Source organism: Paraniabella ginsengisoli, assembly GCF_022513635.1.
Lineage (GTDB): Bacteria > Bacteroidota > Bacteroidia > Chitinophagales > Chitinophagaceae > Niabella > Niabella ginsengisoli.
Map to the genome: position 1 here is coordinate 287,814 of NZ_JAKWBL010000002.1, position 57,671 is coordinate 345,484.

Here is a 57,671-nt window from a genome sequence, read left to right on the forward strand (position 1 = left end):
AAAGGATCGGAGCAAAGGTCTCAGCGTGTACAATTGGTAAATGATGCTCTACCTCTGCAATGCAGGGCTTAACATAGCAACCACTTTGGTATTCGCCTCCTTCCAATACGCCACCTCCGATAATAAAATTACCGCCTTGTTTTTTGCATTCATCAATAGCATTAAGGTATGCATTAATTGCATCTTTATCTATGAGCGGGCCAACGTGATTTTCCGTATTAAGAGGATCTCCAATCCTTAGTTGTCCATAAGCCTTTACCAGTTTTTCTTTGAAGTTTTCGTATATATCTTCGTGGATGATCAGTCTTCTGGTGCTGGTGCATCGTTGTCCTGCTGTACCAACCGCACCGAAAAGCGCAGCGGGAATCGCGATGTTCAAGTCTGCGTCTTTCGATATAATGATTGCGTTATTGCCACCAAGTTCAAGTAACGAACGACCCAATCTTTGCGCCACATTTGCTGCCACAGCCTTACCCATTCGGGTTGAGCCTGTCGCAGAAATTAAAGGTATTCTTTCATCTTTTGAAAGCCATTCGCCTGCTTCTTTAGTTCCTATTATTATACTGCTGACACCTTCCGGAACGTTATTCTCAGCGAAGACTTTTGAAATTATATTCTGACAAGCAATAGCGCATAAAGGTGTTTTTTCAGATGGTTTCCAAATGCATGTATCGCCGCAAACCCATGCCAGCATAGCATTCCAGCTCCATACAGCAACAGGAAAGTTAAATGCGGATATAATTCCTACAACACCAAGCGGATGATATTGCTCATACATTCTATGTGCAGGCCTTTCACTGTGCATTGTTAAGCCATGCAATTGCCTGCTAAGGCCTACTGCAAAATCGCAGATATCGATCATTTCCTGAACTTCGCCTAACCCTTCCTGCAAACTTTTGCCCATTTCATAAGAAACCAATTTTCCAAGAGGCTCTTTATATTGCCTTAACGCTTCGCCAATTTGCCTTACCACTTCTCCGCGTTTTGGGGCAGGCCAAAGCCGCCATTGTAAAAATGCATCACTTGCCTGCTGTACTATTTCATCATAATCAACAGGTGTCGTAATTTTTACAGATGCAATTCGTTCTCCATCGACAGGAGAGAAGGAGTGTATTGTTTCGCCGGATGCGGAATCATTATTGATTTTTTGAATGCCAAGCGTGTTAAGGAAATTCATAGATATATTTTTGCTTCTCTATAAAGTTATGATGTTTATCAATAGTTTTATTATGATCTGGCGGATTTGCAGGTATCTAAAGTTTGTACTACTATTTAAAACTTACTTTTAAGTAACTTACCGCTATTATTATTCTCGAATTTAAAAAGAATGAATAAAGTGTTAATGGGAACAAGTAATAGCAAAACCATATTTGATTCGTCAATAGTTTGTTTAGTTATATACATATTCATTAACAGCCTCTTTGTCTTCAAGTATGGAAGCCGCCAATCTTATATAAATCCTTTGTTATTAACAATAGGCATTTCGCTGTTCTATGTTTTTTAATCTTGTTCTTCTATAAAGTAAAATGGTCAAACCATGTTTACCGTTCTTTGTTTTTTGGTACTGCTATTCTGTACCTGTTATTTGACATATACATTAATATTAGTGTTGATAAATATGCGTTAAATATTGACCGATGGTCTGCGATGGAAGCAGGTATAAGATCAATTCTTTCTGGTGAATATCCTTATTCGGCAATCGATCACATGCAAGGGAGAACTTCTAATTTGCCTACGTTAATATTTCTTGGTATTCCTTTTTATTTAATGGGCGACGTAGGGTATTTACAGGTTTTTTGTGCAGCTATTTATTTTTTGTTTATCTATATTTTGTTCGATGATTATCGAAAAAGGTTTTTTGCCTTGCTTTTATTCGTTTTATCTGTTTCGATTAATTATGAACAATATGTAAAAAGTGATATTATTTCCAATTTTATAATTGTTTCAATTTATTCGGTTGTAGTACAAAGAAAACGCGATAAAGGGCTTTCTCTTGGTCTGTTGATTACTGCATTTCTATCAACTCAATTGCTTTTAACAAGGCTTGTTGCGCTAATGCCACTTAATGTAGTTCACTTTAAATGGTTTGTTCAATTGAAGCTGAAAAGAAAAATATTCTTTTTGATCATAAGCTGTATGCTGATTGTTCTGAATTTATATTTTGTTTTAAAAAACGTTCCGTCGCTTGAAAGATTTAAGGAGCACAATCCTTTTATGCTTCAGAATAGCCAGCTTCCTTTTGCTTTAAGTATTCTTTGTATAGGATTAAGTATATATTCGTCTTTTGTAGTAAAGAATTTAAATGCCATGCTTAAGTACACTACACTATGTTTGTTGCTTACAGCTGCACTGGCGATGGGAGCAAAATTTTATACACATGGTATTTACAATGCATTTTTTAATTCTCGTACAGACTTAACTTACTGGAATATGGCTATGCCTTTTTTGATTTTTTACTGGACTTTTAAAATCAAAAATTAACGCTTCAACATTATCTAAAAGATAAAGTGATTTTAATTTACACAATTTAAATTCCTTGCATTATCTTTGATTTTTAATGAAGCTTTCAACGCAACATTTGCTAGGCATTAAAGACCTCACGAAAGAGGACATTTCTCTTTTTCTTGATACAGCCACCCAGTTTAAAGAAGTTTTACAGCGACCTGTAAAGAAGGTTCCGTCTTTGCGAGATGTTACTATTGTGAATCTCTTTTACGAGAACTCAACACGCACAAGAATTTCTTTTGAACTTGCTGAAAAGAGGCTTTCCGCAGATACTATTAATTTCACGGCATCCGGCTCGTCCGTCTCCAAGGGCGAAACCTTATTGGATACGGTGAATAACATTCTGTCAATGAAAGTTGATATGGTGGTGATGCGGCATAGCGCCAGCGGAGCGCCCCATTTTTTGTCGCAGCATATTCCTGCGGCTATTGTAAATGCAGGCGACGGTGTAAATGAACATCCCACACAGGGTTTGCTTGACGCCTTCTCCATTCGTGAAAAGGTAGGAAAATTACAGGGTACAAAAGTGGCCATCATTGGCGATATTGTTCATAGCCGTGTGGCGATGAGTAATATTTACCTGTTGAAAAAAATGGGCGCTGAAGTTACTGTTTGTGGCCCGCCCACATTAATACCCAAATATATTAAAGAAGCTTTTGGCGTAAACGTTAGTTACAATATTGAGGAAACGCTCAACTGGTGTGATGTTGCCAATGTTTTAAGAATTCAATTAGAAAGGCAGAATCAGGTTTTGTTTTCTTCCTTAAGAGAATATAATTTAAGTTATGGCATCAGCCGCAAATTGCTTGAAAGCCTGAAAAAGACGTGGTAATTATGCATCCGGGGCCGATAAACCGGGGAGTAGAACTTGATAGCGATGTTGCCGATAGCGGACAGTCCATAATTTTACAGCAGGTGGAAAACGGAGTAGCCGTAAGAATGGCGGTGCTGTATTTATTGTCAAATAAGAATAATTGAGGAGGAAGGTGAAGGGTGAATGGATGAGTAATGAATGGTGAGTAATGAATAGTGAATAGTGAATAGTGAATGATGAATAATGAGTGGTGAATAATGAGTGGTGAATGGTGAGTAATGAATAGTAATGGTGAGTAATGAATAGTGAATGATGAATAATGAGTGGTGAGTGGTGAAAACAGATTGGAATTGATTGACGAAAGATATATAGGATGCCATAAGCACAACAAATGAACTGAGCGTAGCAATTTCGATGCTATATGTTTACTGCTTGCTCAACAAAAAATAATTAACGCCGATAAGATTTTACTTTTTAATCTTTAGTATGTCTGAAAAAATCTGTCTTTTTCCCGGAACTTTTGACCCGATGACATTGGGACATGAAGATATTATAAACCGCGCCATACCTTTATTTGATAAAATAATAGTTGGTATTGGATTTAATACTTCAAAAAAACCGATGTTCTCAACCACGCAAAGATTAAAATGGATTAAAGACATTTACGGCCATTCTGATAAAGTTGAAGGGGCCGTATATGAAGGTTTGACAGTGAACTTTTGCAAAAAAATCGGTGCCAGGTTTATATTAAGAGGAATTCGGTACGTGAGTGATTTTGAATATGAAAAAACAATTGCAGATGCTAACCGGGCATTGGATAAAGAAATTGAAACGGTCTTTTTAACAGGAGAACCAAAATATACATCGGTAGCTTCGACCATCGTTCGCGATATTATAAAGAACGGAGGCAATGCCAGTCCATTTCTTTCTAAAGTTGTTTGCGATTCTTTAAAAGATAATTTGTCTTTTGAGTAAAGCATTTAGTTTAAAAACCAAGAAACACCTAACGAAGGTGCTAACGATTTATACCTAAACCTGTCATTAGCGCTTGGGGTCTGTTGAATTTCTTTGTCAGTTGTGTATTCAGAAAAATAGAAGCTTACGCCGCCATGAATACCAATCTTGTCCGTTAGTTTGTAACGTACTGTTAGTGCAGAATTAAGATTTCCCAAATCGTTGTCGCTAATAAGTAAAGCATTGAAGCCGGTTGGTTTTGCTTTTATATTTGATTGGTTGGATGAGACGTCTTGCGGGATATGATCTTTATTATACTTATAAGTAGCATCATCCACTTTTTTACCAAAAGAAAAACCAATCAAATCAATATTAAATCCTGCATAAAGCTTTGGCGTTATATTATAACCCAGCTCCAGCGCCAGGTTCAGCGCATTGGTATTGGATTTTGGAATAAAAAGTGAATCGATATTTTCTTTTATGTTTTCTGTAAATAATACGCCTGGTCCGGTTTTGCCGCTTGTTAATTTTGCAGGTGCAGTTAAATAATCTTTATCAGCAGCAAAGTATGATGTAAGGCGCAAACCCAAGCCCACTTCTATCTTTCTTTTATTACCTAATCTCCAGTTATGAAAATAAGATGGCGCAACTGAAAATCCGTTACCGGCAGAAAAAGTAAGATTTGCGGTTCTAATTGTTTTGTCTGTTTGCGCATGTAAGCAAACGGGAATGATTAAAATTAAAAAAGGCAGTAGTTTTTTCATAATGTAGTGTTAGCGTATATAAATGTAGGCTTTAAACTTTAAGCTCGATTAAATTTTTTCTTAAAATAAAAAACCTGCTCGTAAAAGCAGGCTTCCTTCCATTTCTTGCAAGGAAATCTATTGATCTGTAATTTGAAAAGTGATGGGTTGTTTACGGTAAGCTGTTACTTGTCTGCCATTTTGAATGGCGGGTTGCCATTTTCCACTGGCTTTTACTACTCTTAACGCTTCTTCTTCCATGCCATGGCCATGTTTTGTCAATGCCTTAAAATCTGTTGCATTTCCGTTTTTATCTACAATGAATTGAACAATGGTTGTATAAGTGCCAGCGCTGGCACCATTATCAACCGCTACTTGTCCCTTTAAGTTCCTTTCCAAAAAGAACGCCAGTTGCCAGGATATTTGGCGTCTTGTTCAACTTTGGTGAAGACTTCTGTTAAGCTCGAGTTTTTATCAATTAGTTCTGGTGAATTTTTTTAGGAAGAACTTGAAAAGATACTTGTTGCTTTCGATATGAAGTTTGTGCTACGCCATTCAATATTGCAGGATTCCATTTATCGGATTTTTTGATCACTTTTATTGCTTCTTCCTCCATGCCAAAGCCCATTTCGGTGACAGCTTTAACATCATTTACTTCTCCATTTTTGTTTATTCTAAATTGTATAATTGCATTGTAATTTCCAACCGGAGCACCATTTTTTCGAGGTATGTCCGCATCAATATGCCGCATCAAAAATGTTTTCCACGCATCTTGTCCACCTGGATATGACGCATCTATGTTGACTAAAGTGTAAACTTCATTTTTTTCTTTCCCAATGTCTTCAAGTGAATCAGAAGAATAACTAACTAAAGTTACTCCTCTCATAATCGGAGTGTATATGTTATCTTCGGAAATATTCAATTTTCTTTTGTTAGAAGGAATTGTATCGGTTTTCGGTGTGACTATTTTGATTTTTGATTTCTGGCTATCGTGAGTTGAAATATTTGACGATAAGTTAGTTGTAACTGCTGGTATTTCAGCAACTGCTTCTTTAATCTCCTTTTTATAGGTAAATCCAAATAAAGCAATAATAATTGTTGCTACAGGCAGCACCAATAATTTTCTCAGCCATTGGTACGCGGGCTTTTTTGACGATGTTAACATGGCAATTCTTCTTTTTAATTGATTATGAAAAAGGGATTTACTAATTTATATTTATAAGTGCCTATGGCCTGCATTAGTAACAATTCTGCGTATTCGCTGGTGTCTTTTTCTTCGGTTGCATGCTTATCGGCTAAAAATTCCTGAATGGCTTTTATTTCATTTTTGATTAAATGGAAAAACGGGTTGAACCAGAACAAAGCCGTAATTATTTCTGTAAATACAAGATCGTAACTGTGCTTTTTTGGATATGATACATTTCGTGCCTGAAAATATGCCCGCCTTCATTGGAGTTGAGCGAAATATTCTTATTCCAAAATAGCCATTTGAAAAATGAAAACGGCGCTTCCTTATTTGTGGTATTGATAAAAATAATACCATCAGTTTGCGTAATGCTTCCTTCGGATTTTATCTGTAGAATTTTTCTTAATGCTGCTATAATTCTGGTAATAAAAAACACTGTAATAGCAGTATAAATAAGATATACTGCCGAAGTAAGATTGAGCCAATTGGTTTCTGCCTTTTTTGACACAACAATAATACTTTCATTCAGGCTACCTAAAGATTGATAAATAATGTCGGAGTTGTCTTCAAAATATACTTGTATTTTAAATATAGGAAGCAACAGGCTTAGCAATACAATGGCCAATAAATAAAATCTGTTGTATTGATGGAATTTTTCATTGCGCAGAAAAAAATGATAATAACCATATAATATTCCTGAGCAAATAACCATTTGTAGGAGGTAAGCAATCATGGTTTTTATTTTTTATTTTTGGATGATTTGATTTGATGAAGTAGCGTTTCTAATTCCTCAATACTCAAATTGTTTTCCTTTACCATAAACGATACTACATTAGTGAATGAACCTTCGAAATATCCCTTCACCATTTGTTTCATTGTTTTTTTGGAGTAAGCTTCTTTATCAATAGCAGCTACATATTGGTGTTGCCTGCCAAATACATTTACTGTAACAAATTCTTTTTCTATCAGAATTTTTAAAATCGTGGCAACTGTGTTCTGGTGTGGCTTTGGAGCATCCATATTATCAAGCACCTCTCTCAAAAACTGCGGCCCTTTATCCCAAAGGATGTGCATGATCTGTTCTTCGGCTTTAGTAAGTTGTTTCATCTGAATTTGAATTTGAAAGCAAGTTAAAACTAATTATTTAGTTTAACAACTATTTTTTTAGTTGTATTTTAAAGTAGATAAAATTTGTAGAAATTTATTTGTGTTACTATTCTTATCATGCACATATTTAATTTCAAATGAGCATTTTGGTTTATTTTGCAACTCTTCAAGTTTTAATATAATATGCAACAGCCGATCATAGAAATTAAAGGTGCCAATATTTATCAGGGTGAAAATTTGGTATTGAAAGAAGTAGATCTTACTATAAAAGAAGGAGAGTTTGTTTACCTGGTGGGAAGAACAGGTACCGGCAAATCGAGTTTGTTAAAAACCTTGTATGGAGATTTATTGCTGACCGAAGGTGATGCAGTTGTTGTGGATTACCAATTAAAAAACCTGCACTGGAAACAGGTGCCCTATTTGAGACGCAAGCTGGGCGTGGTTTTTCAGGATTTTAGATTGCTGACCGATAGGAATGTGGCTAACAATCTTCGGTTTGTATTGAAAGCCACAGGCTGGACAGATAAAAAAGAGATTGACGAAAAAGTGGAAATGGTTTTGGAACAAGTAGGCTTGAAAGACAAAGCGAAAAAATGCCTTATGAAATGAGTGGTGGCGAACAGCAACGTGTGGATATAGCGCGGGCATTATTAAATAGTCCCAAATTGATTTTAGCAGATGAACCTACGGGGAACCTTGATCCGATCACAACTGGCGAAATTATGAACCTGCTTTTGTCTATCGCTAAAGAAAGCAATGCGGCAATTGTAATGGCTACACATGATTATTCAGTTGTGAAAAAATATCCGGCAAGGCTTATTAAAACAGAAGGTGGTAAAGTGATAGACAATGCTACCATAGATAATCTATAAACGTCTGTATATTTTTATCGTTGTTGTAAGTATTTTCCAACAGTCGCTTTCGCAATTTTACTTCTTCTTCCTCAAAGGGTAAATAATAAAGTTGAGAGATGATCGAAGCTAAAGCATTTGAATTGGTGCCTATGTGACAAGCTTCTTCAAGTCCTGTTCCTTCAACCATCGCAGGTGTGGTTACACAATGCCTTCCTTTATATAACGCATGAAGCAGTTTCAAACGGATTCCAGTAATGTTTTTATTAAAACATGGAAGGATGTTGATATGTGCTTTTTGTACCAAATCCTCCATTTCAGTTTCGCTGGGACTACTTACCAGGCAAGTATTTTGGCATAAGCCCGCTGCTTTCTCAATGCTTTTAGTAGGGTTTTTTCCTGCAATGACAAACGGTATTCTTACCTTATTAAAAACATTACTCAATAACCAAAGCGCCGCTTTTTCAGTTGCAGGAACTGCAAGGTTTCCATGAAAAAGACACAAACTACCAACACCCGTTGGACATTCGACCTTTTGCCAACTTAGAAAGGGTGGAATGACCTGCACGTTTTGAAATCCCAGATCTTCGAAGCTTTGTTTATCATCATTAGATACACAGGCGTACATGCAGTCATCAGGAAGGGTGGGCGTGTACTTTTTAGTTAACAGGCTTTCGGCAATATAATAGGTTTTTTTGCAGGGTTCATCGTGCTGCGCGCCAATTCCCTGTAATGCAAGGATTCTTCATTATGCATACGTATGCATATTTTGCGTCTCTCTTGGTTTATTTTGCTAAGGATACCGGTTGTGTGTAATCCTTCTAACAGAATAGGATAATTGTCTTTATTAAGATTTTCGACCAGCTTTTCATTACACCTTGCATTTACAAATGATGGGGCATTTAATGAAAGACAGTCAAGCGGCTCTTTTTTGCATAAGACTGTACAGTGTCGCAGTAACGACTTAATTCTGCCGAGCTACACTTGTCGCTAAAGTTAAAATAGTGCAGGTGTATTTTGATACCTTTTTTATGAAAAGCTTTGATGCGATTCAGCATATCAATAGACCCCCACAGTCCGCAGGGCAAGGCGCATCCAAACAAACGATATGTAAATAATTGTTCAAATCTTAAAAAAACGTAGACTTAATAGATTTTTAACTTTTGTGTATTATAAAAGCAAATTATCTGCTTTTTACGTAATGTTTGTATAAAACAACCATTTTCACAAAATTGTTCGATATATTATTTATTGAGTTAGTTGTGTCGTTAAGGGTAAGAGCTAATCGGTTTATTCTCATGTGGTAATTGAAAGTCAGCATGAAGTTTTTCGTTTTACAAAAATTTAATGAACATCGCTTTGGCTTTTATATAATTCTTCAATTAAGCTGATCGATTGGATACTATCATTGCCTAAAGTGGCGGTATTAGGCAGCCCAGACAGAGCCGATACCACTTCTCTATAAATTGTATAATGGCTTTCAGATTTAGCAATTGGCTCATCAAATGAAGGGCATTCCATATTTTCAATATTCAAATAGTCGACCTTATCAAGAAAAGGTCCGGAAAATTTCAGGCCTCCATTTGTTCCTTTTAGTTCAATACTATTTTCATTTTGACCAGGTAATGCATTTACCGAATAATTCAACGTTCCAATCATGCCTGATTGCATCTTAAATTTCACTTGTCCGCAATCTTCAAATTCTATGTATGGATGATCAATATTAGCACTGTTTAACCGAAATGATGAGACATTTCCAAATAACCATAAAACCAAATCAATATGATGGCTGAATTGTGTATATAATGTACCACCGTCGGTACTTTTAGCGCCTCTCCAATCTCTATAATAATTTCTGTTCCTATTCCACAAACAATTGATCTCAAAAGATGAAATATTGCTGATTCTTTTTCTTCAATAATCTTTTTGATAAAAAGTAAAGAAGGGTAGTGACGAAGCTGTTTAACTACAAATAAATGTTTGTTGCAAAGGCGCGATACTTCTAACATTTTTGCTGCGTCTGTACTATTGATAGCCATGGGTTTTTCGCATATAACATGATATCCCATTTTCATGCATTCAATGCTTTGTGCCGCGTGCAGATAATTTGGCGTGCAAATACAAACTACATCTATATCGTCCTGTTGTTGCAGAAGTTCAGGTAAAGTTGAATATGCTTTGCAGTGGTGAGTTTCGGCTAATATGTTTGCTGCATCGATATTCTGGTCATAAACAGCAACGAGTTTGCCAAAAGCTGTAGCGGCTTTAGCATGCCGATTGGCAATATTTCCGCAGCCCACAATAGCAAAATTTGTTTGTTTTGTCATCGCCTGCAAATGTAAAGGAGTTGGACTTTTTTAGTGGTTTATTCTGTGAGTTACTATGCAAAAAGCGTGAAAGACCGAAATCCTTCACGCTTCAAAATCAAAAGTAATAATATTATTAAGGCATGCCCTGCATTCCACCCTGCATACTTTCCTGTTCGGATCTCATATTTTTACGCTTCAACAAAGAGGCATCAAACTTACCAAAGCGATATGCAAAGTTGATGCTGAAAAATTGCTGGTCGCGTACCCGATATTGATGTTGATTGAAGAAACCCGAAGTTGTATAAATGTCGCTTACTCGGGTTTTGAAAATGTCGTTGCCACTCAATGTAACAGAAGCCGCTTTGCCTTTCAGGAATTCGTATTTTAAAGCCACATCTACTCCGTAAGTAGGCATATTATAACCTTGCGCATTACCGCTCACGTTACCACCAAAACCACCACGGCCACCACCGCCTCCGCTTGATGATGACCCACCTGGAGCTAACACTGTTTTAGAATTGTAATCTCCCGAAAGTTATAGTGTAAAGTTTTTAGGAAGCTTAAATGTATTGTTGATCTTGGCAAACCAGCTGTAGATCTGATCCGCTGTTGGTATAGAAGGATCGTCAATATTAATTTTTGATGTATAAATATTAAGGTTGCTGGTTATGTCCCACCATTTTGCGGGCGCATTTTTAGAAACTGCTTCAAAACCGCCAACAAAGCTGGAGTTGGCATTGATATAAGTATTAACTAATACAAGTTCATTAGTTAACGGATTAGTTTCTCTTGATTGGTACCTGGTAATTAAGCCGGATGTATTCTTATAATAAGCGGAAAGAATCAGATTGTTGGCTTTGTCAAAATTCTTAGAGTAAGATAACTCAAGTGAATTTGTAAACTCCGGCCTTAAGTTTGGATTACCTCTGCTAAGATTTAATGAATCCGAATAATCTACAAAAGGAAATAGTTGAAAGAATCCTGGTCTGTTGATACGGCGGCTGTAGTTCAACTGTAATTGCTGATCATTTGGTAATTCCTGAGATAAGAATATACTTGGGAAAAGGCTTACAGGATAGGAAATGCTGAAATTTGAAACCGTGTCAACTATATCTCCGTCTCTACCAGTGCTGCTGTAAACCGTTCCTTTATAGTCTGAGCTCTCCATACGTAAACCCAACTGATAGCCAAACTTCTGTCCAATTTTACTTGAAAATGTTGCATAGCTGGCATAGATCTGGTCTACATAATCAAATTTTGAAGAAAGAAGTGGTTGTGGAATCAGTACATTGCCTACTCCAACTAAGTTATAAATGTTATTGCTCGATGTTTTTGTTTGGTTAAAACGAACGCCGGCTTCCAGTTTCGACTTTTCTGAAATCGGATTGGTGTAATCAACCTGTGCATTAAGCCTCTGATTATTACCATTTCCGTTTTGCTGCTGAATGCTGGTATTAGTTAAAGGCCCATCGCTGGCTGCATAGTTATTATTGGTAATGATATTTACACTTTCGTTATTGCTTCTGTTATATTGCCCATCTGCTGTAAGCTGGTGGCCGGTTTTTGGGAAATTATGAACAAACCCAAGTGAACCACCTTTCATGTTAAAATGAAAATTGGCATCAGCAGTTCTTAAAATACGGGACTGAATATCGTTTGCTCCAGCGATCGTATCAATTACGATATTACTATTGGTAAAGTTGTCAAATTTGCCATCAACTGTCATTCCTGAAAGAGTTAATGTATTTCTGTTATCAAGAAGATAATCGAAACCGGCTCTGGCAAAAAGGAAACGGCCATCGCCAATTGCGCGATCTACTTGACGTAAGTTTACAGTTGTGTCATTAAAAAAGGTGGAGCGTTCTGTTGTTCCGTCAGAAATGGTTTTGCGTTGGTTGTAACCAACATTGGCAAATACGTTGAATTTTCCCTGGCGAACGTTGAGGTTGCCGCCAAAATTATAGCGCCCACGTTCGTCAATGCCTGCACGCAGCGAACCGTTGTAGCCAACAGTCCTGGTTTTTTCAATACTATATTAAGAATACCAGCGGTACCGCCCGACGCATCGAACTTTGCAGAAGGATTGGTGATCACTTCCACGCTTGCGATCTGATCTGCCGGTATCTGGTCCAATGTAAGTGTTGTGGGGCGCCCATCAACAAAAATTTGCGGACTTGCATTTCGAATGCTTATGTTTCCATCTATATCAACATTTACAGAAGGCACATTTTTAAGAACATCTGTTGCTGTACCACCCGCAGATGTCAGATTATTTTCTACATTATAAATTTTTCTATCTATTCCTAACTGAACCGCAGGTTTACCGCCGGTAACAGTTACACCTTGCAATACTTCCACATCAGCAGCCAGTTTAATATTTCCCATGTCTTTATCAAGGGCCGCCATCACTGCGCTCATATCAACCTTTCCGCCAGTCATCATTTTCCGGTCTATAAAGGAGAACGCCTTGGAATAAGTTGTATGGCCTAATCCTGAAATGACCAGTTTATATTGTGCCATAGCTGGAATGCCAGTTACTCTAAAATCGCCATTTGCTGAAGCAAGGGCGCCAGTCACTAAAACCTCCTGCTGCTTTTGCGTAGTAGAGTCCATTTTAGTTTGAAATAATTGAATGGTTGCGGCATCAATACCTTTACCGCTTGCCGAGTCAACAACTTTACCATAAATACTGCCCATTGGCATTTGACCATTTCCGCCAACCTGAGCTATTGCCGAACCTGTAAAAAACAAAGCCAGAACTAAAATAAAATTTCGCATTTTCAAGAGATTTGAGGTTTAGACGTGAAAAAGACATTTAACTTGTACGGATACAAGTATTAATATATGAACGCAGAAATTCCGGTTTAAATGGAAAGTGGTCTAAAGAGATGCATTTATTCTAATTATTGAATTGCATAGAACAGAAGCAAATTGACAGCGCCAATTATAAAACCCAGCAGCAAGCCGGTATATCCGAAACGCTGCATTGTGCCAGAAAGGTTTTCTTTTAGAATAACAGTTATATCCGTTTTATCGATTTCTGCCTGAATCGTTTTAGATATATTGATCTTTTCTTTCAGATTGCTCAAAATAGTAGTCATCACTTTAGGGAAAAGTGCTCTTAGCTGATTGATGAATACTTCTTTTATTTTGTCTGTAGTTTTATTGCCCACAAACATTGCCAACATCGGAATTTCCTGAGGTAACTTAACACTTAAGAACTCATCTATATGGGTCTCGATCATTGGCATAGCTTTTTCCACCAGTTCGGGATTGCCAATTTGTTCTTCTAATTTCGAAAAAGGTAAAACAGATTCGATTTTACTACCTAAAGTAGCAGAAAGTTGATCTTTTTTCTTAGGCAGGTAATTGTAGAGCAAATATCGTCCGGCAAGAATATTAAACAACCAGCCAATAAGAGCAGAAATTAAAGGGATTGAAAACATCCATGGGTTCATAGAAAATGCTTAATAAAAAACCCTGAACAAAGCATTCAGGGTGTAATGGGTGGATGACCGGTCTCGAACCGGCGACCTTCTGAACCACAATCAGATGCTCTAACCAACTGAGCTACAACCACCATTTTATCGGGATGCAAATGTAGGAAAAAAATATATGGCATGAAATTTTTAGTAATATCTTTTAAAAACATTTTATCTGTTGTTTAGCTTGTTTAATATGGCAAAGAAATTCTTTTAAGTCCCTTAAAGCGTTGGTGATATCTTCAAGGTTCTAAATCTTTTCTTAAATAGTTTCAATAAGAATTTGATTAATGTTAATTTTGATTGTGCAAAAATTTATAAAATACATATTTAATATGAAGAGGTTACCGTTTTTGATACTACTGATTATTGTGGCAGGTTCTTTTTCGCATTTAAGAATAAATTTATCTCAAATAATACAGCAGATGGAAAATATGAATTGATCATGACGATGGTTGCCAAACTATTGTCACAAGGTCACTACGATCCAAAAGCGATTAATGATGAGTTTTCTGAAAAGGTTTTCAATAAATTTCTTGAAGACCTCGATCCTAAAAAGAATATTTTCTTAAAAAGTGATGTTGATTCATTAGCAAAATTATATTCGAAAAGTATTGACGATGAATTGAATGGCGCGCCAGTAGCTAGTTTTATTGGCGTGTCTAAAGTTTTTGATCAAAGAATTGCGGAGTCGGTTCAGTGGAAAAATGCTTTGCTCGAAAAACCATTTGATTTTACAATTGATGAAACAGCTGAACTGAATGGCAAAAAGCTCTTGTATCCTGCTAATCAGCAGGAACGCAAGGACAGATGGCGCAAAATGCTTAAATATTATGCATTAGAGCGTTATGTGGATTTACAGGAAGCCAAAGGTTCTTTAAAATCAGATAAGAACAATACACAGTTAGAAAAAGAAGCCAGAGAGAAGATCGACACGATGATGACGCGTATGTTTGACCGTTACAAAGTGAAGTTCACTGAAGAAGATAAATTTAATCTGTTTGTAGATAATATAACTACTGCGATGGATCCGCACACAGAATTCTTTCCACCTGCAGACAAGCGTTATTTTGATGAAGAATTAAGCGGAAGTTTTTTTGGAATAGGAGCCGGCCTTCAATATTCAGAAGGGGTGGTGAAAATTATCAGCATTAACGCAGGCAGTCCCGCAGCAAAATCGGGACAATTAGCGCCGGGCGATATTATAACAAAGGTGGCTCAAGGGGCAGATGGTGAACCTTTAGACATGTTGGGTTATGATGTGCAGGATGCGGTAAAAATTATTCGTGGAAAAGAAGGTACAACGGTTAGGTTAACCATAAAAAAACCTGATGGTACAATTAAGGAAGTTTCATTAGTCAGAGCAAAAATTGACAATGATATTGATACTTATGCCAGAAGCGCGATTATAAAAGATAGCGTAAAAAATACGAAACTAGGAATCATTTACTTACCTGAATTTTATACTCCGTTCCAAGATCCGAATGGAAGAAGGAGTTTTACTGATGTCGCTCGCGAAGTTCAAAAACTGAAAGATGAAAAAGTCGACGGCATTATAATGGACTTACGCAGAAACGGTGGTGGTTCTTTATATGATGTGGTACAGATGGTTGGATTATTTATAAAAGAAGGCCCCATAGTTCAGGTAAAAGACAGGGTTTCTGGCCCTCAGGTTTTAAAGGATGAAGATAATTCTGTACTTTACACGGGTCCGCTTGCGGTAATGGTAGATGAATTCAGTGCTTCAGCTTCTGAAATATTCGCTGCTGCTATTCAGGATTACGGAAGGGGAGTTATTATCGGAAGTACTTCTACTTATGGAAAAGGCACAGTTCAGCAAAATATCGGTTTAGACCATACCGGTTTTAAAAGAGACGGAGATGGAGATCTAGGTGCAGTTAAGCTCACATTAAGAAAATTCTATCGTATTAGTGGCGGTTCTACACAATTAAAAGGTGTAGAATCCGATATAGTGCTTCCTACCCAATTCGAATCTTTAAAACTTAGAGAAAAGGACAATGAATATGCTTTGCAGTATGATGAAATACCCAAATCTAATTTTACACCTTGGAGTTCTAAATATGATATTAATACGCTTAAACAATTGAGTAATGCCCGGTTAAAAAAAGATAGTTCATTTCAAACCATATTAAAAAACAGATCTTGGTTGGCCAATGAGAATGAAAGAAGCTATCCGCTGAATATTGCTCAATATAAAGCTGATAAGAAGGCCATAAAAGCCAAAGCTGATCAGATTATTGCAGCCCAAAAGCTGAAAAAACAATTGAATGTATCACTTTTACCGTTGGAGTTGGCGAAATATGAAAAAGATGAAAATAAGCAGGAGCGCTTAAAACTCTGGATCAAATCGCTTAGCGATGACATCTACTTGAAACAAGCAGGAGAGGTAATGGATGATATGATTGTTGAAGCCAAAAATTTTGCGATGGCGAAGTAAAATAAAACGCATTAATAATGAATTAAAATCCACTGTATAGCAGTGGATTTTTTGGATTGTGTAAAAAAACTTAGAAAAAACATAGCCAACCCTTAAATTTGCACGCAATTTGCTAGTAGCAAGCGTCCTTAATCTTATGACAAATATGAAAGTAAAAAACCTGTCTTTTTTAACTATAGGAGTTGCGGCTTGCCTGATATACTTAGCGGCCTGCACGCCACAGCGTAATTTGGTATATTTCAGCAATCTACCCCCTACAGGCGACACGATGCAGATAGCTAATAGAGGCAGCAAAAATTGAAAAGGGGGATATTTTAGGCATTACTATCACAACTTTAAATCCCGAATATAACCAGCTGTTTAATTCAGGGGCTGTGTCGCAATCCTTAATTACCTCTCAAGGGGCCAATTCTGGTGCAATAAATTCTGTTAATTCCAACAACTTTGATGTAACACGTAATGGCTTCCAGGTGGATGAAAATGGGGCAGTAAACCTTCCTATTTTAGGGAAGCAAAATTTAGCAGGTTTAACCAGGAAGGAAGCTCAGGATATGTTAACTACGGAAGTTGCAAAAACTGCAAAAGACCCTATTGTAAATGTGAAATTTTTAAATTACAAAGTAACTGTTATTGGCGAGGTTACGCGCCCCGGATCGTTTACTATTCCTGATGAAAGGGTGAATGTACTGGAAGCCTTGGGTATGGCTGGTGATATGACCCCGTTTTCGGTTAGGGATAGTGTGTTGGTCATCCGTGAAAAAGATGGAGTACGTTCCATGCAACGCATTAATTTAAATGACAAAAATGTATTTAACTCCCCATATTTTTATCTACAGCAAAATGATGTGGTGTATGTGCAGCCGGAAAATAAATTAAAATCAAGACAGGCTGGCGGTGATAACCTTCGGGTATGGTCAATGGTTCTTACTGGGATATCTGTACTTTCTCTAGCCTTATTCAGATTTATAGAATAAAATTTTGATTTAGCATCTAAATAATGCCCTTTTTAATATAATGAAAATTAAATGATTGAAGATCAGGTTTATAATCAACCAGAAACTAATTTAAAAGCTGAAATAACCCGATATACCAGAAATTGGTATTGGTTTGTATTGGGTATAATTGGCTGCTTATCTCTAGCGTTCCTTTATTTAAGGTACACAACACCCGTTTATCAAACATCTGCTGAATTGTTAGTAAAAGACGACAAAAAGGGAGGGGCTACAGATGCGATGGGTACCGCATTTCAGGATCTTGGACTTTTAGGAGGAGGAAAAAACGTAGACAATGAAATTCGTGTGTTAAAGAGTAAAAGTTTACTGGAACGCACTTTAAGAAAGCTTCCAAGTTTACAACCAACACAATTTGTAGAGGGAAATATACGCACATCTGAAGCATATGGTGGCAATGTTCCTTTTATTGTTAAAATAGATACTTTATTCGAAGATTCTTTAAGTAACAATACTATTGGAATTTTTAAAATAAGTGTGAAAGATGATAAAACATCTTACCTATTTACTAATACAAAAGGTCAAGCCAAAGAATTCAAATTTGGACAAAAAATTGTGACTAATTTTGGAAGATTTTCGGTAGCTCCCAATCCAGATTTTAAATTTACAGGCGATAATTATATTATTAAATTTAATAATATAAAAGATTACGCTGCTAGTTACAATAATAAAATATCAGTAGAGGCTAGTGCTCAACAAACGAGTACAATTATTATTAGTGTAAAAGATCCAGTACCTGCCAAATCTGTGGACATAATTAATAAGTTAATTGGTATACAACCAAGATGCCATTGACGATAAAAATATAGTATCTCAGAATACGATCGCTTTTATTGATGATCGTTTGCGCACTTTAGTTAGTGAACTTTCTGGTGTTGAAAAGCGAGTATCATCTTTTAAAGAAAAGAATACCATTACCGATGTTACGTCAGATATAAATCAATATTTTACACAAACTCAAGGGTTATATCAAAAGCTAGAAGAAACCAAACTTCAATCATCTATTTTGGGTTCATTACAAGCATATATCTCCAAAACCGAAAATCAACATTCCATGGTTCCCACTTCTCTGGGAATTCAGGATCCTACATTAAATGGTCTTATTCAGTCTTTTAACGATTTGCAGCTAAAGCGCCAACAATCTCTGGCAACTATCGAACCCAGTAATATTCTTATTCAGAATATAGATAAAAGTTTAAAAAATATACGAGCGAGTATTAGTGAAAACATTAAAAATTTGCGTAGAGGTGTAGCTGTTACGCAAAATGAGGTTAACAATGATTATAGTCAGTTTCAAGCAAAAATCAAAACAATACCAGCGGTAGAAAGGCAATTATTAGAAATTCAGAGGGAACAGGGTATCAAACAAAGCATTTATCAATACTTGTTACAGAAGAAAGAGGAGTCGTTGATTTCTTTGGCTGCTACGGTTTCTAATTCTCGAATTATTGACGAAACTGCCTCTGAAGACGCCCCTGTATCTCCCAAAAAGCTAATAATTTATGTGTTGGCTTTTTCTGCCGGCTTACTACTTCCGTTTGCTGTACTGTATGTTTCTGATATATTGAATGATAAAGTTCAACTTCAGAAGGACATATTGTCCAGAACAAATATTCCTATTCTTGGTGAAATTATGCACGCAAAATCAGAAGACGAATTGGTAGTCAAAGAAAATTCGCGTACACCGATATCTGAAATGTTCAGACTTGTTAGAAGTAATTTGAAATTTGCAGTAGCTGGGAAAGATGATAAGGTGATTATGGTTACATCAAGCATGTCAGGTGAGGGTAAAACGTTCTTCTGTACAAATTTAGGTGCAAGTCTTGCTTTAAGTGGTAAAAAACGGTAATGCTCGAGTTCGATTTAAGAAAACCTAAGCTATTACGCGGGTTAAATATTAGTTCTAAAAACGGCATTTCTAATTTTGTAATCAATAACAGCCTGTCTGTAAAAGAACTATTGCAACCTGTTGCCAAAGTAAAAGACCTCTATGTAATTGGTGCCGGCCCCACACCGCCGAACCCTTCTGAATTATTATTAAGCGAACGCATTACAGAGTTGATTGAAACATTAAAAAAGGAATTTGATCATGTGATTATCGATTCACCTCCCGTAGGACAGGTTTCTGATGCTTTTACTCTTGGAAGATTCGGAAATATTAGCGCCTATGTAGTACGGTATAATTTTACATTTAAAGAACAGCTTAATATAGTACAAGATATTTATGCTAATAAAAAACTGAGTAACTTAATGATTGTGCTTAATGATGCTAAACCGAAAAATTCCTATGGTTATGGATATGGTTACGGATACGGATACGGGTATGGTGCTGATAATTCAACAAAGCAAACAATTTTAGGAAAAATTAAAAAATGGATAGGGCGATAAGAAGCGTCAAGATTTGAGAAACAATTGTTATGAAAAATATTTTAATAACAGGCGGTGCAGGCTTTATAGGGTCTAATCTGACTGAATACTTTTTAGGTAAAAATTATGGTGTAAGGGTTTTGGATAATTTTTCTACCGGACATCGACATAATCTGAAGGCTTTTTTAACAATCCAAATTTTGAACTGATTGAAGGCGACATTAGAGATTTAGAGATTTGTAATCGAGCGGTGAAAGGCGTAGACTATATATTACATCAAGCGGCATTAGGGTCGGTTCCCCGTTCTATCAAAGATCCTATTACTACAAATGAAGTGAATATTACAGGTTTTTTAAATATGTTAGTTGCTGCCAGGGATAATCAAATCAAAAGATTTGTATATGCGGCATCATCTTCAACCTACGGAGATAGCGAGGCCTTACCAAAAGTAGAAGCCCAGATTGGTAAACCCTTGTCGCCTTACGCAATAACAAAATTTGTGAATGAGTTGTATGCGGATATCTTTAGTCGCACTTATGGTTTAGAAACTATTGGTCTCCGTTATTTTAATGTATTTGGCCGAAGGCAAGATCCTAATGGTGCTTATGCAGCAGTGATACCTTTGTTTGTAAAGCAATTAATGAGCCATCAAAGCCCAGTTATTAATGGTACCGGTGAATATTCGCGCGACTTTACTTACATTGACAATGTGATTCAAATGAACGAATTAGCAATGCTTACCTCAAATCCCGATGCTGTTAACACCGTTTACAATACAGCCGTTGGAGATCGTATTACATTAAACCAGTTTATTGAATTATTGAAAAAATATTTAGGTGGTTACGATTCAAATATTTCAAACATTCCTGTTGTATATGGCCCACTAAGAACTGGTGATATTCCGCATTCGCAAGCCAGCATCTCTAAAGCTCAAGAACTGCTTAACTATACACCCTCTCACCATTTTTCGGAAGGGCTAAAAATAGCGGTAGAATGGTATTGGGATAATCTGAAAGAAGAAATAAAAAATTGAATGTATGTTAGAAAAAAAAATTGCCGTAATCGGCTTGGGTTATGTAGGTCTGCCATTGGCGCGTTTATTTGCTACTAAATATTCCGTAATTGGTTTTGATATTAATAAAACTCGTATAAATGAATTAAACTCTGGCCATGACAGTACATTAGAGGTAGAGGATGATATTTTAAAAGCTGTATTAAAAACGGATAATATATCAAAAGGCGGTGGCTTATATTGCACGGCTGCATTAGATGAAATAAAAAATGCAGATATATATATAATTACGGTTCCTACTCCTGTAGATAAAAATAATCGTCCGGATCTAACACCGTTGTATAAGGCCAGTGAAACTGTGGGAAAAGTTTTAAAGAAGGGAGATATTGTTATTTATGAATCGACAGTGTACCCAGGCGTCACTGAAGAAGAGTGTGTACCAGTATTGGAGAAAACATCAGGTTTAAAATACAATGAAGATTTTTTTGCAGGCTATTCGCCCGAAAGAATCAATCCCGGAGATAAGGAACATACCGTTGAAAAAATATTAAAAGTTACTTCCGGATCGACCCCTGAAATAGGCAAGGTAGTAAATGATTTATATAAATCAGTGATCACCGCCGGAACTCATCTGGCTCCCACTATTCAAGTTGCTGAAGCGGCCAAAGTGATCGAAAATTCTCAAAGAGATATCAATATTGCATTTGTAAACGAGTTGGCGAAAATATTTAATCGGATGGGTATTAATACTCATGATGTTTTAGCTGCTGCTGGTACCAAGTGGAATTTTTTGCCTTTTAAACCAGGGTTAGTTGGCGGACATTGTATAGGCGTAGATCCTTACTATTTGGCACAGCGTGCCCAGGAGTTTGGTTACCATCCTGAAATTATTTTAGCGGGGCGACGTTTGAATGATAGCATGGGTAGCTATATAGCGAATGAAGTGATCAAATTAATGATAAAGAGAGATATTACAGTTAAAAAATCGGAGATCTTAGTATTAGGAGTCACCTTTAAGGAAAACTGCCCAGATGTACGTAATACAAAAGTGGTTGATATTTTAAATACGTTAAAGGAATATGATACTAATATTACTGTTTATGACCCTTGGGCTGATCCGGTCCAAGTAGAGCATGAATACGGATGGAAATCGGTTAAAGAAATTGAACCGAAAAAAAATATGAGGCAATATTATTAGCTGTAGCTCATAAAGATTTTGAGGATATGGATTTTGCTTCAATGCTAAAAAGTGGGGCGATTGTTTATGATGTTAAAGGATGTCTAAAAAAGGAAGATAAAAATGGAGGATTATAGGCAGTAATAAATCTTAAGTATGTTGAAATTAGCGGATACTGTCGTACGAGAAGAGTTTTTTGTATTGAAAAGTTTTAAATGATATAAAAACTTTTATTTGTACATATAATTGTAATGAGTTCAAATCAAATAGTTAAAAATACAGGGCTTCTATATGTAAGAATGATTATAATGTTAATCATTGCTTTTTTTACATCTAGGATGTTGCTTAAAGAATTAGGCATTAATGATTTCGGTATATATAATGTTGTTGGTGGTGTAGTGGCCATGTTTGCCTCTTTACGAGGAGCTTTTGCGTCTTCAATTCAACGTTTTTTAAATTATGCAAAAGGGAGTAATGATCTACTTAAGCTTCAACGTATATTCAGTATGGGGGTTAATATACACATTGTTATATGTTTTATATTTTTAGTAATCGGTGAAACTGTTGGATTGTGGTTCCTGAATCATAAGCTTATTATACCACACGACCGATTAGCGTCTGCTAATTGGGTTTATCAGTTCAGTATAGCAGCAAGTTTAGTTACTATAATGACTATTCCGTATGATGCTGTTATTATTGCAAACCAAAAAATGGGAATTTACGTTTACGTTTCTTTATTAGATGCCTGTTTGAAGCTGGGTATTATATTTCTACTTCCATTAGCCACAATGGACAAGTTGATTTTATATTCAGTTTTAATATTATCTGTCTCATTTTTTATTAGACTTATTACTACCGTAGTCTGCTATCGAAAATTTAGAGAGTGTAAATATTTCTTCTTTTGGGATAAAACACTATTTAGACAACTTGGTTCTTTTGCTGGTTGGAATTTTTTGGAAATGCTGCCTTTTCCGCAGTAAACGAAGGCTCTAATTTTATTCTTAATCTTTTTGGTGGCCCTGTTGCCAATGCTGCAAGAGGAATAACATACCAAATACGTGGAGCTTTGATGATGTTTATTGGCAATATACAAATTGCAAGTAACCCCTACTTAACTGAACTATATGCAAAAAAAGATCACAAAACGTTTTTCAACACTTTTTTCTCAGTATCAAAAGCCTCTTTTTTTATTTTAAGCCTCCTATGTTTACCTTTTTTGTTTTATACGAGTTATATTTTAGATATGTGGCTTCACGAAGTGCCTAAGTATACAGAGTCTTTTATTCAGCTTACTGTATATTTTTTACTTGTTAGGGTTTTTCATGGTCCTATTGACAGCATTTTCAAGGCCGTAGGGAATATAAAAAGTATCAAATATTAGATTCAACAATATTATTGTTATCACTTCCTCTTTCTTATTTTTTGCTTAAAAAAGGTTTTCCAATATATTATATTTTTATTTCCATGCTAATTGTAGAGGTTATAAACTGGATACTAATAATGCAGATGGCTAGGACTATTGTTGGAATTGATATTGTAAAATACTTAAAGAAGGTCGTTTGCCCTTCCATTCTAATTTTCGGTATTAACTATTTTATTTTTTTATTGCTAAATCGGTCTTTTTTTTCAGAATTTATTAATGAATCTATTAGTTTTTGCCATTTCTATGGTCATTTCTTGTTTCGTTATATGGTTGGTAGGATTGACACATAATGAAAAAACGTTTATTCAAAGTTTTTTAAATTCAAAACTCTATGTAAAAAAATGAAACTACTTTTTTTATAAGTTCAATGAGAGGCGGCGGTGCAGAGCGTGTAATGTCGGTTTTGTGTAATAAACTGGCCGAAAGAGGCCATGATGTTTGGTTAGCTACGGATATTAGTTTACCAATGGCTTACCAACTTGATGAAAAGGTTAAAATATACAGTCGAAAAATAAATCGAACGAATAATAAATTGATAAATGCATTTAAGCATGCAAAAAATATTAATAAAATAGTAAAGGATGTAAAGCCTGATATAATTATTTCATTCATTTGGGCTTTAAATGCAATAGTAATACTTGCCACATTAGGAATGTCTATTCCGCTTATAGCTTCAGAGCATAGCACATTTAAAATAAAAAAACTTTTTATCAATATTTTGTTCGTCATTATTTAAATAAGTTAGCCGATAGAGTAACTGTTTTAACTAAGGCCGATTACGAATATTTAGGAAAAAAGCTCGGTAATAAAGTTGTTTTACAAAATCCTCTTTCGTTCGAAATATATCAAGGAGTTTCAGAAAGGGATAAAAATATAATAGCTATTGGTAGTATAGATCGTTGGCAGGGAAAAGGTTTTGATACATTAATTAAAATATGGGGAAAAATTGCCAGCTTATATCCTGATTGGACTTTAGATATTTTGGGAGGTGGAAAAGATGCAAACTTCAATTACTTACAAGGTTTGGCATATGAAAATAATGTTAGCAATAGAGTTCAATTTCTTGGAAGGAAAGAAAATGTCGCTGAGATCTTAAAAAATAGTTCGGTTTTTGTTTTGTCATCACGCTATGAAGGATTGCCCATGGCACTTATTGAAGCCATGTCTCAGGGCTGTGCATGTATTAGTTTTGATTGCCCTAGTGGTCCGAAAGAAATTATTACCAATAATAAAAGTGGGCTTTTAGTAAGAGATCAGGATATAAATGGGATGAAAGAGGCGCTTATTTCAGTAATAGAAAATGAGAACCTTCGTGAAAGTCTTTCTTTAGCTGCAAAAAAAGAGGTTCAAAAGTTTGATCCGGATACTATAGTTAATGAGTGGGAAAAACTTTTTTTGTCTTAAAAAATAAGCTTTCATTTCACAGCTATCATATAATGTTATTCTGGTTGTAGATTGTATTTTATTATTTAGATAAAGACATAGATTCTAAAAACTAGTGTATAATTTCCTCTTTCAAATATTTCGATTCATAAAATTTGTTTTCAGTTATACAACTGTATTTTAGGCAGATTAATAGTATTAAATTAAATGGCAAGTTTGTTTGATCTTTATAATTATTTAGGATTTCATAATCCATATTATACTGAAGTTGGTCAGCAAATGATATCTTCTGAGTTCGAGAAAATAATTGAACCTGTAAATAGCAGAACTTTAGATTTTACTGCAGTAGTTCAAATTTTATCAGCTGGGTATGCATTTGGTGATAGAACATTGATACAAGAAGTAAAGAAAACTCCTTGGATGGCTAGACCTGGTGTAAAAAAAGGCGATTGGGAATATTTTGATTTACCGAATCATCAGGAAAACTTAATTGAACAAGAAGAAGCGGCCCTTAGATTTTATGAACTATTAAAAAAGAACTTAGCAGCTATATAAATAATCATTCCAATATTGGTATTTTGATTACCGGAGGAATGGATAGTAGGATTGTGGCCTGCGTATTAAAAGATGTGTTAGAAGCTGGAGCATTCAAAAATAAGAAGGTAATTGGACTTACTTGGGGGTATGAAAATTCTAGAGACGTTGTATATGCTAAACGTATTTGCAGATTGTTTAACTGGGATTGGGAACACCTATCAGTTGATGTAGAGCAAATGTGGATGAATATTAGAATTTGTATGGAAAATGGTTGCGAATATACTCCAATACATTTGCACGCAATGCCAATAATAGCTGAAAGGAAAGATATCGATTGCGTATTAGCAGGAAGTTTTGGTGATAGTGTAGGAAGAGCTGAGTATTCTGGAACTAAAGTAAGTAACCTTGTTGATATTAGAAATGCTATTAAAAATCCATATAATATTTTAAGAAGTGATTTTAACGTATTAAGCAAAAGCAACACAAATACGGATGTGGATGGTTATCATAAACAGTTTCCGCAATCTAAACCATACATGCTTTATGAACAGGATCAGCAACTTCATTATATGCGAAAAATGCTAAACTCTTGCATGTCTGTAATCAACAAAAAGATACCACTTTATCAAATGTTTAGCAGCCCGGCGATTTTTGGTTATATGTGGTCCTTAGATCCGGTTTTGAGAACAAATAAGGTGTATGAAATTATTCTAAGCCAAAAAACAAAGAACTATTAGATATTCCCTGGGCTAGAACGGGTTTATTGTATCATGAGAAACAAGGAAGGCCTGATAGTTTTTCCAAAAAACATCATGATTATGGAAGTATGATTCGAAAAGAGTTTATGGGATATATTGAAAAAAATATTTACGGAAATTCGCATATTACTGAAAGGCTATTTAACAATAGCGTCTTGAAAAGTATAATTTATAATGTAAAAAAATATCCTATACAAAATAACTATACTATTGAGGAAAAACTATTGTGGTTAGCCGTATTGATAGATTGTATAAATCATTATCAAATTGATTTAAATTATTTACCAAATCATAATACTAATCATATTTTAACTATTAAAAGTAACATATATCATAAAGTTAAATACTACTATAAAAATATCAAACGTTGAATTGCTATAATTTATGTATTTTTTGTATTATATTTTTTATTAAATTATTTTAATTGGCAACTTACCGACATAAATATCGAAGTCTGTTGATTTTTTTACTTTTCTTATTACCGTCATTTATGGGGTATATGAAAATTCACTTTCACTTGTTTTATTTTGGACAGCAGGGATAGTATTATCAGTTTTTTATATTCGAAGAAGATTTGTAAAGGATAAAAATGCTATCACATCTCTTTTTATATTGGCATATTGTGTTTATTCCTTATATATGTATATCACAAACTATATATATATTAAAGATCCGGCTCACGATATTTTTGTTGCATTTGATTCCGTTAATTTTTGGGACTTAGCAGATAAGGATGTTAGACAGTGGGACGATTTTAAGAGTGCAATTAATAACCGATATGCGGGTAGCTTTTACCTTTTTAATACTCTAAATGTACTTTTACTGTATATATCTTCTCTTATTGATCAACCCAATTTATTAGTATTGAAATTACAATGTATTTGGTTTGGCTCGTTTTCAATTTCATATATTTATCTAATTTTGAATAAATACATAGAAAAAAATATATTTATAATTATGGAATGCTTTTTTCCTTATTCTCTTTAATTCCATTTTTCTCTGTAGTTCTATTACGAGATATACATGTGTATTTCTTTTATTTACTAGGTATTTATATTATATGTTACTGGAATTCTGTAAAGCATGGATTTTTAAAACTTGTGCTAATAGGCTGCATACTATTTGGGCTACGCCCTGAACACGGTTTATTTTTTTCGATTTTTCTAGTTGCTTTTACATATTTGCGCATTCAAAAAAACAGTATTTTGCTAATAGGTGGTTTGATCGTGGCATTCATTTTTGTTATATTCTTTACTTCTTCCCTATTAAACTCATTAGTTGAAACTACAGAAACATATGAAGGACTAAGAAATAAAAGTTCTGCAGAAAGCACCGCGCGTGCATTTGCTCGATTACCAGTTGGTATAAAACAAGTAGCGTTAGCAGTTAATAGTCAAATTGCACCCGCTGTCCCAATTTGGAGAAATTGGTCAGGTGATATTTCCAAAATTAATAATTATGGGGGTTTTAATTTGAGAGGATATTATACCCCATGGCGTTTTATGGAAGGAGTAGGAGCAATCTTTAATATATTTATGTGGAGTTTTATTATTGCAGGTTTTCGCAGAAAAAATATAAGGAGTAGGATTTTTCAACATAAAGAAGTAATATATTTATTTTTTGTGGCATTGTTATTGCTTTTATTGGCCACTTCAGATATTAATGTTAGAAGAATTTTTTGCGTTTATCCAATTCTTTTTTAATAGGAATGTTTTGCTATTCCAAATTTACAAACTCTTTAAAAAAATCAGTAATTCGTAACTCATTCATAGTTGTTATATTATTACATATCCTATGGATAATTATACTTAACTGATTTGACTAAAGCTTACTCAAAAATAATTAAATAATTTAAAAAATGTCAAACCCAAAAAAGGGATATTACATATTCGTAAGTTTAGTTTGCATACTTCTTATTTTGAATCAAGCAAATTCGCAGACCGTCCCCAAAAATATACCTGCAAATTTAATTCCTCCCAAGATAAAATTTAATATTAGTAGTACTTTTTTCGATTTAACCAACCTGCTTCCCAAAAATTACGTTACTGATGGTAGCGTTAATTATACTGTACAACTTCAAACAGGAATAGACAAATATCAAAATGTTAAACTTCCCAATTTTCCTGTAAAAATTAATGACATTGGACTATCATTAAGAAGTAACTCTAACCTCCTTTTTCAAAATAACTCAAAATTAATATTAGCTCCAAGTAATAAGGAAAGTTATGAAATCCTGAGACTTCATAATATTGAAAACGTTAATATTTATAATCCTCAGATTATAGGAGATAAAGATAATCATATAGGCAATTTGGGACAATGGGGTATGGGCATTTCCATCAAATCTTCTAATAATATAAAAGTTTATAATGCCTATATCTCAAAATGCTGGGGAGATGGTATCTATATCGGTCGATTGAGGGAAACAAAAACCCAAAAATACGCTCTATATTCTAGCGACATATATATCACCAATTCATTAATTGATAATAATCGACGAGATGGAGTTTCTATCATTTCTGGTGTTGGAATAAGCATCCAAAATTCAACTATCAGCAATACATTAGGTGTATCTCCAAAAGCAGGCCTAGATATAGAACCCAATAGCGCAATTGAATTTTGTAGAGACATTAAAATTGAAAATTTGATCACTTTTAACAATAGCGGCAGTGGAATAATTCTTGCACTTAACGCACTTTCTCAAAAAATGCACCTTCTAATGCTATTGATATATCAATAATTAATCATAAAGATTATATGTCTAGATCTGGTATTCGGATAGCAGGATTTAATCCTAAACGAGTTTCGAATTATAAGGGTTTAATGGGTAAAATAGTTATCAAAAATTCACTTTGGACAAATAACATAGGTGTGCCTGTTGTTATTGATGCTCTACAGCATCTTTCGGCAAATATTTCTTTTACCGATAATTTTTATATAAAAAACGGTAGGCATGCACGAGTTTATAAAAACTCTGATTTTTTACAAAATAACAAAGGGTTAAAATCATCTAATGATAAAATTAAGATGAGATAGTTTTACGATAATATGCAAAGACATGAAAAATGTAGCATTTTTTGTCACAGGATTGGATAGTGGGGGTATTGAAAATTATTTACTAAGGTTTCTCACCTTGAAGTCACAAGACTTTAATGAAATTACCGTTTTTTGTAAAGGTGGTAAAGGGGGCAATTGGAAAGCCAGTATAATGCTTTACCTAATCTGCATATCATAAAGGAAAAAATAAGTTATTTTAATCCATTTGATTATTTAAAGGTAATTAATTTTTTTAAAGGTTCTAAAATTGATGCGGTTACTGATTTTACTGGAAATTTTGCAGGATTAATATTGTTTTGCGCTAAACGCGCTGGTGTTCAAAAAAGAATATCCTTTTATCGTGGAGCTACAGATCATTTTAAAGAAGATTTATTTAGAAATTTGTATAATAATTTTGTGAAGAAGGTAACCCTAAAATATGCCACGAACATTTTATCAAATTCGATCGCAGCATTTAATAATTATTTCCAAAACTGGGAAAAATCTGAAAAATTTAAGGTGATATACAATGGGGTAAATGCTAGTAAATTTGAGCTTAGTGATGAAGATAATTTAAGGCAGGATTTTAAAATACCTTCCAGTGCTTTTATTGTGGGTCATGTGGGACGATACAACATCGCTAAAAATCATAATACTATTATGGATGTTGCAAGAGAATTAATTAAAAGGCATAATGATATCTATTTTATTTTATGCGGAAATGGAGTAAGAGAAAATCTAACCCAGTTTGTGAAAGATTATAATCTGCAAAATCAAATTTTTCTTTTTGAAAATCGAACAGATATTCCAAGATTTATTAATACTATGGACTGCTTTTTCTTTCCCTCAATAACAGAAGGGCAGCCCAATGCATTGGTTGAAGCTATGATAATGGGCAAGCCATTTGTGGCTTCAAATATTGAATCCATTAAAGAAATGGTTGCTCCTACGAATTATAAATATTTATTTCCTCCTCAGGATCGCAATGCTTTCATTATAGAGTTAGAAAAGCTTTTTCTTAAACGTCCAACAAAAGACGTTAACCTTAAACAATTTGCTATAAATAAATTTAATCATGAAATACTGTTTCAGGAATTTTTTATAATTATTGACAAATGAAAACAGGTAGAAAAAAGTTTGAACAAAAAAAGAAGTTATTATCTTTTTTAATAAAGATTGCAAAAATATTTCCCAAATCATTACTTATATTTTTTGGGACTTATTCTCATCCTTTTCTCAAATATTTTTTATTGGGATACGGTATATTATTCTTAAAGCGCTTGCTGAAAATTGTGGAGACAATGTAAAAATTGGAACAAATGTTCAAATTCTAGGCTGGGAAAATTTTACTATTGGAAATAATGTAAGTATACACGCTAATTCATATATAGATGCTACAGGAGGGATAATTATAGGTAATAATGTATCTATGGCACATAACAGTACTATTTTATCCTCATCTCATACGTGGGATGACCGTAATATTCCAATAAAATATAACCAATTAGTAATGAAAAAAACGGTCATAAAAGATGATGTTTGGATTGGATGCGGGGTCAGGATTTTAAGTAATATTTGTGTAAATTCTAGATCTATAATTGCTTCAGGAGCAGTAGTTACCAAAGATGTTCCATCCAATGTAATTGTTGCTGGTCTTCCTGCAAAACAAATTAAAACAATATGAAGCTTTTATTTGTACACGATCATCCGTTTTTCCCAGATGATCAAGAAGTATTTAGTGGTGGAGGATTGCCATCAAATGTTTGGAACAACTACTTAAACAATTTTTCTAGAATAGATGTGTATGCACGCAAAAGTTGTAATTCTAAAAATAGAAAAGTTATATCTTCTAATACTAATGTAAATTTCCATTTAACTGATAAATACAACTCCATTAAAGAATTGATTCTGAATTATAAACTACTTGTTTACGAACTCCAACAAATAATAAAAGACACCGATCTTGTACTTGTAAGATTGCCTAGTATATTAGGTTTTATAGCTGGCAACTTGGCCTTTAAAATGAATAAAAAAATATGGGTCGAACAAGTTGGTAGTGCAAAAGAGTCTATGTCGACTCATGGGAGCTTACTAGGTAAAATTTCTGCTCCAATAGCAGAAACGATTAATAAGAAATTGATTAAAAAAGCTGATTTTGTAACATACGTTACGCAAAAACAATTACAACTAAAATATCCTGCACATCATAATGCTTTAACTGCTTCCATAAGTAATGTTATTATTAAAAAAGTTATTCAAGTTCAGGATTTGGATCTCTCAAGATTTTATGAGAAAAAACTTAAGATTTGTTTAATCGGCGGCTTCGATGTAAAATATAAAGGACAAGGAATATTATTAAAGGCCATAAAAATTCTTGATAAAGATATTCAACAAAACATTGAGATATATTTAGCTGGAAAAGGTGAATACAATTGGATTCTAAACATAGCTGAAGACTGCGGGCTTATAAACAATATAAAATTTATTGGGCAGTTATCTGCAGGTGATGCAATTAATAGCTTATTGAAAAAAACTTCATTATATGTTCAACCCTCGTTAACAGAGGGGTTGCCTCGGGCAACAATTGAAGCAATGAGTATGGGATGCCCTGTTTTGGCTAGCAATGTGGGAGGACTACCTGATATTATTTGTAATGATTACATTCATCCAAAAGGTGACTTCAAAAAATTAAGTGGACAAATTCGAGAACTATTTTCTGATAGAAGCGCATTGGAAAATATGGCAAAAAAAATATCGAAGTAGCAATACCTTATGAATTAGAACACTTGGTTAGTCGCAGAAATGAATTTTATCATCAAATGAATAAGGTTCTTTAAAATTTTAAAATAAAGTCACATAGAGTATTCATGAATAAGCGTAAGCAGCGTAAAATGCAAATTTTTAGAATCTCCACCGTTTCTCATTCCCTTTCTATTTTATTGAAAAATCAGTTTTTGGGGCTAAAAAATATGGATATGAGTACACGTTAATCTGCTATCCTGATGAACATGTTAAGAAGCAAGCAATTAAAGAAGCAACGACATTTTATCCCTTATTAATATCGCGTAAATTCAGTCCTATCTCCGATATTATGCAAGTCGTTCATTTATGTAGGTATATTCAATCGAATAAACCTGATATTATACATACTCATTCGCCAAAAGCAGGTTTAGTCGGAATGTTAGCGGGATGGGTAATGCGTATAAAATGTAGAATTCATACTGTTGCAGGGCTACCATTAGTTGAAAAACAAGGTATTTATAAATATATACTCATCAGCGTTGAAAGACTTGTTTATGCTTGCTCACATGTTGTGGTATTTAATTCTCCTAGGCAAGCTCAATATGTAATTGAAAATGGGTGGATTTCACCTAAAAAGGTAAAAATCATAGGAAAAGGAAGCAGCAATGGTATAGACCTAAGCTACTTCCAAAAAACACAAGCAATACAAACTGAAGTTAATAAATTAAGAAACGAATTGGCCATTCAAAAAGATGACCTAATATTGAGTTTCGTAGGAAGAATTGCTTTGCCTAAAGGTATTGAAGAACTTGTTAATGCATTTTTACTACTTGAAAATGAATACAATAACTTGAACCTGATTTTAGTAGGGTCTGCTGATAATGTAGATCCTATTAGTCATGAAATATGGAATATAATTAATACAAATTCTAGAATCCATTGGCTGGGATACAAAGAAGATGTACGTCCTTATTTTCAAATTACAGATATTTTTGTTTTTCCCTCTTATCGAGAAGGGTTCCCGCAGATTATTATGCAAGCGGCTGCAATGGAATGCCCAATTATTGCTACCGATATTAATGGGGCTAATGAAATTATTGAGAATGGTAAAAATGGTTTGTTGATATCTCCAAAATCTACTACTGAAATTGTTGCCGCTGTAAAGAAACTAATAGAAGAACCTGATCTAAGAAATACCTTTTCCCGGCAATCTCGCAACGCTATGATTAATGGATTTGACCAGGAAAAATTTTGGCAAGGATTGGATGATTTGTACAAAGAAACCCTAAATCGCTAAGTTAAATTAATAATGAACTTATGTGGATATAACTATTATCGAAAAACGACTTTGAAGGAGTTTTAGTATTTAATTTATTTGAAACTGGAATTTGTAATTATAGCACAATGCATAAAAATTTACTTTTTACAGGGGGTAATGGTTTCTTAGGTTTAAATGTAATTCCATTGTTAAAAAATAAAGGGTTTAATGTTCGATCTTTAGGGTTTCAGAATTGCGATATAAACATAGACATTACAAAACCATTCCCTGAGTTGACAGAAAAAATCGATATTGTTTTTCATGCTGCAGGAAAAGCACATAGCGTTCCCAAAACAGATAAAGAAATTGAAGCTTTTTATAATGTTAATTATAAGGGAACAAAAGGACTTTGCGAGGCACTGCAAAAATCACCTCCAGAGTATTTTATCTTTATTAGCACAGTGGCCGTTTATGGCTTAAATACTGGCGAAGATATTGACGAGAATTATCCCTTAACGGGGATTGATCCATACGCCAAAAGTAAAATTTTGGCTGAAAATTATTTAATAGAATGGGCAGCCAAAAACAATGTGAAATTATTTATTTTGCGGCCTTCATTAATAGCTGGTAAAAATGCTCCGGGAAATTTAGGTGACATGATAAAGGCAATTAAAAATGGAAAATATTTAAATATAGCAGGGGGATTAGCTCAAAAGAGTATTTTGTGGATTGAAGACTTTGTTGACATTGTTGAACTTATTATAAAGTCTGACAGAAACCTGGGAATCTATAATGTCTGTGACAATCATCAACCTACATTTTTTGAATTATCAGCTAAAATAGCTAAGTTATTAGGGAAAAAAACACCTGGCAACGTGCCCTATTTTATTGCTAAAAGCTTAGCGCTTGTTGGTGATATAATTGGAAGAAAATTTCCTCTTAATTCAAAAAGGCTCGAGAAAATTGTTAAGCCACTGACGTTTTCTAACAATAAAATAAAATCGGAATTAGGCTGGATAGCCAGCAATACAGTAAATAAATTTGTTGTATGAGAATGTTAAGAATTTGAAAGCATTCCTAAAGCATATATATACCAATTGGGTTACAAAAAATAATAAAACCGAATTCAAATGTCATTAGTATTCAATATAGAAAAATTCATTGGCGAAGCCATAACACATCGTTCAGAAAGTCTTTTTGCAGATGATTTGAAAAGCTTTGAAGTCAAACTCAGAACAGAAATAGAAGGCAAGAAAGTTTTAGTAATTGGTGGTGCGGGCACCATCGGTTCCTCATACATTCGAGCTTTGGTAAAATATAATCCTGCTAAGTTAATTGTAGTAGATATTAATGAGAATGGATTGACAGAACTAGTTCGCGATTGCCGGAGCCGCAAAGACACTCCGCTTCCGGCAGATTTTAAAACTTATCCTATAAATTTTAATGATAAGGTTTTTGCGAAAATATTCAACCAGGAAGGACCGTTTGATATTGTTGCCAACTTTGCAGCGCACAAACATGTTCGGTCAGAGAAAGATATTTATTCGATCGAAGCAATGATTGATAATAATGTAATACGCGCCAAAGGTTTGCTCGATTTGCTGTTACAAGCCCCTCCTAAACATTTCTTCTGCGTTTCAACTGATAAGGCTGCTAATCCTGTGAATGTAATGGGAGCAAGTAAAAAATTGATGGAAGAAGTTATTCTGTCTTATTCAGAAAAGATGAAAATCACTACAGCACGTTTTGCGAACGTTGCATTTTCTAATGGAAGTTTATTGGCAGGCTTTATAGAAAGGGTATTGAAACAGCAACCTCTATCTTGCCCCGCAGATGTGAAAAGGTTTTTTGTTTCGCCCGATGAGTCAGGTCAAATTTGCTTATGTGCTTGTATTCTCGGTAATTCTGGGGAGATTTTTTTTCCAAAGCTGGAGGAAGAAACCATGGTGAAATTTGCTGACATTGTAGAACCTTTTTTAAATAAAATTGGCTACGATATAAAAGTGTGCGGAACAGAAGAAGAGGCAAGAAGTGAAGTTTCAAATATTCAAAACGGTACTTACCCTGTTTACTTATTTGAAAGCAATACAAGTGGTGAAAAAATGTATGAGGAGTTTTATACAGATGATGAGGACGTTGATAATAATACATATAAAGCCTTTGGTGTTATCAAAAATGCAGAACGTAGAAAGATCGATGAGTTAGAAACTATTATAGATACGCTCAAAAAAGTATTTGAATCAGATAATACAGATAAAAAAGATATAGTAGTGGCACTTGGTAAAATGATACCTGGTTTTGAACATATTGAAACGGGCCTTACGTTAGATCAAAAGATGTAGTTATTTCAATAAAAAACATTTAAAAGAAATCCTTTCCATTAGCATATTATACCATGTATCGTATTATAAAAAGATTGATCGATTTAGTTGTCTCGCTAATAGCATTTGTTATCCTCCTGCCTTTTATGCTGCCCATAGTAATTATTTTGCTTCTCACTGGCGAACATCATGTGTTTTATCTGCAAAAGCGTATTGGTTACAAAAACAAATACTTTAATATTTACAAGTTTGCAACCATGTTGAAGAATAGCCCCAATATGGGTACAGGCTTGATTACATTAAGAAAAGATCCCAGGCTCCTGCCGATTGGTGGTTTTTTAAGGATGACAAAAATTAACGAATTGCCACAAATACTGAATGTAATTAAAGGCGATATGAGCATTGTTGGTCCACGGCCGTTAGTTGATAAAACATTCAATGCCTATCCACCCGAGATACGTGAAAAAGTTTACGATTCTGTTCCGGGTATTACAGGAATCGGTTCGATCATATTCAGGGATGAAGAAGAGCTTTTGACAAATACAAAAATGGACCGGCAGCAATATTATGATACAGTAATAGCTCCTTATAAAGGAGAACTTGAGATGTGGTATAATAAGAACAAAAGCCTTGCTGTAGATTTTTGGATTATCTTTCTTACGGCATGGGCTATCATCAGTCCCAAAACACAATTACAATATAAAGTTTTTAAAGACTTGCCAAAAAGATCTCTTTAAAATTTCGTTGGAAGGCTCTATTTTAAATAGTATATGTTTGGTGTTTTTCAAATTTGCTCATAACTGTGTTTAATTTACCTTCACCCCATGAAGGTCCTTCAATTCACCATACCAGTCGCGCACGATAAATCCGTGATCAGCCAGGAGGACAGGCAACCTTATTTCTATCCCTATTTACATCGCCATGTAGAAGTGCAACTTACGCATGTAATAAAAGGCAGCGGAACTTTTGTTGTAGGTACTAATATTTATGCTTTCAATCCCGGCGATATATTTTTTATCGGAGCCAATCAACCGCATATTTTTAAAAGCAGCCTGGAATACTTTCAGTCCGATCCTGAAAAAGACACACATGCTTTAACCCTGTTTTTCGATCCTTTAGAAAAGCTAAAAAACTTGTTTATCCTGCCCGAAATGAAGGTGGCTAAAACATTTATTGACCATCATGCTACCGGATTTAAAATCCCCAATATTTACACCTTAGTTGTTGCTGAAAAAATAAAGGCTATACATAAAGCGAAGAATATTGACAGGTTGTTTTTGTTTTTTGATCTGCTCAAGCATTTAAATTCGATCAATAATTATTTGGAACCATTGTCAACTGGCATGCTCGATAAAGTAAGTGAAGCCGAAGGTATGCGTATTGGTCGCGTATTTGATTACGTTATGCAAAACTATCATTCCGATGTATCACTACAGAGTGTGGCCGATATTGCACACATGACGCCACAGGCATTTTGCAGATATTTTAAAAAACAAACCGGCAATACCTTTGTAGGTTTCCTGAACGAAGTAAGAATCAACGAGGCATGCAAAAAGCTCACTAGTACCAGCCTCGAAAGCGTTTCAACAGTTGCGTACACAACTGGGTTCAACAGTATCACCAACTTTAACAGGGTATTCAAATCAATTGCTGGCAAATCTCCATTGGAATATTTAAAGGACTACAAAAAAGCATCTGGTATCGAAATAGAGGCTTAGTGTGGTGTGTATATTAATTTTTTGCCGAAGGCAAACTTTGTGTTCTTTTATTTTCGAAGAACATGAATCTTTCTTTGCGAACTTTGTGTGAAAACTTACTAAATTTCAATGCTGTTAAAATATAGCTTAATACGGATAAATTATGTTTATTAATGTACGAATGGCTTTTCTACTTTTGTATGCATAAAAATTAAAACGCTATGACATTTCAATGGAAAGGTGTAATGCCTGCTTTAACTACAAAGTTCACATCAGATGATGAGCTCGATCTTCCCTTATTCGAAAAAAACTTAGAAGCGCAATTAGCTGCAGGCATCGAAGGTATTATACTTGGAGGTACGTTAGGCGAAGCAAGCGTTTTAACTAACGACGAAAAAGAACAACTGATAAAGTTTGCAATAGAAAAAGTTGATGGCAAAATTCCTGTAATATTAAATATCGCAGAAGGCAGTACCAGACTGGCTTTGGAGCAGGCCGAGCTTGGAATGGAATGGGGTGTTGATGGATTGATGATGTTACCTCCGATGCGTTATGTGCCCGACCATCGTGAGTTGGTTACTTATTTCAAAACCGTAGCGAACCGTACGGACCTGCCAATTATGATCTACAATAACCCCGTCGACTATAAAACGCTGGTAACACTCGATGCTTTTGAAGAACTGACAGATTGTGCTAATATCAATGCAGTAAAAGAAAGCACGCGCGACGTTTCAAACATTACAAGAATGCGTAACAGGTTTGGTGAGCGGTATAGTATTCTTTGCGGCGTAGATACATTGACACTTGAAGAATTAGTAGCTGGTGCTGATGGTTTGGTGGCTGGTCTTGTTTGTGCATTTCCTGCAGAAACCGTGGCATTGTACAAACTCATCAAGTCCGGGCGAATTGCAGAAGCGATCGAGATTTACAGATGGTTCTTACCATTACTCGAACTCGACATTCATGTAAAACTGGTGCAGTATATCAAGTTGGCCGAGCAGCAAACCGGAATAGGAAGTGAGTACGTGCGTGCACCACGGCTTACATTGATCGGTGAAGAAAGAGAAAGAATTTTAAATATCATCAATACGGGTATCGCAAGCAGGCCAGACGTGTCGGGCATTATAGCAGAAAATGTATCTGTTATTGAACCAGCATAGAATATATGGCATCTTCCTTGTGTCACTCTCTTGTACTGCAGAACAAATATCAACCTACATATTCGCAGCGCAAATCGGAAGACCAAAACAGATGTATAAATATATTTTATAAAATGCCGTCAGTACACGAATGTGTCTTTTGCATATCAATGATACTGTTGAGTTAAATAATCAAGGTCATTAACTTAAGCCGTCATCTCGACCGCAGGGAGAGAACTCCTTGTTTTATAAATGATGCTAACTACAGGTGATGCCTCCTTACGTCGGCATGGCGCCCGTTAAGCTAAGGACATTGGTTAATAATTTTCTTTGTTGTATTATTCGTGCATTCGTGGCAAAGAATATACATCTGTCATAAAATATAAAGCAGGTGTGAAAATGTTGGTTAAAATCCTTAAATTAACAACATTGTTTTTTGAAACCACAATATCCAATTAGAAATTAAAAATCAGGAATTCAATTATGTTTAACGATGCAACTGTAGATCAAATAGACGAAGTTTTGAAAAGTGCATGGGCGGCTTTTCATGTGTATAGAAAATGTTCTCTTAAAGAACGTGCTGGTTTTATGCGCGCCATTGCCAAACAAATAGAGGCTTTAGGCGATGAATTAATAACCGTAGCCGGACAAGAAACGAATTTGCCGGAAGCCAGGTTAAAAGGTGAGCGTGCACGCACTATTTACCAATTGAACTCCTATGCCGAGGCATGCGAAAAAGGCGATTGGCTGGAAGCCCGTATTGACACTGCTATTGCAGATAAAACACCGCCAAAACCAGATATCAGGAAAATGCTGGTGCCGCTGGGCCCTGTCGTTGTTTTCGGCGCCTCTAATTTTCCATTTGCTTATTCAACTGCAGGTGGAGATACTGCAACCGCCTTTGCAGCAGGTTGCCCGGTTATTGTAAAAGCACATCCGGCACATGCACAAACAAGCGAATTGGTAGCACGCGCTATTAGCAAAGCGGTGGAAGAATGTAATCTCCCAAAAGCTGTTTTTACACATGTGCATGGAAAATCTTTTGAAGTAGGGCAGGCCTTGATAGAGCATCCTTACACGAAAGCCGTAGGATTTACCGGTTCTTTTGCAGGTGGTAAACAATTATTTGATTGGGCCAACCAGCGCAAAGAACCTATCCCTGTTTTTGCGGAGATGAGCAGCATCAACCCTGTTTTTCTACTTGCCGAAAAAATGAAAACATCAGCAGTTGAAGTGGCTAAACTATATGCAGGTTCCATTACTTTAGGTGTAGGACAGTTTTGTACAAATCCTGGTTTATTAATAGGTTTAGAAGGTACCGACCTGGGTCAGTTCGTTTCCACATTGGCATCGGAAATAAAAACAATTGCTCCTGCTACCATGTTGCACGATGGCATTTGCAAAAACTATGTTGCAAAAAGAGCTCAGGCTCTAACGCAACCTGATGTTGAAATCGTTGCTTTATCTGAAATTGAACCTAAGGACAATCAAGGAATACCAACAGTAGCAATGGTTAGCGGAGATACGTTTATAAATAATCCGATTTTACATCAGGAAGTTTTCGGGCCTTATTCGTTAGTTATTAAATGTAAAGATGTTCTGCAAATGATAGAAGTAGCTAAACATATTGAAGGGCAATTGACAGCAACCTTAATGGCGACTGATCATGACATCAGAAATAACCAGGAACTGGTGGATACGGTTCAAAACCTCTGTGGCCGCTTTATTTTAAATAGTGTACCGACAGGTGTAGAAGTATGCTTAAGCATGCAACATGGCGGGCCATTCCCATCCACAACCGATTCACGCTTTACATCAGTTGGTGCAGACGGAATCAAAAGATTTGCGAGACCGGTGGCGTTTCAAAACTGGAGTAACGATCTTTTACCGGATGAACTGAAAAATGAAAATCCTTTAGGTATTTGGAGAACGGTGAACGACGACCTTTCTAAAAACGTGATTGCTTAAAAGAGTAAAGATCATTCAATATTTAAAACTTCCTCTCTTTTAGGAGAGGGCTGGGGTGAGGTAATATGAAGCATACTTTCGACTGCATCGATGCACATACATGTGGCAATCCTGTGCGATTAGTAAAAAATGGTGAGCCTGTTTTGAAAGGCAATACCATGAGTGAAAAGCGTCAGCATTTTCTGAAAGAGTATGACTGGATACGCACCGGGCTTATGTTTGAGCCCCGTGGCCATGATATGATGAGTGGAAGCATTTTATATGCTCCGCATGATCCGGCCAATGATGTGGCAGTGTTGTTTATTGAAACCAGTGGCTGCCTTCCTATGTGTGGGCATGGAACTATTGGTACCATTACAATTGCCATTGAAGAGGGATTGATAAAGCCAAAAGCGCCTGGTATTGTACGTATGGAAGCACCGGCAGGTTTGGTAATGATTGAATATAAGCAGGAGGGACGTAAAGTGAGATCTGTGAAACTTACCAATGTACCATCCTTTTTACATTCCTCTGAATTAACTGTAAACTGTCCGGAGTTAGGCGAGTTAATTATTGATGTTTCTTACGGCGGTAATTTTTATGCTATTGTTGATGTACAAAATAATTTCAAAGGGATTGAGCATTATAGCGCTGATAAACTAATTGCCTGGGCGCGCGAACTGCGAAAAAATATTAATGAAAAGTATGAGTTTGTGCATCCTGAAGATGATACAATAAATGGATGTTCTCATATTTTGTGGGCAGGTTCCGTTCTTGATCCAACTTCAACTGCGCGGAATGCTGTTTTTTATGGTGATAAGGCAATCGACCGAAGCCCTTGTGGCACGGGCACTTCAGCCCGTATGGCGCAGTGGTATGCAAAAGGGAAACTAAAGAAAGGAGATGCATTTGTACATGAAAGTATTATTGGAAGTAAATTCATTGGTAGGATAGAAGAGGAGTTGACGGATGCTTTTGGCATTAAAGATAAAAAAGCAATCAGGCCTTCTGTCGAAGGATGGGCAAGGATCTATGGCTATAATAGCATTTGGATTGATCCGGATGATGATCCTTATGCACATGGCTTTCAAGTTATCTGAACCAATGGTTTTCACGCAAAGCCCGCTAAGAAGGCAAAGAAGCAACATTGTTTTCGTCGTTTTCTTTGTTTCGTTGTGTGAAATATTAATGGACAAATTAATCCAATAAGCAGTATGATCAAAGCTCATTCAATCCAAATCAAATAAATCAAGGTTCATACATGAATATTGTAATTGTTGGCGGTGGCATTATTGGTTTAACCGGTGCTTATTATCTTAAGAAATCAGGGTTTGATGTAACTGTTATTGATAAAAATGATATTACAGATGGATGTTCTTTTGGTAATATCGGTTATGTTTCACCTTCGCATTTTATTCCATTAGCAACACCTGGCATCATAAAGCAAGGCGTAAAATGGATGATGAGTTCAAGCTCGCCCTTTTATATTAAACCCAGGCTTAATGCAGATTTGATGCGATGGGGACTCACTTTTAAAAAGTCAGCAAATAATCAGTTGGTTGAAAAAAATGCACCGCATTTAAATAATCTGTTGCAACTGTCAAGGCAATTAATGACTGATCTGAAAAATGATTTGGATGATTTTAGCCTGGTTGAAAAAGGTATTTTCATGCTTTACAAATCTGAATTAACAGGAAAGCATGAAAAAGAAATGGCCGAGCAGGCTGAGGCATTTGGATTAAAAACAATTGTGTGTAATACGCAACAGGTTCAGGAATATGAAACGGAAACAGAAGTGGATGTAGCCGGAGGTGTTTTGTATTTAGACGACTGTCATGTTAATCCGGAAAAATTAATGCAAAGCTTATATAAGAAATTAAAAGAGCTTGGTGTTTCATTTCATCTGAATACAACTGTTACTGGTTTTGAACGAAATGGAAATAAAATATCGGCAGTAACAACAGACAATGCAAAAATACAAGCCGATGAAGTTATTATAGCCAACGGATCATGGATGGGGAGTTGTCTAAATTATTAAGCATTCAAATTTTGTTACAACCTGGAAAGGGTTACAGCATGGTGTATGATGGATTGCAAAATAATTTGATCTATCCGTCTATTTTGGTGGACGACAGAGTTGCAACCGCGCCTATTGATCGATGGTTGCGCATTGGTGGGACAATGGAACTTAGTGGGCATAGCGAACGGGTGCTGCCCAAAAGAGTGATGTCCATTTACAATGCTTTCAAAAAATATTATCCTAAAATGAATCTGCCTTTGCCAAATGCAGAAAAAGCCTGGTATGGGTACAGGCCGGTTAGCCCTGATGGGTTGCCTTATATTGGAAGGCATAGCAAATACAGTAATCTTACTTTTGCCGGTGGCCACGCTATGATGGGTGTGAGTTGCGCTACAGGAACTGGATTGTTACTTAACGAATTGATTCAGCATAAGCCTACAAGTATTGATGTAAAAGCGTTCAGCCCAGAGAGGTTTTAGTGTTTTGCTGTATCGATTTAATGGGTCATTAAAATTGCTCATCCATATTCTACAGATGAACGGAGCGTCGCAAGGGACGATCAGTTATGTTATGTTGCTGGGAACATAACATAAATATCATTCTTTCATCATCTCTAATAAAACAGCAGCAACTTCTTCTGCATTGGGTTTGCTAAAATAATCACCGTCGCTTCCATAAGCAGGCCTGTGATCTTTTGCAGTAATAGTACGTGGCGATACATCTAAATATTTATAACCGCCCTGCTCTTCCATTACTTTGTTGAACATATAACCCGCTGCTCCACCCGGAACATCTTCATCAACAAAAACAATACGGTTTGTTTTTTTCAGCGACTCAAGTATCATGTGGTTTCTATCAAAAGGTAGTAGGGTTTGTACATCAATAAGCTCACAGCTAATTCCTAATGGTTCTACCAATTTCATGGCCTGTTGCACAATTCTTATAGTTGAGCCATAACTTACAATCGTGATATCAGATCCTTCTTTTAATATTTCAGGGATACCTAACGGAACTGTTAGCTCATTCAAATTATCGGGTAGTTTTTCTTTTAGACGATAACCGTTAAGACTTTCCACCACAATCGCCGGGTCATTACTTTTGAGCAGTGTATTGTACATGCCTGCAGCCTGTACAAAATTTCTGGGAACGCAAACATGCATGCCACGAACTGCGTTAATGATCATACCCATTGGAGAACCGCTATGCCAGATGCCTTCAAGCCGATGGCCTCTGGTTCTCACAATCAGCGGACAACTTTGTTTTCCGGCACTCCTATAAAACAAAGAAGCTACATCATCAGTAAGTGGTTGCAAGCCATAAATCAAATAATCGAGATATTGTATTTCAGCGATGGGCCTTAATCCGCGTAGCGCCAAACCAATACCTTTTCCCATGATCGTCAGTTCGCGAATTCCTGTATCGAATATTTTTTACTACCGTATTTTTTTGTAAACCAGCAAAACCCTGGTTTACATCGCCTATCTGTCCGAGGTCTTCGCCAAAAGCTATTACTTTAGAATTAGTTGCGAAGACACCATCAAAATATTTATTGATGATCTGATAGCCATTAAGACTGGGCGAGGTGTCGGTTATAACAGGTGCAATGGCTTCAACATTTAAAGCACTTTTTGGGCCGTCATCATATAAGTACGTATTGTAAATGGTAGCACCATCTTTTTTAAGTTCGGTATAATAATCGGTAGCTTCGGAAGTAGCTTTATCACCACACAGAAGCAAAGATTTATATACACTTTGTAAACTGTTTTTGCGTACTGGTTCTCTTAATGATCTGAGGTCTTTTGAGATCTTCCTTAATTCATCTTCATGCTCGGGATTATCGGGTATCAGCGCTTCAATGATTTCGCTGCTTTTTTGTGTTAATTCTTTTAGCGGAGCTTGGTATTCTTTCCAGGCTCTATCCTTTGCCTCTTTCACATTTTGCCTGGCATCCTGTTCTATCTTTTTAAGTAAAGATTCATCTGCAAGGGCATTTTCCAATATCCAGGATTTCATTTTTTTGAGACAATCCCTTTCCTTTTCCCATACCAGTCTTTCTTCACTTTTATATCTTTCGTGACTACCAGAGGTACTATGGCCTTGCGGTTGTGTTAATTCTTCAATATGAAAAATAACAGGTGTATGCGTTTCTCTCGCTAATTGCACACCTTCATCAAATATTTCCACCATGCTCATATAATCCCAACCTTTCAATGCAGCAATATAAAAGCCATTGGTGCCTTCTTCTTTTTCAAAGCCTTTTAATGCTTTTGATATAGATCCTTTTGTAGTTTGATACTCACGCGGAACAGAAATACCATATCCATCATCCCAAACAAAAATTACCAGCGGTACCTGCAACACGCCTGCTGCATTTACTGCTTCCCAAAAATGGCCTTCACTGGTAGAAGCATCACCAATGGTACAAAAGCAAACTTCATTGCCATTGTCGGATAAGTTTTTGAACTGTTTGAGGTCATCCACTTCTCTGAAAAGCTTGGATGCAAGAGCAATTCCTACCGATCTTGGCATTTGTGAAGCCGTCGAAGACATGTCCGTACATGTATTCTTTATTTCAACAAGATTGGCCCATTCACCATTTTCTTCAGTGTTACGGCTGGTGTAATGGCAATTCATTTGCCGGCCTGCGCTAAAGGGTTCTCTTTCAGCATTAGGATCAGCATATAGTTGTGCGAAATATTGTTGCGGAGTCGATTCTCCCATTGCAAACATCATCGTCTGGTCGCGGTAATAACCGCTTCTCCAATCGCCTGGTTTAAAGAATTTGGCTGCGGCTACCTGGGCTACTTCTTTACCATCTCCAAAAATTCCGAATTTTGCTTTCCCTGTAAGTACTTCTTTGCGGGATAAAAGGCTGGTTTCTCTGCTTAAACAGGCTATATAATAATCGTGCAGCACACCGTCTTTAAATTTCTCAAAAGACAGCATTTCATTAGTTTCTGCAAGTCCGGAGTGTAATATATCCATTCGACAAAAATAGGTAGATGCGTTTATATGTGAATATAACGAATTAATAAGCATTTTAGTATGGGTCTTATGTCGATAAAATCTAAATCATTATCTGTATCACAGTACTTTAAAAGCTTTCATAGTAAATCGTATTTATGCAACTTTTTCAGATATTATTTCATCCGTATAGCGTAATATCTTTTTTTCCTAAATAAAGATTAAGCATGTATATAAATGAATACAAAATTTAGCATATTTTATTTCATCTTTTTAAATACTTTTGTAATTCTATTTTGATTAATGGTAAATTTTTAGTTATGAAGCAAATCAGCCTTATTCTTTCATTTTTTTCCTGCTTTCTGTTAATACAATTAATGCGCAAACCGCTAATGTTAAGGCTTCAGCTTCATCAGCAGATGGTGCCATAACAATGGTTAAAGACAAGTATGATATTGGTAAAGTGCCTCAGGGGCAGCCTGTTACTTTTTACATGGAATTTGTAAATCAAACTAAGAAACCATTAGTTGTTAAAAGTGTAATGGCTGGTTGTGGTTGCACAGTTCCTGAAAAACCAAAAGAGCCGATCATGCCTGGAAAAACCGGAAAGATAAAAGTTGCATATAGTGCGCCCAGCGCTGGTCCTGTAAATAAAGATGTAGAGATTTACCTGGCCGGATACAATGAGCCAAAAATCGTTTACTTTACCGGTGAAGTGGTTGCAAAAAAATAGTTACTTTTAAAATTATTTTTAAACCCCTTCAAGTCAAACTGGAGGGGTTCATTTTTTTATAGATATTAAAACCTTTCAATAAATGCTTACAGTATCACAACGAGGTGTTCAAATGCCCGCTTCTCCCATTAGAAAGCTGGTTCCTTTTGCAGAAGCTGCAAAAAAGAAGGGTGTTACCGTGCATCACCTGAATATTGGCCAACCCGATATTGAAACACCTCCGGCCATTATGGATGCTGTAAAAAATGTGGATATGCCTGTGCTTGAATACAGCCACAGCGCTGGTAACGAAAGTTACAGGCGGCGCCTGTCTGAATATTATTCAAAAAAGGCTTTGCAGTAAATTATGATGAGATCTTAATTACAACAGGAGGTAGCGAAGCCATATTATTTGCTTTTTTGCGTGCCTTGACGCTGGAGACGAAGTGATCATTCCGGAGCCATTATATGCTAATTACATTGGCTTTGCATGCGAAGCCGGGGTGAATGTGATACCGATTCGATCTACCATTGAAAATGGTTTTATGCTGCCGCCGGTAAACGAGTTTGAAAAAGTAATAACCGCTAAAACTAAAGCTATTCTCATTTGTAGCCCCAATAATCCTACAGGTTATTTATATAGTAAAGAAGAGATGATAGCTTTGGGAGCTATTTGCAAAAAACATGGGCTTTATTTTTTAGCGATGAAGCTTATCGTGAATTTTGTTATAGTGGCGATGAACATACCAGTGTCATGCAGTTGCTTGGCATAGAAAACCATGCTATTCTTTTGGATACTATCAGCAAAAGATATAGCGCATGTGGCGCACGTATCGGAGCTTTGGTTACTAAAAACAAAGACGTATATAATTCTGTTTTGAAATTTGCCCAGGCGAGGCTTAGCCCTCCGGGCCTTGAGCAAATTTTGGGTGAAGCAGCCATTGATCTTCCTGATGATTTTTTTAATGAACCAAAGGCAGAGTATCTTTCCAGAAGAGATTTGCTTGTTAGCAGATTAAATCAAATGAATGATGTGTTTTGTCCCAATCCGGGCGGCGCATTTTACGCCATAGCAAAATTGCCAATTGACGATTCTGATAAATTCTGCCAATGGATGCTGGAAGAATTTACATTTAATAATCAAACCGCAATGTTTGCTCCCGCTACCGGCTTTTATATTACACCTGGTTTAGGGCTTAACGAAATAAGGCTGGCTTATGTCATCAATAAAGAAGCTATAAATAATGCGATGGATTGCCTGGAAGAAGCGTTGAAAGTTTATCCCGGCAGAACTAATTAGAGTGTTTGTGTAATATCTCTTTAACCAGATCCTGATCTAAATCAGGGAACAATATGGGAGTTTCGGGTACTTGCTGTGCTATAGCTTCGGTTAAGGTCAGTTCCCACCAACCAACATCACACCATTTGTCCAATTTGAAGCCGACATTTTTATAGGTAGCAAACCAGGTAAATCCCAGCCTTTCATGGAAGCCAACGCTTTCAGAATTGGGTATGGTAATTACAGCGTAGACCTTATAAATGCCTTGTGCTTTCAGCAATTCGAACAAAGCAGCATACAGTTTTGAGGCAACTCCTCTCTTTTTATACTCCCTATCCACATAAACAGAACATTCCACTACCCACTGATAAGCAGTCCGTTCACGATATGCTGAAGCGTAAGCATATCCTATAATCTTGCCATTTTCTTCCATAACAAGCCATGGGTATTTTTCTGAATAATTGGTGATTCGTTTTTCAAATGTTTGTATATCAGGTAACTCTGTTTCAAAAGTTATATACCCTTGCTGTATGAATGGAGCGTAGATAGTACGTATTTGACTTGCAAATTGAGGATTTGCTATAGATAACTTCATATTATGAAAAAATATATTTGAAAATAAAATTCTATATTGCAATCAAAAATAACTTAAATTATATATTTTTGAATTTATAAAAGCCATATGTGATCATTTATTAATTATTATCTATTTTTTTAATGTAAAACCTCTTTATTATGCACATGACCAAAAAACTGGCTATTGTTCCTTTTCTACTGCTTGTGTTAATTACCATTCTAAGCCTTTTCATGGGCCACAATCCTGTGGCAAGCCCAACAGACCCTAACGTTGATACCGGAGATACCGCATGGATGCTTACATCTGCCGCCCTTGTATTAATAATGACTCCCGGTTTGGCCTTCTTTTATGGGGGAATGGTGAAAAAGAAAAATGTAATATCCACAATGTTACAAAGTTTTATTTGCATGGCCATTGTATCAATTATTTGGGTAGTTTTTGGGTTTGGTCTAGCTTTCGGAGATGATATTGGGGGGTTATTGGTAATCCATCAACATTCATATTCATGAATGGAGTATTAGATGGTAAACCCTGGTCGCTGGCACCTACTGTACCTTTAGCAGTATTTGCCTTTTTCAATTGAAATTTGCTATTATTACTCCGGCTCTTGTTACTGGTGCTTTTTCTGAGCGGGTTCGTTTTACTTCTTATATTCTTTTTATTTGTTTATTCTTTGTACTTATCTATGCGCCTTTGGCGCACATGACATGGCACCCTGATGGCTTCTTATTAAAATTGGGTGTATTGGATTTTGCTGGAGGAACAGTAGTTCACATGAGTGCGGGTGTTGCTGCGCTTGCAAGTGCCATTTACCTGAGAAAAAGAACTGATCAGGAAATGAAACCAGCTCGTATCACTTACGTTTTATTAGGAACAGGGTTACTTTGGTTCGGATGGTTCGGTTTCAACGGCGGTTCGGCGATGGGTGCTAATAACCTGGCTGCAATAGCCTTGGGTACCACTGCGGTTGCCTCCGGAGCTGCTGCGTTTTCCTGGATTATTTTTGACGCATTAAGAGGTAAAAAACCGTCTGCCATGGGAACCAGCATCGGTGCTGTTGTTGGCTTGGTAGCGATTACACCAGCTGCAGGTTTTGTAAGCCTGGCTCATGCCTTGGTAATCGGCGTTGTAGCAGCAATAGTTAGTAACCTGATGGTAGAGTGGAGAACACGAACAAGCATTGACGATACTTTAGATGTATTCCCTTGCCACGGTGTTGGAGGTTTGGTTGGTATGATCCTTACCGGTGTATTTGCAAGCCCTGGTATTAATTCGGCAGTTGTGGATAAAGGTCTTTTCTTTGGCGAAACCAAATTATTCACTACACATATTTTAGTTGCAATTTGTGTATTGGTAGCCGTATTCATCATGACAATGATCATTTTGAAAATAACAGACCTAATCACTCCTTTGAGAGTTAGTGAAGAAGAAGAAGCTGAAGGTTTAGACATAAGCCAGTTAGGAGAAAGTTTATAAAAAACCTTAAATATTCTATTTCTTTGAAAAGTGCAAGCCAATTACGGTTTGCACTTTTTATTTTCACTGCTTCAAACCTATGCTTTCGATTTATTTTTTTATTTTTCAGAAAAATTGATGCTAATGAAGAAATGGCTCTCTGTCTTGTGCATATCAGCTTGCTATATGCAGTTACAAGCCCAGATAACTTATCCTGTCAACGGTATTTCAGATGAGCGTACAAAATATTATGCATTTACTAACGCTACTATTGTTAAAGATGCAAACACTCAACTCAATAATGCAACGCTGGTAATTAAGGACGGTAAAATTATTTCTGTTGGAAATACTGCCGTTCCTAATGGAGCAGTAGTAGTGGATTGTAAAGGGCAAGCGATTTATCCATCCTTTATTGATATTTACAGCGATTATGGCATTCAGGTTCCGCAACGCAACGGAGGCGCAAGCTCGTTTTTTGGCCCGCAGCAGCTATCAACAAATACTAAAGGCCCTTTTAATTGGAACCAGGCTATAAAAAGTGAAATAAATGCTTATGAACTTTTTCTACTGATACAAAACAGGCTGAAACCCTGCGGGCGCAAGGCTTTGGCGCTGTTGTTACCCATCAAAAAGATGGAATTGCCCGTGGCACAGGTGTCGCAGTTGTTTTGTCTGATGATAAAGAAAACCTGAATGTATTAAAAGATAAAGCTGCTACCTTTTATTCTTTTAGCAAAGGCACATCAACGCAGTCATATCCAACCTCAATGATGGGAAGTGTGGCTTTGCTCAGGCAAACTTTTTTAGACGCTGAATGGTATGCTAAAAATAAACCGGCTAAAGAAGGAATAAATAAATCGCTGGAAGCATGGAATAACAACAATGCCCTTCCTCAGATTTTTGAAGCCGGTGATAAGTGGGGGATTTGAGGGCGGACAAAATTGGTGACGAATTTGGCATACAATATATCATTAAAGGTGGCGACAACGAGTATCAGCGGATCAGGGAAATAGCCGAAACCAAAGCGGCCTATATTATTTCTTTGGATTTTCCGGAAACTCAAAATATAGAAGATCCGATGGACGCCAGATTTGTTTCTGTAACTGACATGGCCCATTGGGAGTTTGCGCCGGGAAATGCAGCTGCTTTGGAAAAAGCGAACATTCCTTTTGCAATTACAACCTCTGATCTTAAAGATCTGAAAACCTTCTGGCCTTCACTGCGCAAAGCTATTACTTATGGGCTAAGTAAGAAAGCCGCATTGGCTGCATTAACAACTACACCTGCTTCCCTTTTGAAAATTGATGATAAAGTAGGTTCTATAGAAGTAGGAAAAGTTGCTAATTTCCTGATCACTACAGGTGATGTTTTTTCTGAAAATACAAGTATTGTTGAGAACTGGGTAAATGGCGAACGTTATGATGTAAAAGCGAAAGCCAGCAAAGAGCAGGCGGGCCAATATAAACTGGTTATAACCGGTGCATCAGGAGTTTCAGAATATATCCTAGATGTTAAAAGCAATAGCCAGGCAAATCTTATTTCAAAAGATACACTCACAACCAAATTCAAATCGGATGGCACTTTGGTTTCTATTAATTTTTCGCTGAAACCTGCTACCAAGGCGGTTTCTGCTAAAAAGGATTCTACATTCAGTGCTGCACAGGCCGGATCTTTGTATCGGTTAAGTGGTGTGGATTATGGAAAAAGCTGGCAGGGTGTTGGTGCAGATAATAATGGTCAACCCGTGACATGGGTTGCTACTTATACAAAAGAATCTGTTATAAAAAAGATACAGCTGCGTCGAAATCTCAAAAGCCATTGGCTAAAATTAGTTATCCTTTTTCGCCTTATGGAAATGAAGTGTTGCCAAAGCAGGAAATCATCCTTATCAAAAATGCAACAGTATGGACCAATGAAAAAGAAGGAAGGCTTGAAGCCACGGATGTATTATTAAAGGAAGGTAAGATTGCACAAATTGGTAAAGGTATTAATGCAGCCGGAGCAAGAATTATAGACGGAAGTGGAAAATATTTGACACCTGGAATTGTAGATGAACATTCACATATTGCTGCATTTTCGATTAATGAAGGCGCTCAATCTGTTACATCTGAAGTGCGGATTGGCGATAATTTAAATCCAGATGATATTAATATTTACAGGCAGTTAAGCGGAGGTGTTACTACGTCGCATATTTTACATGGTTCTGCAAATACTATCGGCGGGCAAACACAGTTGATAAAACTCAGATGGGGCGCGGATGATGAAGGATTGAAGTTTAAAGGAGCTGATCCGTTTATCAAATTTGCATTAGGAGAAAATGTAAAAAGAACAGCCCAGCCGCAGGGAAATATCCGTTACCCCGATACGCGCATGGGCGTACAATCTGTACTTGCAGATGCTTTTCAAAGAGCGAAAGATTATGAAGCAAAAATCAAAGCCGGCGATAAAACGGTTCGAAGAGATCTGGAGTTGGATGCCCTGGTTGAAATCCTAAATGATAAACGTTTTATCACTTGTCACAGTTATATACAAAGTGAAATACTGGCGCTAATTGCAACTGCTGATGAATATGGCTTTAAAGTAAATACTTTAACGCACATACTTGAAGGATATAAAGTAGCCGACGCCATTAAAAAGCACGGTTCTAATGTTTCTACTTTTTCCGACTGGTGGGCTTACAAAACAGAAGTGCAGGATGCAATCCCTTACAATGCAGCTATCATGCACAAAGTAGGTTTAAATGTTTGTATAAATAGTGACGATGCAGAAATGGCGCGGCGCTTAAATCAGGAAGCGGCTAAAGTGGTGAAGTATGGCGGCGTTAGCGAAGAAGATGCTTTTAAAATGGTTACGTTAAATCCTGCAAAAGCTTTACATATCGATAATAAAGTTGGAAGTATTAAAGTGGGTAAAGATGCTGACGTTGTTTTGTGGAATGAAAACCCTTTAAGTATTTATGCCAAAGCATTATACACTATTGTTGATGGCGCAGTATACTTTGACAGGGAAAAGGATTTGGAAAAAAGAAAACTCATAAGCGCCGAACGCAATCGCCTGGTACAAAAAATGCTCGCTGATGCCAAGTCTGGTACGCCTACAGTTCCGGCCAAGCCTACAGCACAGGTTATTTTGCATTGCGAAGATAACGAACAGCACACCGGAATTTTGGAAGTCGATTCATATGAAGATAAACTGTAAACCATGTTAAAGAGAATTGTCATATTCATCATATTATTTTCTTTTAATTGCGTTTTACTGGCGCAGGATAATGTGTATCCTATGCCTCCGCAAAAAGGTAGCATCATAATTAAGAACGGTACTGTTTATACAGCTACAGGTTCGGTTATTAGCAACGGATCTGTCTTAATAAAGGATGGGAAAATTGCGCAGGTCGGCAATAATATAACAACTGATAATGACGCTACTATTGTTGATGCCACCGGCAAGAATGTATATCCCGGATTAATATTGTCGAGTACTGACTTAGGTCTTAGTGAAATTGGTAGCGGCGTTAGGGGGAGCAACGACTACTTTGAACTAGGTGCGTATAATCCATCAGTAAAATCAATTGTGGCTTATAATACTGATTCAAAAGTAATTAATACACTTCGTGCTAATGGCATATTACTAGCTTGTGTTGTGCCGCAGGGACGTCTGCTTACTGGCTCCTCCTCTGTTGTGCAATTGGATGCATGGACCTGGCAGGATGCTATTTATAAATTGGATAATGGAATGCATTTAAATATACCTATGTTAATGCGCTCGCCAGGAAGATCAAGAAATCAGGATGCCAGCGCCGATCCCGTAAAAAATGGTATAAAAACAATTGAAGATGTAGAATCTTTTTTGCACAAGCACAAGCTTACTTAAAACTTAATAAGAAAGAAAATACCAATCTGAAGTTTGAAGCCATGCGGCGTTGTTTGAGAAGAAGCAAAAATTATTCATTCATGCAGATGTTTCAAAACAAATATTGGTAGCAGTTGATTTTGCTAAAAAGTTTGATATTGATATTGTGTTAGTAGGTGGTTCAGATAGTTATTTAGTAGCCGACCTTCTAAAGCAAAATAATATACCTGTTATTCTGAATGCTTTGCATAGTTTGCCAACCATGCAAGACGATGATGTGGACCAGCCTTTTAAAACTCCAGCTATTTTACAAAAAGCAGGAGTTTTGTTTGCTATAAATGATAATTCCGATAATGCGAAATATCGAAATCTTGATTTCAATGCCGGTACTGCAGTCGCTTATGGACTTACAAAGGAACAGGCATTGGCCGCAATTACCATTAACCCTGCAAAAATACTGGGCATTGATCAGCAAACAGGTTCGATAGAAACGGGTAAAGATGCCAACATTATTATTTGTGATGGTGATGTGCTCGACATGCGATCCAGCGTTGTTACTGACGCCTTTATTCAAGGAAGAAAAGTGAATCTGGATAATAAACAGAACCAGTTATATGAGCGTTACAAACACCGATACGGTATAATGGACTAACAAGTTTCATTGTACTTGAGAATTTCCTCCACTCACGGATAGTCATTGCGAGCGTAGCGTAGTGATGCCGAATAATCTCCCGCACACACAGAATGTTTTCCATCGAACGAGTTTCATCCATTTACTTTGCTCCGGTCGTAATGACAAACACGCTGCAATCTTCATTGCGAGCGTAACAAAGTGAAGTCGAGCGATCTCCTGCACACATATGTTTCTGGCGATCGAGATTCCTCCACTTCGCTTTGCTCCGGCCCGGAATGACGAACACGCTGCAATCGTCATTGCGAGCGCAACATAGTGAAGCCGAGCAATCTCTTTCAAAATTTTAAAACAGGCTGACATCCTAATCGTTAATCGTCAGACCTGAACGGTCAGGCGAGATACTCTTTAGACTGTGTTTGACTTTGATCAATAATTTACTCTCTTTAAATAAAAAGTTAAACAAATGTTTGATTAATTTAAACGATTGTTTAATTTTGTGTTTCAAATGACAAAGAAGGAATATATTTTAGAAAAAGCTGAATCTCTTTTTGCGGAAAAAGGGTTCGATGCCACTTCAGTTAGAGATATAGCAAAAGCCGCCGGTATCAACATTGCCATGATATCTTATTACTTCGGTTCGAAAGATAAATTAATGGAAGAGTTGTTTAAGATGCGCATGAATATTGGCCTTGCTTATGTAAAAGATATCACCGATAATAGCTCACTTACCACTATAGGTAAAATTGAACGGGCATTGTCAGGATATATTGATCGGGTGAAAAGTAACACTAAGTTTTATCATGTTATTTTAGCAGAACAGGCAACGAATAAGAATAAAAGTGTCATTCGTTTTCTAAATAAGTCTAAAGAAACTTATGCAACATTTTTTGAAGCGTTGCTTAAGGAAGGGCAACAATCAGGCTCCATAAGGGCTGGTATAGATCCTATTTTTTTCATGACAACTATTACGGGTACAATTATGCACGCGATTCTGAATAAGGAATTGTATGCGCAACATTATGGTTTAAAAGCTACCAAAGGCTGGAACGATGATGTTTATTTTGAAAAGGTGAAAGAACACCTTCAACTAATTACAAAAAATATTTTAGGGTATGAATCTGAAAGTTAAGGCCTTGGCCTTTGCATCTGTTTTTGTATTGATGCAGATGCTTGCAAGTGCGCAGGAAGCAAAGCGTATGAGTATAGAAGAAGCGCTTGAATTAGGTATTGCCAATAGCAAAAATCTGAAAATTGATGATGCGAAAATTGTAGAAGCAACTGCCGCAATTGACGAAGCAAAAAACAAACAGCTGCCTGATTTAAAGATCAGTGGAAGCTATTTGAGACTTACTAATGCGAATGTTAATTTAAGAACAGCACAATCATCATCTGAAGGCGGTGCGCAGCAGGAACTGCCCCAAAGGTGAACCAGGCGGCATACGGCATGGCTAATTTTTCTTTGCCGTTGTTCGCTGGCGGTAGAATAAAATTTGGTATTGAGTCTGCTAAATATTTGCTGGAAGCGGCTAAGCTTAATGCTGGAAGCGACAAAAATGCTATTGTTTATAATATCACACAGGCTTATGTAAACCTATTTAAAGCCTCTCAGATGGTTGGCGTTATTAAAGAAAATCTGGCAGTTTCTCAAAAAAGAGATTCCGATTTTCTTAATATGGAGAACAACGGCATTATTGCACGTAATGACAGATTGAAAGCTCAATTACAAACTTCAGATATTGAGTTGCAGTTGCTAGAGGCAGAGAACAATTTTAATATAGCCAATGTAAATATGGATCTTTTACTTGGCTTGCCTGAAACAACGTTGTTACAAGTAGATTCAACTTTTATTAATCAACAGGTAGATGCCAGGACTTTCAATGACTATGAACAACTCGCCTTGCAAAATCGAAAAGACATGCAAGCCATCGAGTTTCAACAGAAAGCTGCAGTATTAGGCACTAAAGCTGCCAAAGCAGAAAACTTGCCTACGTTGGCTTTGACCGGTGGGTACGTTGCTGCGGATATTCCAAAGTTGTTGACGATTACAAATGCTGTAAATGCTGGTGTTGGTATTCAATATAACCTCGCTAATTTATGGAAAAGCAACGCTGTTTTAAAGCAGTCAAAAGCGCGGGAAACGCAACTGGCAGCATCGCAGGCTTTACTTGTGGATGATATCAGGCTTAGTGTAAACGAAGATTACCAAAAGGCTTTTGTTGCCAAGCGAAAAATTGAAGTGTATGAAAAAGCTTTAACACAGGCAGCAGAAAACTATCGAATTACAAAAAATAAGTTTGATAATAGCCTGGTTACTATTACCGATTTGCTAGATGCTAACGTGGCGCTCTTATCAACAAGGATAAATGTGCTCAATGCAAGAGCTGATGCGGCTTTAGCCTATAGAAAGCTTTTGCAAACTACCGGCATCCTTTATCAATAATACTTTAATCGTTAAGATACAAATAACAAGACAAATCATGGAAACAAAAGAACAGGTTTCAGAACAACCAAAAGAAGCAAGAAAAAAGAAAAGCCCGGTATTCTTTATAATACTGATCGCAATGTTAATAGTGGGAGGATATTTTAGCATCACTCGTTATATTCATAGCAAGAGCCACGAAGAAACAGACGATGCACAGGTAGAAGCTAACCTAAGTCCTGTAATCTCCAAGATTTCAGGATATATAAGTGAGGTAAGAGTTAAAGATAATCAGTTTGTACACAAAGGAGATACTTTATTGATACTTGATAAAAGAGATCTTAAGTTAGCCCTTGAGCAGGCAGAAGCTGCATTGGGTACAGCGAGAAGCAATTTGGCATCTTCGCAGGCGAGCACTGCTGCAACTAATACGAATATAGGTACAGCAAATGCTGCAATAGCTACAGCAGATGCGCAAATAGAAGCTGCCAAAGTAAATGTTTGGCGTACTTCAGAAGATTTTAAAAGGTATGAAAACCTGATTAAAGATCATTCTATTACACAACAGCAATATGAGCAAGCGCTTGCTGCAAAGCAAACTGCAGAGAAACAGCTTCAGGTATTGATTGCGCAAAAGAATCAGGCCACAGCTCAAACATCTGTTGTTAAAGGACAGGTAAGTGCAAGTGCAGAGCAGGCTTCTATTGCAAGATCAAGTATTACACAAAGAGAAGTTGAGGTGGAAAATGCAAAACTTAATTTAGGATATACAATAATAACAGCTGCGGAAAGTGGCGTTGTTTCTAAGGTTCCGGTTCAAGTGGGCCAGTTTATACAAGCGGGGGCGCAACTGTTTAGCGTTGTGCTGAATGATGACAAATGGGTTATTGCCAACTTTAAAGAAACACAGGTTTCGAAGATGGTAGAAGGACAAAAAGTATCTGTGAAAGTTGATGCCTTTCCTAAAAAGGAATTTGATGCGGTACTGACTTCCTTTTCTCCGGCAACAGGTGCACGGTTTGCTTTACTGCCGCCAGATAATGCGAGCGGCAACTTCGTAAAAGTAGTACAAAGACTTCCGGTTAAAATTGAGTTTAACGATAAAAATGATTCGTTACTTAAAAAGTTAAGACCGGGAATGAATGTGGTAGTGGATGTGCATTTGAATTAAGTTCTATATACTATAGTCCATGACGCATGGATTAGTATGTTGATAGTAGTACATCAGTTGAAGAGTGCGACGCAATTGAGTTGAGCCATATTCTAAGGCTGGTAAAATAAAAAGAAATGGAAGATCAAAATTCGTTAGTAGAATACGGGTTTCGCAGGTTTATTGTTACCATAACGGCGATAGTGTGTGCGTTACTTGAAATAGTAGATACAACCATTGTAAACGTGGCATTGAATGAAATGAAGGGTAATATGGGGGCGACGCTTTCGGAGGTGGGTTGGGTGATTACGGCTTATGCTATTGGTAATGTAATTGTGGTGCCCATGACAAGCTGGTTGTCGCAGCAATTTGGAAGAAGAAATTATTTTGCTTTTT

General features: G+C 36.3%; 61 protein-coding genes, 1 tRNA gene and 5 pseudogenes (2 of these 67 cut by a window edge). 50 read left to right on the forward strand and 17 right to left on the reverse strand.

Annotated features, from left to right (window positions below; all coding sequences use genetic code 11):
* Positions 1-1,177 carry the 5' portion of an L-piperidine-6-carboxylate dehydrogenase gene (amaB, locus tag MKP09_RS12660; protein ID WP_240830381.1) on the reverse strand. Its footprint begins 326 nt before the window's first position, so only the first 1,177 of its 1,503 coding nucleotides appear in the window; its start codon is at positions 1,175-1,177; its stop codon lies off the left edge, out of view.
* Positions 1,178-1,551: 374 nt separating this feature from the next.
* On the opposite strand from amaB, the gene MKP09_RS12665 reads away from it, so the two are divergent.
* From MKP09_RS12665 to coaD, 3 genes and pseudogenes are all read left to right on the forward strand, one after another.
* Positions 1,552-2,481: a hypothetical protein gene (locus tag MKP09_RS12665; RefSeq protein ID WP_240830382.1), complete on the forward strand. Its 930-nt coding sequence runs from the start codon at positions 1,552-1,554 to the stop codon at positions 2,479-2,481.
* A 76-nt stretch (positions 2,482-2,557) separates the two neighbouring features.
* Positions 2,558-3,483 (forward strand): annotated as a pseudogene (locus tag MKP09_RS12670) (aspartate carbamoyltransferase catalytic subunit).
* Between the two features lie 322 nt (positions 3,484-3,805).
* A complete protein-coding gene (coaD, locus tag MKP09_RS12680) occupies positions 3,806-4,294 on the forward strand; it encodes a pantetheine-phosphate adenylyltransferase (protein WP_240830384.1) in 489 nt (162 codons plus the stop codon).
* 5 nt (positions 4,295-4,299) lie between these two features.
* Here the strand turns inward: coaD and MKP09_RS12685 are convergent, their stop codons facing one another.
* The 6 genes from MKP09_RS12685 to MKP09_RS12710 all read right to left on the reverse strand — a co-directional run bounded on the left by MKP09_RS12685 (position 4,300) and on the right by MKP09_RS12710 (position 7,309).
* Positions 4,300-5,037: a hypothetical protein gene (locus tag MKP09_RS12685; RefSeq protein WP_240830385.1), complete on the reverse strand. Its 738-nt coding sequence runs from the start codon at positions 5,035-5,037 to the stop codon at positions 4,300-4,302.
* 117 nt (positions 5,038-5,154) lie between these two features.
* Complete coding sequence (locus tag MKP09_RS12690; protein WP_240830386.1) at positions 5,155-5,415, reverse strand: energy transducer TonB; 261 nt, start codon at positions 5,413-5,415, stop codon at positions 5,155-5,157.
* Between the two features lie 79 nt (positions 5,416-5,494).
* Positions 5,495-6,130, reverse strand: coding sequence for an energy transducer TonB (locus MKP09_RS12695; protein WP_240830693.1), 636 nt, complete (start codon positions 6,128-6,130; stop codon positions 5,495-5,497).
* A gap of 65 nt (positions 6,131-6,195) precedes the next feature.
* Positions 6,196-6,378 carry a hypothetical protein gene (locus MKP09_RS12700; RefSeq protein WP_240830387.1) on the reverse strand — a complete coding sequence of 61 codons (183 nt, stop codon included), beginning with the start codon at positions 6,376-6,378 and terminating at the stop codon, positions 6,196-6,198.
* Between the two features lie 8 nt (positions 6,379-6,386).
* Positions 6,387-6,935 carry a hypothetical protein gene (locus MKP09_RS12705; protein ID WP_240830388.1) on the reverse strand — a complete coding sequence of 183 codons (549 nt, stop codon included), beginning with the start codon at positions 6,933-6,935 and terminating at the stop codon, positions 6,387-6,389.
* A gap of 5 nt (positions 6,936-6,940) precedes the next feature.
* A complete protein-coding gene (locus tag MKP09_RS12710) occupies positions 6,941-7,309 on the reverse strand; it encodes a BlaI/MecI/CopY family transcriptional regulator (protein ID WP_240830389.1) in 369 nt (122 codons plus the stop codon).
* A 183-nt stretch (positions 7,310-7,492) separates the two neighbouring features.
* Here MKP09_RS12710 and MKP09_RS12715 point away from each other — a divergent pair.
* Positions 7,493-8,181, forward strand: a pseudogene (locus MKP09_RS12715) (cell division ATP-binding protein FtsE).
* Here the strand turns inward: MKP09_RS12715 and MKP09_RS12720 are convergent.
* The 7 genes and pseudogenes from MKP09_RS12720 to MKP09_RS12750 all read right to left on the reverse strand — a co-directional run bounded on the left by MKP09_RS12720 (position 8,162) and on the right by MKP09_RS12750 (position 14,049).
* Complete coding sequence (locus MKP09_RS12720; RefSeq protein WP_240830390.1) at positions 8,162-8,788, reverse strand: glycosyltransferase family 4 protein; 627 nt, start codon at positions 8,786-8,788, stop codon at positions 8,162-8,164. The pseudogene MKP09_RS12715 and the gene MKP09_RS12720 overlap by 20 nt on opposite strands.
* 716 nt (positions 8,789-9,504) lie before the next feature.
* Positions 9,505-10,032 carry a Gfo/Idh/MocA family protein gene (locus tag MKP09_RS12725; protein WP_240830391.1) on the reverse strand — a complete coding sequence of 176 codons (528 nt, stop codon included), beginning with the start codon at positions 10,030-10,032 and terminating at the stop codon, positions 9,505-9,507.
* 131 nt (positions 10,033-10,163) lie between these two features.
* Positions 10,164-10,487, reverse strand: a pseudogene (locus MKP09_RS12730) (Gfo/Idh/MocA family protein); the annotation flags it as partial.
* 115 nt (positions 10,488-10,602) lie between these two features.
* A pseudogene (locus MKP09_RS12735) lies at positions 10,603-12,195 on the reverse strand (outer membrane beta-barrel family protein).
* A 104-nt stretch (positions 12,196-12,299) separates the two neighbouring features.
* Positions 12,300-13,247, reverse strand: coding sequence for a carboxypeptidase regulatory-like domain-containing protein (locus tag MKP09_RS12740; protein WP_240830392.1), 948 nt, complete (start codon positions 13,245-13,247; stop codon positions 12,300-12,302).
* 125 nt (positions 13,248-13,372) lie between these two features.
* The gene (locus MKP09_RS12745) at positions 13,373-13,927 is read right to left on the reverse strand and encodes a DUF445 domain-containing protein (RefSeq protein WP_240830393.1); all 555 of its coding nucleotides are present in this window, start codon (positions 13,925-13,927) and stop codon (positions 13,373-13,375) included.
* A 48-nt stretch (positions 13,928-13,975) separates the two neighbouring features.
* Positions 13,976-14,049: transfer RNA gene (locus MKP09_RS12750), tRNA-His, on the reverse strand.
* Positions 14,050-14,402: 353 nt separating this feature from the next.
* On the opposite strand from MKP09_RS12750, the gene MKP09_RS12755 reads away from it, so the two are divergent.
* The 30 genes from MKP09_RS12755 (at position 14,403) to MKP09_RS26120 (ending at position 42,715) form a co-directional block, all read left to right on the forward strand.
* Positions 14,403-16,409: a carboxy terminal-processing peptidase gene (locus tag MKP09_RS12755; protein ID WP_240830394.1), complete on the forward strand. Its 2,007-nt coding sequence runs from the start codon at positions 14,403-14,405 to the stop codon at positions 16,407-16,409.
* Between the two features lie 296 nt (positions 16,410-16,705).
* Complete coding sequence (locus MKP09_RS12760; RefSeq protein WP_317235341.1) at positions 16,706-17,383, forward strand: polysaccharide biosynthesis/export family protein; 678 nt, start codon at positions 16,706-16,708, stop codon at positions 17,381-17,383.
* 51 nt (positions 17,384-17,434) lie between these two features.
* Complete coding sequence (locus MKP09_RS12765) at positions 17,435-18,214, forward strand: Wzz/FepE/Etk N-terminal domain-containing protein (protein WP_240830395.1); 780 nt, start codon at positions 17,435-17,437, stop codon at positions 18,212-18,214.
* Positions 18,189-19,268 carry a GumC family protein gene (locus MKP09_RS12770; RefSeq protein WP_240830396.1) on the forward strand — a complete coding sequence of 360 codons (1,080 nt, stop codon included), beginning with the start codon at positions 18,189-18,191 and terminating at the stop codon, positions 19,266-19,268. Before MKP09_RS12765 ends, MKP09_RS12770 begins: the two co-directional genes overlap by 26 nt.
* On the forward strand, positions 19,268-19,807 hold the full coding sequence (locus MKP09_RS12775) for a tyrosine-protein kinase family protein (protein ID WP_240830397.1): 540 nt from the start codon (positions 19,268-19,270) through the stop codon (positions 19,805-19,807). The genes MKP09_RS12770 and MKP09_RS12775 overlap by 1 nt, the downstream gene beginning before the upstream one ends.
* A 29-nt stretch (positions 19,808-19,836) precedes the next feature.
* Positions 19,837-19,995 carry an NAD-dependent epimerase/dehydratase family protein gene (locus MKP09_RS26110; protein ID WP_262915351.1) on the forward strand — a complete coding sequence of 53 codons (159 nt, stop codon included), beginning with the start codon at positions 19,837-19,839 and terminating at the stop codon, positions 19,993-19,995.
* Between the two features lie 41 nt (positions 19,996-20,036).
* Positions 20,037-20,819, forward strand: a complete 783-nt coding sequence (locus tag MKP09_RS12780) for an NAD-dependent epimerase/dehydratase family protein (RefSeq protein WP_317235316.1) — start codon at positions 20,037-20,039, stop codon at positions 20,817-20,819.
* A gap of 4 nt (positions 20,820-20,823) precedes the next feature.
* A complete protein-coding gene (locus tag MKP09_RS12785; RefSeq protein ID WP_240830398.1) occupies positions 20,824-21,996 on the forward strand; it encodes a nucleotide sugar dehydrogenase in 1,173 nt (390 codons plus the stop codon).
* A 230-nt stretch (positions 21,997-22,226) separates the two neighbouring features.
* Positions 22,227-22,955, forward strand: a complete 729-nt coding sequence (locus tag MKP09_RS12790; protein WP_240830399.1) for an MATE family efflux transporter — start codon at positions 22,227-22,229, stop codon at positions 22,953-22,955.
* On the forward strand, positions 22,919-23,356 hold the full coding sequence (locus MKP09_RS28125) for an MATE family efflux transporter (protein ID WP_394801063.1): 438 nt from the start codon (positions 22,919-22,921) through the stop codon (positions 23,354-23,356). The genes MKP09_RS12790 and MKP09_RS28125 overlap by 37 nt, the downstream gene beginning before the upstream one ends.
* 409 nt (positions 23,357-23,765) lie before the next feature.
* Positions 23,766-24,134 carry a glycosyltransferase gene (locus MKP09_RS12795; RefSeq protein ID WP_240830400.1) on the forward strand — a complete coding sequence of 123 codons (369 nt, stop codon included), beginning with the start codon at positions 23,766-23,768 and terminating at the stop codon, positions 24,132-24,134.
* A gap of 104 nt (positions 24,135-24,238) precedes the next feature.
* Positions 24,239-24,802: a glycosyltransferase gene (locus MKP09_RS12800; RefSeq protein WP_317235342.1), complete on the forward strand. Its 564-nt coding sequence runs from the start codon at positions 24,239-24,241 to the stop codon at positions 24,800-24,802.
* Between the two features lie 186 nt (positions 24,803-24,988).
* Positions 24,989-25,336 carry a hypothetical protein gene (locus tag MKP09_RS12805; RefSeq protein WP_240830401.1) on the forward strand — a complete coding sequence of 116 codons (348 nt, stop codon included), beginning with the start codon at positions 24,989-24,991 and terminating at the stop codon, positions 25,334-25,336.
* Between the two features lie 23 nt (positions 25,337-25,359).
* A complete protein-coding gene (locus MKP09_RS12810; RefSeq protein ID WP_262915352.1) occupies positions 25,360-26,055 on the forward strand; it encodes an asparagine synthase-related protein in 696 nt (231 codons plus the stop codon).
* 1,226 nt (positions 26,056-27,281) lie between these two features.
* Positions 27,282-27,779, forward strand: a complete 498-nt coding sequence (locus tag MKP09_RS12815; RefSeq protein ID WP_240830403.1) for a hypothetical protein — start codon at positions 27,282-27,284, stop codon at positions 27,777-27,779.
* 215 nt (positions 27,780-27,994) lie between these two features.
* Entirely contained in the window at positions 27,995-28,816 is an 822-nt protein-coding gene (locus MKP09_RS12820; protein ID WP_240830404.1) for a right-handed parallel beta-helix repeat-containing protein, read from the forward strand.
* 17 nt (positions 28,817-28,833) lie between these two features.
* Complete coding sequence (locus MKP09_RS12825) at positions 28,834-29,112, forward strand: hypothetical protein (RefSeq protein WP_240830405.1); 279 nt, start codon at positions 28,834-28,836, stop codon at positions 29,110-29,112.
* 156 nt (positions 29,113-29,268) lie between these two features.
* Positions 29,269-30,231: a glycosyltransferase gene (locus tag MKP09_RS12830; RefSeq protein ID WP_240830406.1), complete on the forward strand. Its 963-nt coding sequence runs from the start codon at positions 29,269-29,271 to the stop codon at positions 30,229-30,231.
* Between the two features lie 310 nt (positions 30,232-30,541).
* The gene (locus MKP09_RS12835; protein ID WP_240830407.1) at positions 30,542-30,796 is read left to right on the forward strand and encodes an acyltransferase; all 255 of its coding nucleotides are present in this window, start codon (positions 30,542-30,544) and stop codon (positions 30,794-30,796) included.
* Positions 30,793-31,875 carry a glycosyltransferase gene (locus MKP09_RS12840; RefSeq protein ID WP_240830408.1) on the forward strand — a complete coding sequence of 361 codons (1,083 nt, stop codon included), beginning with the start codon at positions 30,793-30,795 and terminating at the stop codon, positions 31,873-31,875. The genes MKP09_RS12835 and MKP09_RS12840 overlap by 4 nt, the downstream gene beginning before the upstream one ends.
* A 175-nt stretch (positions 31,876-32,050) precedes the next feature.
* The gene (locus MKP09_RS12845; protein ID WP_317235343.1) at positions 32,051-33,151 is read left to right on the forward strand and encodes a glycosyltransferase family 4 protein; all 1,101 of its coding nucleotides are present in this window, start codon (positions 32,051-32,053) and stop codon (positions 33,149-33,151) included.
* Between the two features lie 107 nt (positions 33,152-33,258).
* Entirely contained in the window at positions 33,259-34,164 is a 906-nt protein-coding gene (locus MKP09_RS12850) for an NAD-dependent epimerase/dehydratase family protein (RefSeq protein WP_240830409.1), read from the forward strand.
* Positions 34,165-34,242: 78 nt separating this feature from the next.
* The gene (locus tag MKP09_RS12855) at positions 34,243-35,454 is read left to right on the forward strand and encodes an SDR family NAD(P)-dependent oxidoreductase (RefSeq protein ID WP_240830410.1); all 1,212 of its coding nucleotides are present in this window, start codon (positions 34,243-34,245) and stop codon (positions 35,452-35,454) included.
* 53 nt (positions 35,455-35,507) lie between these two features.
* The gene (locus MKP09_RS12860; protein WP_240830411.1) at positions 35,508-36,170 is read left to right on the forward strand and encodes a sugar transferase; all 663 of its coding nucleotides are present in this window, start codon (positions 35,508-35,510) and stop codon (positions 36,168-36,170) included.
* Between the two features lie 87 nt (positions 36,171-36,257).
* The gene (locus MKP09_RS12865; protein WP_240830412.1) at positions 36,258-37,151 is read left to right on the forward strand and encodes an AraC family transcriptional regulator; all 894 of its coding nucleotides are present in this window, start codon (positions 36,258-36,260) and stop codon (positions 37,149-37,151) included.
* 200 nt (positions 37,152-37,351) lie between these two features.
* Entirely contained in the window at positions 37,352-38,290 is a 939-nt protein-coding gene (locus tag MKP09_RS12870; RefSeq protein WP_240830413.1) for a dihydrodipicolinate synthase family protein, read from the forward strand.
* Between the two features lie 462 nt (positions 38,291-38,752).
* Positions 38,753-40,237 (forward strand): aldehyde dehydrogenase (NADP(+)), encoded by a 1,485-nt coding sequence (locus MKP09_RS12875; RefSeq protein ID WP_240830414.1) that lies wholly within the window; start codon positions 38,753-38,755, stop codon positions 40,235-40,237.
* Positions 40,238-40,302: 65 nt separating this feature from the next.
* On the forward strand, positions 40,303-41,316 hold the full coding sequence (locus MKP09_RS12880) for a 4-hydroxyproline epimerase (protein WP_262915353.1): 1,014 nt from the start codon (positions 40,303-40,305) through the stop codon (positions 41,314-41,316).
* A gap of 161 nt (positions 41,317-41,477) precedes the next feature.
* The gene (locus MKP09_RS26115; protein WP_262915354.1) at positions 41,478-42,254 is read left to right on the forward strand and encodes an NAD(P)/FAD-dependent oxidoreductase; all 777 of its coding nucleotides are present in this window, start codon (positions 41,478-41,480) and stop codon (positions 42,252-42,254) included.
* Between the two features lie 11 nt (positions 42,255-42,265).
* Positions 42,266-42,715 carry an NAD(P)/FAD-dependent oxidoreductase gene (locus MKP09_RS26120; RefSeq protein WP_262915355.1) on the forward strand — a complete coding sequence of 150 codons (450 nt, stop codon included), beginning with the start codon at positions 42,266-42,268 and terminating at the stop codon, positions 42,713-42,715.
* Between the two features lie 117 nt (positions 42,716-42,832).
* On the opposite strand, the gene MKP09_RS12890 is transcribed toward MKP09_RS26120, so the two are convergent.
* Positions 42,833-43,630: an alpha-ketoacid dehydrogenase subunit beta gene (locus tag MKP09_RS12890; RefSeq protein WP_240830416.1), complete on the reverse strand. Its 798-nt coding sequence runs from the start codon at positions 43,628-43,630 to the stop codon at positions 42,833-42,835.
* Entirely contained in the window at positions 43,581-45,221 is a 1,641-nt protein-coding gene (locus tag MKP09_RS12895) for a thiamine pyrophosphate-dependent dehydrogenase E1 component subunit alpha (RefSeq protein WP_240830417.1), read from the reverse strand. The genes MKP09_RS12890 and MKP09_RS12895 overlap by 50 nt, the downstream gene beginning before the upstream one ends.
* 412 nt (positions 45,222-45,633) lie before the next feature.
* Between MKP09_RS12895 and MKP09_RS12900 the strand changes: the two genes are divergently transcribed.
* The 3 genes and pseudogenes from MKP09_RS12900 to MKP09_RS12910 all read left to right on the forward strand — a co-directional run bounded on the left by MKP09_RS12900 (position 45,634) and on the right by MKP09_RS12910 (position 47,212).
* On the forward strand, positions 45,634-45,933 hold the full coding sequence (locus MKP09_RS12900; protein WP_240830418.1) for a DUF1573 domain-containing protein: 300 nt from the start codon (positions 45,634-45,636) through the stop codon (positions 45,931-45,933).
* 82 nt (positions 45,934-46,015) lie between these two features.
* Complete coding sequence (locus MKP09_RS12905; RefSeq protein WP_240830419.1) at positions 46,016-46,276, forward strand: hypothetical protein; 261 nt, start codon at positions 46,016-46,018, stop codon at positions 46,274-46,276.
* 82 nt (positions 46,277-46,358) lie between these two features.
* A pseudogene (locus MKP09_RS12910) lies at positions 46,359-47,212 on the forward strand (pyridoxal phosphate-dependent aminotransferase).
* Here MKP09_RS12910 and MKP09_RS12915 read toward each other — a convergent pair.
* Positions 47,205-47,786: a GNAT family N-acetyltransferase gene (locus tag MKP09_RS12915; protein WP_240830420.1), complete on the reverse strand. Its 582-nt coding sequence runs from the start codon at positions 47,784-47,786 to the stop codon at positions 47,205-47,207. The pseudogene MKP09_RS12910 and the gene MKP09_RS12915 sit on opposite strands and share 8 nt — an antisense overlap.
* Positions 47,787-47,932: 146 nt before the next feature.
* On the opposite strand from MKP09_RS12915, the gene MKP09_RS26125 reads away from it, so the two are divergent.
* The 13 genes from MKP09_RS26125 to MKP09_RS26140 form a co-directional block, all read left to right on the forward strand.
* Positions 47,933-48,277 (forward strand): hypothetical protein, encoded by a 345-nt coding sequence (locus MKP09_RS26125; protein WP_262915356.1) that lies wholly within the window; start codon positions 47,933-47,935, stop codon positions 48,275-48,277.
* Between the two features lie 70 nt (positions 48,278-48,347).
* The gene (locus tag MKP09_RS12920) at positions 48,348-49,244 is read left to right on the forward strand and encodes an ammonium transporter (protein WP_262915357.1); all 897 of its coding nucleotides are present in this window, start codon (positions 48,348-48,350) and stop codon (positions 49,242-49,244) included.
* 123 nt (positions 49,245-49,367) lie between these two features.
* Positions 49,368-49,916 carry a hypothetical protein gene (locus tag MKP09_RS12925; RefSeq protein WP_240830421.1) on the forward strand — a complete coding sequence of 183 codons (549 nt, stop codon included), beginning with the start codon at positions 49,368-49,370 and terminating at the stop codon, positions 49,914-49,916.
* Positions 49,892-50,152 (forward strand): hypothetical protein, encoded by a 261-nt coding sequence (locus MKP09_RS12930; RefSeq protein ID WP_240830422.1) that lies wholly within the window; start codon positions 49,892-49,894, stop codon positions 50,150-50,152. Before MKP09_RS12925 ends, MKP09_RS12930 begins: the two co-directional genes overlap by 25 nt.
* Positions 50,149-51,177: an amidohydrolase family protein gene (locus tag MKP09_RS12935; protein ID WP_240830423.1), complete on the forward strand. Its 1,029-nt coding sequence runs from the start codon at positions 50,149-50,151 to the stop codon at positions 51,175-51,177. The genes MKP09_RS12930 and MKP09_RS12935 overlap by 4 nt, the downstream gene beginning before the upstream one ends.
* A 416-nt stretch (positions 51,178-51,593) precedes the next feature.
* Positions 51,594-52,421, forward strand: coding sequence for an amidohydrolase family protein (locus MKP09_RS12940; RefSeq protein WP_240830697.1), 828 nt, complete (start codon positions 51,594-51,596; stop codon positions 52,419-52,421).
* A gap of 3 nt (positions 52,422-52,424) precedes the next feature.
* Complete coding sequence (locus tag MKP09_RS12945) at positions 52,425-53,093, forward strand: amidohydrolase family protein (protein WP_240830424.1); 669 nt, start codon at positions 52,425-52,427, stop codon at positions 53,091-53,093.
* A 49-nt stretch (positions 53,094-53,142) separates the two neighbouring features.
* Positions 53,143-53,724 carry an amidohydrolase family protein gene (locus MKP09_RS12950; RefSeq protein WP_240830425.1) on the forward strand — a complete coding sequence of 194 codons (582 nt, stop codon included), beginning with the start codon at positions 53,143-53,145 and terminating at the stop codon, positions 53,722-53,724.
* Between the two features lie 487 nt (positions 53,725-54,211).
* On the forward strand, positions 54,212-54,835 hold the full coding sequence (locus MKP09_RS12955) for a TetR/AcrR family transcriptional regulator (protein WP_240830426.1): 624 nt from the start codon (positions 54,212-54,214) through the stop codon (positions 54,833-54,835).
* Positions 54,819-55,133 carry a TolC family protein gene (locus MKP09_RS26130; RefSeq protein WP_262915358.1) on the forward strand — a complete coding sequence of 105 codons (315 nt, stop codon included), beginning with the start codon at positions 54,819-54,821 and terminating at the stop codon, positions 55,131-55,133. The genes MKP09_RS12955 and MKP09_RS26130 overlap by 17 nt, the downstream gene beginning before the upstream one ends.
* Complete coding sequence (locus tag MKP09_RS26135) at positions 55,130-56,146, forward strand: TolC family protein (protein WP_317235317.1); 1,017 nt, start codon at positions 55,130-55,132, stop codon at positions 56,144-56,146. Before MKP09_RS26130 ends, MKP09_RS26135 begins: the two co-directional genes overlap by 4 nt.
* A gap of 37 nt (positions 56,147-56,183) precedes the next feature.
* Positions 56,184-57,296 carry an HlyD family secretion protein gene (locus tag MKP09_RS12970; RefSeq protein WP_240830427.1) on the forward strand — a complete coding sequence of 371 codons (1,113 nt, stop codon included), beginning with the start codon at positions 56,184-56,186 and terminating at the stop codon, positions 57,294-57,296.
* 116 nt (positions 57,297-57,412) lie between these two features.
* Positions 57,413-57,671 carry the start of a DHA2 family efflux MFS transporter permease subunit gene (locus tag MKP09_RS26140; RefSeq protein ID WP_262915359.1) on the forward strand. Its footprint extends 521 nt past the window's final position, so the window shows 259 of its 780 coding nt (coding positions 1-259); it begins with the start codon at positions 57,413-57,415; its stop codon lies off the right edge, out of view.

Bases quoted from the DNA above. Each gene is read 5' to 3' on its own strand.
- coaD (WP_240830384.1), top strand. From the start codon at position 3,806: ATGTCTGAAAAAATCTGTCTTTTTCCCGGAACTTTTGACCCGATGACA.
- MKP09_RS12685 (WP_240830385.1), bottom strand. From the start codon at position 5,037: ATGAAAAAACTACTGCCTTTTTTAATTTTAATCATTCCCGTTTGCTTA.
- MKP09_RS12705 (WP_240830388.1), bottom strand. From the start codon at position 6,935: ATGATTGCTTACCTCCTACAAATGGTTATTTGCTCAGGAATATTATAT.
- MKP09_RS12710 (WP_240830389.1), bottom strand. From the start codon at position 7,309: ATGAAACAACTTACTAAAGCCGAAGAACAGATCATGCACATCCTTTGG.
- MKP09_RS12720 (WP_240830390.1), bottom strand. From the start codon at position 8,788: ATGTACGCCTGTGTATCTAATGATGATAAACAAAGCTTCGAAGATCTG.
- MKP09_RS12740 (WP_240830392.1), bottom strand. From the start codon at position 13,247: ATGCGAAATTTTATTTTAGTTCTGGCTTTGTTTTTTACAGGTTCGGCA.
- MKP09_RS12745 (WP_240830393.1), bottom strand. From the start codon at position 13,927: ATGAACCCATGGATGTTTTCAATCCCTTTAATTTCTGCTCTTATTGGC.
- MKP09_RS12755 (WP_240830394.1), top strand. From the start codon at position 14,403: ATGGTTGCCAAACTATTGTCACAAGGTCACTACGATCCAAAAGCGATT.
- MKP09_RS12765 (WP_240830395.1), top strand. From the start codon at position 17,435: ATGATTGAAGATCAGGTTTATAATCAACCAGAAACTAATTTAAAAGCT.
- MKP09_RS12775 (WP_240830397.1), top strand. From the start codon at position 19,268: ATGCTCGAGTTCGATTTAAGAAAACCTAAGCTATTACGCGGGTTAAAT.
- MKP09_RS26110 (WP_262915351.1), top strand. From the start codon at position 19,837: ATGAAAAATATTTTAATAACAGGCGGTGCAGGCTTTATAGGGTCTAAT.
- MKP09_RS12785 (WP_240830398.1), top strand. From the start codon at position 20,824: ATGTTAGAAAAAAAAATTGCCGTAATCGGCTTGGGTTATGTAGGTCTG.
- MKP09_RS12790 (WP_240830399.1), top strand. From the start codon at position 22,227: ATGAGTTCAAATCAAATAGTTAAAAATACAGGGCTTCTATATGTAAGA.
- MKP09_RS12795 (WP_240830400.1), top strand. From the start codon at position 23,766: ATGAGAGGCGGCGGTGCAGAGCGTGTAATGTCGGTTTTGTGTAATAAA.
- MKP09_RS12805 (WP_240830401.1), top strand. From the start codon at position 24,989: ATGGCAAGTTTGTTTGATCTTTATAATTATTTAGGATTTCATAATCCA.
- MKP09_RS12825 (WP_240830405.1), top strand. From the start codon at position 28,834: ATGTCTAGATCTGGTATTCGGATAGCAGGATTTAATCCTAAACGAGTT.
- MKP09_RS12835 (WP_240830407.1), top strand. From the start codon at position 30,542: ATGGCACATAACAGTACTATTTTATCCTCATCTCATACGTGGGATGAC.
- MKP09_RS12840 (WP_240830408.1), top strand. From the start codon at position 30,793: ATGAAGCTTTTATTTGTACACGATCATCCGTTTTTCCCAGATGATCAA.
- MKP09_RS12850 (WP_240830409.1), top strand. From the start codon at position 33,259: ATGCATAAAAATTTACTTTTTACAGGGGGTAATGGTTTCTTAGGTTTA.
- MKP09_RS12855 (WP_240830410.1), top strand. From the start codon at position 34,243: ATGTCATTAGTATTCAATATAGAAAAATTCATTGGCGAAGCCATAACA.
- MKP09_RS12860 (WP_240830411.1), top strand. From the start codon at position 35,508: ATGTATCGTATTATAAAAAGATTGATCGATTTAGTTGTCTCGCTAATA.
- MKP09_RS12865 (WP_240830412.1), top strand. From the start codon at position 36,258: ATGAAGGTCCTTCAATTCACCATACCAGTCGCGCACGATAAATCCGTG.
- MKP09_RS12870 (WP_240830413.1), top strand. From the start codon at position 37,352: ATGACATTTCAATGGAAAGGTGTAATGCCTGCTTTAACTACAAAGTTC.
- MKP09_RS12875 (WP_240830414.1), top strand. From the start codon at position 38,753: ATGTTTAACGATGCAACTGTAGATCAAATAGACGAAGTTTTGAAAAGT.
- MKP09_RS12880 (WP_262915353.1), top strand. From the start codon at position 40,303: ATGAAGCATACTTTCGACTGCATCGATGCACATACATGTGGCAATCCT.
- MKP09_RS26115 (WP_262915354.1), top strand. From the start codon at position 41,478: ATGAATATTGTAATTGTTGGCGGTGGCATTATTGGTTTAACCGGTGCT.
- MKP09_RS12890 (WP_240830416.1), bottom strand. From the start codon at position 43,630: ATGGGAAAAGGTATTGGTTTGGCGCTACGCGGATTAAGGCCCATCGCT.
- MKP09_RS12895 (WP_240830417.1), bottom strand. From the start codon at position 45,221: ATGGATATATTACACTCCGGACTTGCAGAAACTAATGAAATGCTGTCT.
- MKP09_RS12900 (WP_240830418.1), top strand. From the start codon at position 45,634: ATGGTTAAAGACAAGTATGATATTGGTAAAGTGCCTCAGGGGCAGCCT.
- MKP09_RS12905 (WP_240830419.1), top strand. From the start codon at position 46,016: ATGCTTACAGTATCACAACGAGGTGTTCAAATGCCCGCTTCTCCCATT.
- MKP09_RS12915 (WP_240830420.1), bottom strand. From the start codon at position 47,786: ATGAAGTTATCTATAGCAAATCCTCAATTTGCAAGTCAAATACGTACT.
- MKP09_RS26125 (WP_262915356.1), top strand. From the start codon at position 47,933: ATGACCAAAAAACTGGCTATTGTTCCTTTTCTACTGCTTGTGTTAATT.
- MKP09_RS12925 (WP_240830421.1), top strand. From the start codon at position 49,368: ATGAAGAAATGGCTCTCTGTCTTGTGCATATCAGCTTGCTATATGCAG.
- MKP09_RS12940 (WP_240830697.1), top strand. From the start codon at position 51,594: ATGGGCGTACAATCTGTACTTGCAGATGCTTTTCAAAGAGCGAAAGAT.
- MKP09_RS12945 (WP_240830424.1), top strand. From the start codon at position 52,425: ATGTTAAAGAGAATTGTCATATTCATCATATTATTTTCTTTTAATTGC.
- MKP09_RS12955 (WP_240830426.1), top strand. From the start codon at position 54,212: ATGACAAAGAAGGAATATATTTTAGAAAAAGCTGAATCTCTTTTTGCG.
- MKP09_RS26130 (WP_262915358.1), top strand. From the start codon at position 54,819: ATGAATCTGAAAGTTAAGGCCTTGGCCTTTGCATCTGTTTTTGTATTG.
- MKP09_RS12970 (WP_240830427.1), top strand. From the start codon at position 56,184: ATGGAAACAAAAGAACAGGTTTCAGAACAACCAAAAGAAGCAAGAAAA.